Source organism: Phascolarctobacterium sp., assembly GCF_030531065.1.
GTDB lineage: Bacteria > Bacillota > Negativicutes > Acidaminococcales > Acidaminococcaceae > Phascolarctobacterium_A.
Genome location: NZ_JAUNOQ010000012.1, coordinates 1 through 57,671, shown reverse-complemented (window position 1 = coordinate 57,671; position 57,671 = coordinate 1). Strand labels below are relative to the sequence as shown.

Sequence of the window (57,671 nt, the reverse complement as noted above, 5' to 3'; positions counted from 1 at the left end):
GCACAGCATCATCTCGTTATAAGAGCCGTAAGACCTTTTCGCCAGTTCCTTGGAAAAATCGGCGTAAGCCGTGCCGTCCGCGTCGATTTTCAAGCCCAAAACCTTCGTGCCGATGGGCACTACGTCGTCCATACGCGCGTCCTGCGGTTTGGCGCTTACCAAAGCGGTCAGCGCGTTTTCCGGCAAGGTTTTGCCGTTATCCTGCATCGTAATCTTTTCCGGCAGCAGCTTTTCGCTGCCGTCAGCCGCCGCACGGTAAACAACAAAGCTTATCTGCTTTACTTCCTGCTGCGCCGGCGCAACAGGCTGTCCCTGCCGCTTCGGTTCGTCGCCAAAGCAGCCGCTGTTAATTACTGCAAACACAAGCAGCATTACTAAAAATAATTTTTTCATCGATACTGCCTCCGTTTATGCAAAATATTTTTCAATGCCTGCGACAATCATCGACGCAGTTTTTTTCTGGAACCAATTGCTCTGCATCAGCGTTTCTTCCTTGGGATTGCTGATAAAGCACATCTCCAGCAAAGCGGCCGGCATACTGCACCGCTTCACCACATAGAAATTAGCCTGGCGCACGCCCAAATCGTCCACGCCGAAATTATCCGTCAGCTGCTTCTGCACGGCTTGCGCAATGCGCAGGTCGTGGTTCGTCTTGGGATAATAATAGGTGGAAAAACCGCCGACGCTCTTATTGACCGACGAATTGATATGCAGGCTCAGGAACAAATCGGAATTATATTTTTCCGCCACGTTGACGCGCGCCTGCAGTTCGTCCTTGTCGCTGGCATTCGGGCCGTAAACGTCCACGTCCTTAGTGCGGGTCATATAAACCTTGGCGCCCTTCTTTTTCAAAAGCTCCTGCACCTTCAAAGTGATGGCCAGCGTAATCGTCTTTTCCTTAGTCCCTTTAGCGCCGATGGCTCCGGGGTCGCTGCCGCCATGCCCGGCGTCCAAAGTAATAATCTTATCCTTCAAGCCGCCGTTGGTGCGGAATTTGCCGCTGCCCTTAACGGCCCGCTCTTCCTTTTTCTCTTTGTCCTTATCTTTTTTACTATCTTCCTTTTTACTGCTTTCTTTTTTGTCGTCCGGCTTTTTATCGTCCGTCCGCACTACGGGCTTAGGCGTTTCTTTCGGCGTTGCGCCTACCGTGGCCGCGCCGCCTTTCGTCGGCGTGCTGCCCACTACGGGACGCGTTCCCACTACTACCGCCGTGCCCGCGCCAGCCGCCGCGCTTGTCGTTTTTTTAGCCGCCGTTACGTCCAGGACCACGCGAAAGGGACGTTTGGTCACGGGGTCCTTCTTTAACGTAAAAGCTTTATAGTCGCCGCTCGTAAGCCGCATCTTCAAGGGCACGCGCACCACAGTATTGCTGCCGTTAGCCACGACCTGCATACTGTCGGCGACGGCGCTCTTTATTTTGCTTACTTTAAGCACGCCTGCTTCAGCCTTAGCGTTCACCGTCAGTTTGAGCAATCCGTCCTCCAGCTCCACGGCGTAGCCTGCGGAATCGGTTGCGTCCACAACAAAACGCAAAACATTATCCTTATCCACGCCCCATTTTACATCAGTTACCTGCGCCGCTTCCGCCGCCGCTGTCAACAGCAGGCAACAGCACAGCAGCGCCAGCAAAAATATTTTGCGCAAGAATATCACCTCATCAACCTTATTTTATCGAAAAGCTTTAATATTTTATTTTATCATTATTAAGCCCGTATTGTAAACCCCAACAGACATTTCAGCCAGCGCCTGCCGTCTTGCCTCGCCTAAATGCGCGGCGATTTCGCCCGCCGCCAGGCCCACGTCGCCGCAGGCCAGCGTGCCTGCCAGACCGTGCAGGTAAACGCCGCAAACAGCCGCCTCCTGCAAGGTAATTCCCTGCGCTGCCAAAGCGGCAATAATGCCCGTCAGCACGTCGCCGCTGCCGCCGGTAGCCAAAGCGCTGCTGCCCGTGCTGTTCACATAGACCGTCCCATCCGGGCAGCCGATAACGGTCGGCGCGCCCTTCAATACCAGCACAGCCTGCCACTCCCCGGCATATTTAGCGGCCACGTTAATTCTGTCGCGGTCAATCTCCTCCACAGCCAGACCCGTCAGGCGCGCCATCTCGCCGGGATGCGGCGTCAGCGCCTTAGGCGCCTGCATCTGCGCCAGCAGATCTGTATGTCCCTGCAAAGCGGTTAAAGCGTCGGCGTCGATGACCACTGGCAGCTCGGCCCTGGTCAAAATATCGCGCACAGCCTGCTGCGTACTTTCGGACACGCCCAAGCCCGGTCCCAGCGCCAGCACGTCGGCGTTCTGCGAACGCTGCAGCACATCGTTGGCCGCGCCGCCGCCCAAAACGCCGGGCATCCGCTCCAGCAAACCGTGCACCATAACCTCCGTCAGCTTCACCGCTAAAACCTCGCGGCTGCTGAGCGGCGTCAGCAGCGATACCAGCCCCGCCCCGGCCTTCACAGCCGCATTGCCGCACAAGGCCGCAGCTCCCGTATAACCGGGGCTGCCCGCGCAAATCAGCACGCGTCCGGCATCGCCCTTATGCGCGTTGGCCGCCCGCAGCGGCAGCAAAGCACGCACCATAGCGCCGGTAATGCGGTACTTGCGACTGGGGTAAGCGTCCATCAGCTTGGCAGGCATACCAATATTCGCCACAAAAAGCTTGCCGGCATGCTCGCGTCCCGGATACAGCAGCAGCCCCGTCTTGGGGAGAGCCATTGTCACCGTAGCCGCTGCCCGTACTGCGTCACTTGCAGCCATGCCGTCGTCAGCCTGCACGCCGCTGGGAATATCCACGGCAATCACCGGCGCGGCGCTTTTATTCAGCAGCTGGCAGGCGCGTCGGGCAGCAGGCCGCAGTTCGCCGCTGAAGCCCGTGCCCAGCAAAGCGTCCACCAAAACGTCGGCACGTTCCGCAGCCAGCTGCGCCACCAGCCAGTCGTCCTCGCTGTTTAAAACCTCCACGCTGCCTCCAGCCTGTCGGTACAGCTGCATTTCCACCGCCGCGTCGCCGCTTACTTGCTCCGGCGCAGCGCCAACCAAAAAGGCCCGCGCCTGCACGCCGCAGGTCAGCAGCCAGCGCCCGGCGCCAAAGCCGTCGCCCCCGTTATTGCCGCCGCCGCAAAAAATCACTGCGCGGCCCTCGCGTTCTTCCGGCAAATACTGCAAAACAACGTCGGCCACCTGCTTGGCCGCCGCGTCCATCAGCAGCAGTCCGGGTACGCCGTATTCTGCCGTTGCCAAACAGTCTATTTCCTTCATTTCCTGTGCCGTAACAAGCTTCATGTCCTAATCCTCCATTACTACATAGGCCATCGCAATCTCGCGGGCATGGCTCATACTCAAAAAAATTTGCTTTACTCCCAATTCATCCGCCAGCTGCCGATGATAACCTGTAAGCTGCACCGACGGCCTGCCTAACTCATCGTTAGCCACGCTTATTTCCGTCAGCGAGCCGCCGCGCAGGCCCGTGCCCAACGCTTTCAGCACCGCCTCCTTGGCGGCAAAGCGCGCGGCAAAGCTGGCTGCCGCCTGCCGGCCCCGGCTTTCGCAATAGGCTATTTCCCCTGGGGCAAACACCCGGCGCTTAAAGGCCTCGCTTTGCACAGCTTTTTTTATTCTCGCTATTTCAATAATATCGCAGCCTACTCCCAGCAGCATTGGCTTCATCCCTTCTACAGCTTGATAACTATATTTTATTCTTTTTGTAAGCGGCAAAATCCTTTTTTTGCACATATTTTTCACAAAAAAGTAAAGAAAAACCCCACAGCCAACTGGCTGCAGGGTTTTGCTGCGATTTGTGATTGGAGCCGAATAGTCCCAAAATTAACGTTTGGAGAACTGGCTTGCTTTACGAGCTTTCTTCAAGCCGTATTTACGACGCTCTTTTTCGCGCGGGTCGCGAGTCAGGAAGCCTGCTTTTTTCAGAGCAGGACGGAATTCAGCGTCAACCTTCAGCAATGCGCGGGCAATGCCGTGACGGATAGCGCCGGCTTGACCGGAGATGCCGCCGCCGTTTACGTTTACGAGTACGTCATATTTGCCTTTGGTTTCGGTAACTTCGAGCGGTTGGTTTACAATCAGCTCCAAGGTTTTCAGGCCAAAGTATTGGTTTAATTCGCGGTCGTTAATTACGATGTTGCCTTCACCCGGAACCAGGCGAACGCGAGCAACGGAAGATTTACGACGACCGGTTGCGTTATAAGTAACTACTGCCATTTATTAGTTCCCTCCCGGATGTTATCTGATGTTGAGTTCCATTACTTCAGGTTTTTGAGCTGCATGCGGATGCTCGCTGCCAGCGTATACATGAAGCTTGGAGAAAATGTCGCTGCCCAGACGGTTATGAGGAATCATACCCTTAACAGCCAGCTCTACCATTTTTACAGGGTTTTTCTTCAGCATATCGCCAGCCTTTACGTAGCTGTCGCCGCCGAGATAACCGGAATGATGGAAGTAAACTTTCTTAGTCAGTTTTTTGCCGGTCAGAACAACCTTATCTGCATTGATAATGATTACGTGATCACCGGTGTCCATATGCGGGGTAAAGGTAGGTTTATGCTTACCGCGCAGGACTTTTGCAACCTCTGCTGCCAAACGGCCCAGAGTTTTATCAGCTGCGTCAACAACGAACCATTTGCGTTCGATGTTGGACGGATTAGCCATAAAAGATTTCATCGCTTGTGTCCCTCCTAGATAAATTCCAAATATACAGTTCGTTGCGATCTTCTCACCGTATTTCGGGGCTAATGAAATCAAGCGGAAAATCACGTAGATATATTATACTGAAATCAAGATAGTAAGTCAAGAGATTTTTGCATAGTTTTTTACACTTTTCGCACAATATTGTCGCGCAAGTATTAAAGCCCGGCTATGTGCTTACCTTATGCGCCGCATAAGGCTCATAGCAAACCTGCTCCAAATATAAGCCCTCCGGCGGCGCAGGCTCGTTTAAAACAGCGCCCCGCTGCGTCAGCAGTTCGGCGGCGACGTCGGACGGAGCGCGCTTGCCCAGCCCCACCTGTACCAAAGTCCAGACAATATTGCGCACCATATGGTACAAAAAGCCGTCGCCGGCAATACGAAAGAGCAGCTCCCGCCCCTGCCGCCGCCAACAGGCCTCATATATAGTTTTGACGGCCGAGCTTTCCACGCTGCCCGTACTGCGAAAGGCGCTGAAATCATGCGTACCGCACAAAAAAGCGGCGGCCTCGTTCATCGCCTCCATATCCAGCCGCTCCCGCAGCTGCCAGGCATAGCGCGCCATAAAGGGATCGTCGTAATCGTTGCATAAGATTTTATATTGATAAACCTTCCAGCAGGCGCTGAAGCGGGCGTGAAAGCCTGCCTCCACCTCCTGCGCGTCGATAAGCACGATATCGCGCGGCAGCATAGTGCGCGAAGCGCGCAGAATATTAGCGCAGGGAATGCGCCCCCGCGTAGTAAAGGTTACGGTCTGCGCCAGCGCATGCACGCCGGCGTCCGTGCGGCCGCTGCCTGCCGTAACCACTCTCTCTCCGCACAGCTTCGCCAGCATATCCTCTAAAACGCTCTGCACCGTTACGGCGTTCTTCTGCTTTTGAAAACCATGATAAGCGCTGCCGTCATAAGCTACAACCAGCTTTATAGTACGCATACGTTCCCCCAGCGCAGCACGGCAAGGCCAACTGCCAGCAATACCGTCAGCGTCAACGCGGCATAATCGCCTGCGGCAAAGGCCAATTCATGCATACGGGTACGCCCCTCGCCGCCACGGTAGCAGCGGGCCTCCATAGCCACCGCCAGCTCGTCCGCCCTGCGGAAAGCGCTGATAAACAGCGGCACCAGCAGCGGCAGCATATTCTTCATGCGCTCCAAAAGATTACCGCTGGAAAAATCCGCGCCGCGAGCCGTCTGCGCCTTCATAATACGGTCTGTTTCTTCCAATAAAGTAGGTATAAAGCGCAGCGCAATGGTCATCATCATAGCCAGCTCATGAGCAGGCACGCCGACGCGCTTAAAGGGCCGCAGCAGGCTTTCAATCCCGTCCGTCAGCACAATGGGCGAAGTAGTAAAGGTCAGCACCGAAGAAAACAGCAGCAGCAAAATCAGGCGCACCGCCATCTTTAAGCCCATATCCAGTCCTTCCTGGGTAACGCTTAAAAACTTCCAGGTAAAAATTATATGCTCACCCGGCGCAGTAAACATATGAATCAGCATAGTCAAAATAACGATAATCCATATCGGCTTCAAGGATTTCAGCACTAGCAGCCACGGCAACCGCGAAATCAGAATAACAACGGCGGCAAAGCCGGTCAAAATACCGTAGGACAAGGGCGCTGACGCAAAAAAGATAGCGATAATATAAATAATCGTCGCTAAAATCTTCGTGCGCGGGTCCAGACGATGAACCAAGGAATTGCCGGGGAAATATTGGCCTAAAGTAATATCGCTCAGCATCATTTCCACCCCTTTGCCTTTTTAATCGCTTTAATAAGAGCCGCTTCGTCCTTAATGCCTTCCGGCAGCTCCAGTCCCTGCTGCCGCAGCAGCGCGGCCAATTTATACACCTGCGGCACGTCCACGCCCACCTGTACCAGCTCTGCGCCATGCTCCTTGAAAATAGCCGCAGGCTGGCCGTCGAACAGCACCTTGCCGCCGTTAATAACCAGCAGACGGTCGGCGTACTTCACCGCCTCCTCCATACTGTGCGTAACTAAAACAATGGCAATGCCGCGGCTTTTATGCAAGGCCATAATCTCGCGGAACACGGCGTTGCGGCTGCGGGGATCCAGCCCGGCGCTGGGCTCGTCCAGCACCAGATAGTCCGGATTCATCGCCACCACCCCGGCAATCGCCACGCGGCGCATCTGCCCGCCGCTCAGCTGGAAGGGCGACCGCTGGGCAAAGGTATCGTAATCCAGCCCGACAAAAGCCATGGCCTCGCGCACCTGCTTGGCCACCTCGTCCTCATTAAAGCCCTTATTGCGCGGGCCAAAGGCAATATCCTCAAAAACGGTTTCCGCAAAAATCTGATGCTCAGGGTATTGGAACACCATGCCCACCTGCTGCCGGGCGGCCTTAGCCTGCGTCCCCTTGGCGTTAATATTCACGCCGTCGATGGCAGCCTGCCCCTTATCCGGCTTCAGCAAGCCGTTAAGATGCTGTACCAGCGTGGATTTGCCGCTGCCCGTATGGCCGATAACGGCAACTATTTCACCCTTGGCGATCTCCAGCGAAACATCCTGCAAAGCCAGGCGCTCAAAGGGCGTGCCCTTGGAATATGTATGATAAATATTCGTTAATGCAATTGACATAATGCTTGCGCCAGCTCCTCATCCGTAATAATATTCTCAGACAGCTTCACGCCGCTTTTGCGCAGCTCGCTCGCAACCTTAGCGGCCAGCGGCGCTTCCAGCCCCAGCTGCTCCAGCTCGTCCACACGGCTGAACACTTCGCGCGGCGTCCCCGTAAAGCGGATATGCCCTTTTTCCATCACCACAACCCTGTCGGCCGCCAAAGCCTCCGTCATATAATGGGTAATATAAACGATAGTAATGCCCTTTTCCTTGTTCAGGCGGCGCACCGTGCTTACTATTTCCTTGCGCCCCTGCGGATCCAGCATCGCGGTTGGCTCGTCCAGCACGATGCACTTGGGCTCCAACGCCATAATCCCGGCGATGGCCACGCGCTGCTTTTGCCCGCCGCTTAACAAATGAGGAGCGTGCCTGGCATAATCCGTCATGCCCACCGCCGCCAAAGCCTTCGCCACACGGGGAGCGATTTCCGGCCCTGCCACGCCGATATTTTCCGGGCCGAAGGCTACGTCCTCCTCCACAATCGCCGCTACAATCTGGTTATCCGGATTTTGAAAGACCATGCCCACCTGCTGGCGGATATACCACATATGCTTTTCGTCCAGCGTATCCTTGCCGCCGACCTCCACGCGCCCTGACGTAGGCAGCAGCAGGCAGTTCAAATGCCGTGCCAGCGTAGATTTGCCGCTGCCGTTAGCGCCTATGACGGCCACAAATTCGCCCTGCTTTATTTCCAAGGTAACGCCGTCCAGCGCCTTCACCTCGTTGCCGTCGGCGTCGGTATAATAATGCTTTAAATTCTCTATCTTAATCACGAAAAGCCCTCCACTTGTCGTTAATCAACTTTTCTTCTAATTATAGCTACTCTAAAAAAAATAGTCAACCGATGATTTATTATCGGTTGACTATTGCGAACTTTATATAATTTAAACAGGCTAGAAAGCATCAGATGCGCGAAAGGACGGCGACGGCGTATAATAAATACTCCTAGCCGTCCTGACAAAGCAGATGATGCTTTATTGCCTGTTTCGCATTAGCGCCTATTTATTTCTTCTTTCCTAAGTAGGCAGCTTTAATATCAGGATTCTCCAGCAGCTCGCGGCCCGTGCCGCTCATAGTAATGCGGCCCGTTTCCAAAACGTAAGCCAAATCCGCTACCTTCAGCGCCATATTGGCGTTCTGCTCGATAAGCAGGATCGTCATGCCCTGACGGTTAATTTCCCCGATGATATTAAAAATATCCTTAATAATCAAGGGAGCAAGGCCCAGGGAGGGTTCGTCCATCATCAGCACCTTAGGACGGCACATCAACGCGCGGCCTACAGCCAGCATCTGCTGCTCGCCGCCGCTCAAAGTACCGGCCATCTGCCAGCTGCGTTCCTCCAAACGGGGGAACAAATCGTAAATCCAACGAATATCCTTAGCGATACCGTCCTTATCATTGCGCAGGTAAGCGCCGATCTGCAAATTTTCCAAAACCGTCAAATTGGGGAAAACGCGGCGGCCCTCAGGCACCAGCGTAATGCCGTTTTCCACAATCTGCTGGGAATTCAAGCCCATCAGCTGCTTATCATTATAGGTAATAGAGCCGCTGTCCGGCTTCACCAAGCCGATAATACTGCGCAGCAGCGTGCTCTTGCCCGCGCCGTTCGCGCCTATCAGCGTTACGATCTTACCTTCAGGCACCTCCAGCGAGATACCCTTCAGAGCTTCGATGCCGCCGTAGGAAACAACCAGATTTTCAACTTTAAGCATCCTCTTCCACCCCCAGGTAAGCCTCGATAACACGGCTGTTGTTCTGGATCTCCGCAGGCGTGCCCTCGGCGATCAGCATACCAAAATCCAAAACATAAATCCAATCGCTAATTTCCATAACCAGATCCATATGATGCTCGATCATAAAAACCGTCAGATTATACTCGTCGCGAATCTGACGGATAAATTCCGTCAGCTCCTCCGTTTCCTTGGGGTTCATGCCGGCTGCCGGTTCGTCCAAAAGCAGCAGGCGCGGGTTCGTCGCCAGCGCGCGCACGATTTCCAAACGGCGCTGCTTGCCGTAGGGCAGGCTGCTGGCCTTTTCGTTACGCAAATCCCACAGGCCGACTTCGCGCAGCAGCTTCTCCACCTCGGCCTCCATGGCGCGCTGCTCCTTATTATACCAGGGCAAGTGCAGTGCAGCGGAAAGGAAGTCGGATTTCAAATGCAGGTGCTTAGCAATCATGACGTTCTCATAAACGCTTAAATCCTTAAACAGGCGGATATTCTGAAAGGTACGGGCAATGCCCATTTTGGCGATATCGCTGGGCCGCTTGCCGGTAATTTTACGCTCCTCCTTACCGGGAACCGTATAAAGCACGTCGCCCTCCGTAGGCGTATAAACGCCGGTAATCATATTGAAGGCCGTGGTCTTGCCCGCGCCGTTAGGCCCGATTAAGGCCACAATCTGATGCTCGCGGATATCCAGCTTCAATTCAAAAACAGCAGTTACGCCGCCAAAGCGCATAGTAATGCTGTCAGTTTTTAAAACAGTGGGCGTCTTAGCCATTGTTCTTAGCCCCCTTCCGCATCATATATTTGAAGGGATTTTTGCAGAAAGCGATAAATTTATCCCAGGAAAATTCGTCGGTACCCATAATGCCCTTGCGCCAGAACAGTACGCAGGCCATAAGCAGAATGGAAAAGATAACCATACGGAAGCCGGGGCGGAACAGCGGAATCGCCGTACCGAACAGCGTCAGCGGCTCGTCGAACACGCGCAGGAATTCCAAGCCCGCCGTAACAATGATACTTCCCAGCATACTGCCGGTAATGCTGCCCATACCGCCTAAAACGATAATCAGCAAAAAATTATAAGTCAAAGTAAACAGGAAGTTCTTAGGGTCAACGGTGCCCAGCAGCGTAGCGTACAAGCCGCCGCCGATACCGGCGAAAAATGCGCTCAGCATAAAGGCCAGGCATTTATGATGGAACAGCCCTACGCCCATGGCCTCGGCTGCAATTTCGTCCTCACGGATGGCTTTAAAGGCGCGTCCGTAGGAGGAATTTATCAGGCAGGTAACAAAAATAAAGGTTATAGCCGCAGCGATAAAAATATAGCGCACATCGTTCAGCGCCGGAATATCCTTAATGCCTAAAGCGCCGTTAGTAAAGCTCTGGGCATTGGTAATCACAATGCGGATAATTTCCGAAAAGCCCAGGGTAGCGATAGCCAGATAGTCGCCGCGCAGGCGCAGCACCGGCGTGCCAATCAAAAAGGCTACCAACGCCGACAGCAGGCCGCCTACAATCAGCGCCAGCCACAGCGGCATTTCAATATCGGCAATCAGCGGGTTCATGGGCACGGCGTAAAAAACATTTTCCCGCAGCTCCACAGGCACCGTAAAGATGCCCACCACATACGCGCCAATCGCCATAAAGCCAGCCTGGCCCAGGCTGAACTGACCGGCAAAGCCGTTAGTCAGATTCATGGACAGGCCGATGATCGCATAAATCAGGCACAGGTTAATAACCCTGCGAAAATAAGAATCAAGCTCCAGCTGAGCGTAGCAGGCCAAGCCAAAAAGAACCACAATACCGGCTACAGTCAGCAATATATTTCTTTTTGTCATGCTTACACCTTCTCCGTAGTTTTTTCGCCTAAAAGGCCCGTAGGCTTATAGAATAGAATGATAATCAGCACAATGAATGCGAAAGCGTCGCGGTAGCCGGAAAGCTGTGGGAAGAAGGCCACGATAAAGACCTCGCCCAAGCCTAGGATAAAGCCGCCGATTACCGCGCCCTTAATATTGCCGATACCGCCGATTACCGCGGCAATAAAGCATTTCAGGCCCGGCATAACGCCCAGCATAGGCGTAATGCCCGGATAACGCACGCCCCACATAAACGCGCCGATAGCAGCCAACGCGCTGCCAATCACGAAGGTTGTGGAAATAACGCGGTCGATATTAACGCCCATAACGCGGGCAATTTCGTAATCCTTGGAAACAGCGCGCATCGCCATGCCCACCTTCGTGTGGTTGACGATATGCAGCAGCACGATTAAGCTAATGAAAGTAATCACGGGAATTACTAAGCAGATAGCCTGTATCTGCACGCCGCCTACAGCGATATTCTGGCTCAGCAAAGGAATATCGGGAAAACGCAGCGGGCGGCCGCTGAATAAATAGTTAGCCAGATTTTCCAGCAGGAAGGAAGCGCCGATAGCAGAAATCAGCACGGAATTTTTCGGCGCCTCGCGCAGAGGACGGTAAGCCGTGCGTTCGATAAGCACGCCCAGCAGCGCCGTGGCAATAATTACGCCCACAAAGGTAATGTACCAGGGAATGTGGAACACCGTAATGCCAAAGAAAGCAAAATAGCAGGCCATCATAACAATATCGCCGTGAGCAAAGTTAATCATCAGCAAAATGCCATATACCATGGTATAGCCAATGGCGATCAGGGCGTACAAACTGCCCAGAGAAACGCCGTTGACAAAATGCTGCGCTAAGCTCGTGGCCGACATATTGGCAATAACCTGAAACAAATCAGTTATAAAATCCATTCTTTCACCACCATTTAAAAGTAACGGCTCCACGGCCGCCTTTTCAAAAGATATGCTCCTGCCTCCATCGGAAGCAGGAGCACACTTTAAAGCCTTATCTTATTTTACGTCTACATAATCCAAATATTTGAATTTGCCGTCTTTAACAACCTTGATAACGGCAGCCTTAATAGCGTCGCCGTTCTTATCCAGGGTGGTTTTGCCGGTTACGGCTTCCAGATCCTTAGTTTGAGCGATAGCGTCGCGAATCTTCTGCGGTTCGGTGCTGTTGGCGCGTTTAATAGCGTCCACGGCGATCAGATAAGAATCGTAAGCCATAGCGGTCAACGCGGAAGGCTCGGCCTTGTATTCGTCGGTATAAGCCTTCAGGAACTTCTGCGCTTCTTCGGTGGAAGCCTTTTCACGGTCAAAAGCGGTGCTCATTACGCAGCCTTCAACTTCCTTACCGCCAACGTCGATAAATTCCTGAGTTTCCCAAGTATCGCCGCCCATGAACGGAGCCTCGATACCTAATTGACGCGCTTGTTTAACCAACAGAGCGGATTCGGTAAAGTTGCCGGGAGCAAAAACAGCGTCCGGGTTTTTAGCCTTTAAGTTAGTCAGCACAGCGGTAAAGTCCTTATCGCCAGTCTGATAGTTAGCAATGTCGATAATGGCGTTAGGATCGTTAGTCAGCTTTACAAAAGCTTCTTTAAAGAATTTTGCCAGACCAACGGAATAGTCGTTGGAAACCTCCTGCACGATAGCGACCTTGCGAGCGCCCTGCTTGAAGGCGTAATTAGCCATTACAGTGCCCTGGAAAGGATCGATAAAGCAGGCGCGGAAATAGTAATCGTTATTAGCAGTTACCTGCGGGTTAGTGCAGCTGGTGCCAATGGCCGGAACCTTAGCGTCCTTGACGATGTTGCCGGCAGCCATAGCCAGGGAGGAGCCATAGCTTCCCAGCAAAGTAACTACCTTATCCTTTTCAATCAGGCGCGCGGCCACGGAAGCAGCCTCTGCCTTATCGGATTTATTGTCCGCTACAACCAGCTCAACCTTTTTGCCCAAAACCTCGGGATGCAGTTTGTTAGCCAGCTTAATGCCGCGCAGCTCCAACTCGCCGCCAGCGGCGTTATCGCCGGTCAAGGGCAGAAATACGCCCAATTTAATGCTATCGCTCTTGCCCTCTTCCTTCTTATCGCTGCCGCAGCCAGTCAATGCGCCCAGCATCACAGCGGAAGCCAACAACACAGATAATACTTTTTTCATTTTCATTGTCCAAACCCCTCTTCTCCCTGCTAATAAATATTGCAGCTTATTGTTAAAGTCGATTATATCATGCAAATTGTTTCCTTGCAATAGTACATTTACTGTTGCAACATTAATCATACAGGCGGTTTTTTCTCATTTTATGTAAAATTTTTCAAGCAGCTTTGTAGACACTTTATCTTTTTTTACGCTTTTGTGTTTGTTTAAGCGACAAACCTCAAAGACAACAGCAGGCCGTGTACATCACAGCAAGACAACAAATTTTTAACTTTTTTTTGTAAAATATCGCCGTTTACGCTTAGTTTCACATTTTTTTCAATCCTTTGCCCTTCTTCTGCCACGACAATGTAGTATACTTTAGATGTAGCAAAGATGAACTTGCTACACCCTTCCCATCAAATTCATCATAAACAGCTTTCCTAAGAGAAACACTCTGCACTATCCCCTGCAGAGTGTTTTCTCTTTGTCCGGAAAAAGCGGCGTGAAATGAAAGAACTTATATGTCAATCTTCCATTTTGCTGATTTTAAATTTACTGGATGTAATAATTTGCTTGGATCATGGTCAGGAATGTAGGCGTACAAACAATATAAATTGTACAAAATCAGAATGCCAAATATAGCCGCTAACCCATATACTTTAATGCGGTGCAAACTAATATCGTTAAAATTCCCTACTTCCTTCCTATCAATTATCTTATATTCTACTTTAGATTCTTTGCTTAAAAATATAAACTTTTGCTCAAAGCTAGTATTCAAAATAGCCCCTTTGACCGAAACACAAGCCTTCAATCGGTCCGTTTCATTAAGGCAGCATAAACAATCTGCTAAAGCAGACCTAAATTTCTCTAAAAATTGTGTCTCAGCAATAAATTTTTCATAAGTATAAAACTTAATACTTGTTTCTACAACATTATGTTGCTCTTTTATCTGTAAATATGAAAACTGCCGTCTTAATTCTGCAGTAATTTTGCTAATTAACGTCTTTTCCACATCTTGGAGCATCAAAATCTGCGAAAGCTGCTTGCTGCTGATAATTATTTCTCCAGCAAGAGATAATTTACTAGAGCCAGTATAGTCTCGCACACTTTGCAGCCATCGGTTAAACATCTTCATCTATCTTAATCCTCGCTTTTTAAAGGAGCGCCGCATTTTATACAAAAACAAGCGTCAGTTCTCACACTACTACCGCAGCGTGGGCAAAAATTAACTTCGGCAGTTGGCTTATTTGGGGCTAATAAAACTTTTTCTTCAGATTTATCGTTCGCCAACATACCAACTTCTTTTTTTATGGAAGAAAGTTGGTTTTCCACTTTCTCAAAGCGCTGATTTATCTGCACTTCATTCACTGCAACGCGTTCTTTCAAAGCTTGTTGCTGCATGTCTACCTCATTTATCCCTTGCTCTTGGGAAATATCTTTCATCAACGCCAAAATAATTCCCGCTAATAAAGGACTAATAAATAATGAAGCTATGCCCCACCCCCAAGGGCTGCGCCCTTTCTTTTTAGCAAACATACCTATGCCCACGGCAAATGCAATAAAAACTAAAAATTCCACCGTCTCGCCTCCTACATATATTTACCTGCGATTGTTTTTCAAAATTAAGAGAACTATAAAAGCCAACAACGGGCTGAAAACAGCCGCCGCCAATCCCCATCCAAGAGGACTTCTTCCGCGTTCCTTAGCAAAATAACCAATAGCTACAGCCAAACCCAACCAAATTAAAATTTCCACAATTCATCAAATCCTTTCAACAAACTACTGCAATTTTATTTTGCAAGCTGAAAATAATCTGTTAATAGTAGCGCAGTATTATACTGCTGAGCAGTAAAGCCAAAATATTCCATATGTTTCCATTGATGTTCCCCTTCCTTGGAAACAGGCTCAACTTTGTCACTAATTCTTACATAAGCTTCTTTACGCGATTTACTAGCACTAATTCCATCGCTGGAAATAGAAAATGTAGAAAACTCATAAATTTTACTGCCATCTTCTAAGGTATATTCATGATCTATCGTAGCTTCATATAAATCAATATAATAAGAAACTCCCTGCTTACCATAAACCATTGGGTACATAATGTTGTCTTGATAATAGCGCTGCGGCTTATAATGCACAGGCACCATATTTTTAGCCCGTTCAACCCTAGCGTCAGTATATTTTTTATTATTATCTATTTCTATCTTCCCAACCTTTTCTGATTTCGCCGGAGCCTTATCTTCGCTTTTGGTTTCTTTGGATTCCAGCTTTTTTTCCGGCGCAGGTGCCTCTTGTTGCAACGTTTGCTTGGAAACAGAATCATTTTTATTTACTAAGCTAAAGTTGTATATTCCAAAACATAATACAACTGCTGCACCCAGAGCACCAATCGCTTTAATATTTACAATTTTACTAAGTTTATCTGCGACAGGTTTACTCGGCGCATTTTCTGTAGTAGTCTTATTCTTTGCGGAAGCTGAATCTAAATACGGCGGTATAAATGTTTCCCCTTCTGAAAAATCTTTACCAGCTAAAACATTTCCGCATCGGCCACAAAATTTTTCTTCTTGTTTATTAGCAGCGCCGCAATTATCACAATAAATAATGTTTGTTCCACATTTACTACAAACTTGCTCGCCTGGATTTAAATTATTTTTACAAATTGGACACTGCATGATATTTCCTCCCCGCTTTACTTCATATCGTTCTTATAAAACAGCACTATTTCGATACGCCTATTCTTAGCTTTTAAATCATTGTTGGCATTGGCCGCTTCTAATTTAGCTTGATCAAAATATTGCCCAGCTTCACGTCCAACAGGTTTATATTTGCCAAAAGACGTAATAGACATCAAATACTTCGCCGGATCAATCCCCACAGAAGTTTGCAGAAATTTATAAACAGCCATCGCTCTGGCAGACGCCAACGTCAAATTAAAATCGTCAGTATTGACAATATCGGCATGCCCTTGAATCTGAATCTCGCTGATATTCTCCAAATTCGCCGCCACAACAGGCCCGACAATCTTTAACACTTCGTATCCCGCCGGTTTTAAATCGCTTCTTCCCGAATCGAACAAAATCTTATCGCTAAAAGTAATCGTCTGTCGGTCCAATTTATTGATAATCGTAATATCCGCCTGACTATTTTTCATCTGCTCGTTAGTTTCTTCATTACTTTTATCAGAAATGACGGCTATAGTATAATTGCCGCTAATATTATCCTGTATCTGACTTTGAATAGATTTTTGACTATCCCTGGCCTTATCCAGATTTTCACTGCCGGAAGCAATCATTTTAGATACAACGAAAAGAATAATCAACACTACCAATACTAACGACAACATAAGGTCGGTAAAAGACGGCCAAAAGTTGAAACCGAATTTATCTTTCAGCATATACCCGCCTCCCGCTATCTTACCTTATCGCCTTTTAAAAGCACTTGGTTAACGTTATTCTGCGATTGTTCCAGCGCGCCAATTTTGCTCACCATTACGCACTGTACTGCAATGCTAATCGCCAACAAAATGCCGATAGCTATAGGCATATATTTTTTTACAACGCCAACTGTTCCTTCATCATCCTTGGTAACAGTTGCAATCGGCAAATTACTACCTGCATTATTAACGCTGTTTTGCTGCAAACATTCCAAAATATCCTGCAACTTTTGCTCCATGCCCCCGTTATCAGGAAAATTGGACGACGCAACCTTATTGCGCATCATTTTTTCTATATCTTCGGCAGAAATGCCTCCTTTAGTAATGGCCTGAAGCATATCGGCTTGCGTGTGTTCCATACTGGTAAGCATATTGCCGAACATTTTTTGAATTTCTCCCGCAGTTGAAGTTAAGGGACTGTCAATACGGTCCAAAGCTTCACTCACTTTTTTTATCTGTTCAGTCATCTTAACTATTTGCGGCGCCAACGCTCCTTCTACCGTACCGATAATTTTCTTATCCCTATCGTCAAGCGTCGCTACGGCGCTATTGATATCGTTAGCGGAAGAAGCTAATTTCAAATCCAAATCCTGATGCTTGCTGAAAGCATTCTTATCATAAATGGCTAAAGTTCTTACTACTTCCTGTAATTGTGCGTTTTGCAACTCAAAATTATCGCGTACAGCTTTAATTTGCTCCATAAATTGCTGCCGCGCGTCATTCTGGAAATTGCTGACCTGAACTATGGCGTCGCTCATAAACTTTTGGTAATTTTTATTATTTTCCTCTATTTGCTGCGACAAAGCTGCTATGGAATCTTTCAAAACGCTTACTTTGTCGCTGCCATCGTTAAATTTTTCTACAGACTGATTAAGAGCCGCAGAAACATCGTTCAATGCTTTTACCGTGGCGTTAGCCATATCCAAATTGCTTAGTAAGTCGTTAGCGCTCTCATTGATGCCGGACGCATTTTTTATCGTATCGTTTAACTGCGCCATCGTGTTAGCGCCCTTTTGAAAATCGGTTGGATATAACGCGGGCAGCCATACTTTAATAGTACTGGTCGTCAATTTATCCGTAAGCTTATTGATGCAACGTTCCTGAATAAATAATGTATATAAAATAACAAAGCAAATAGTTAAAAATACGCCCCACATACTGGGAGCAAACGCACCCCGCAAATTGCCAAACAGCTTCGATAATTCTTTAGCGGTATTATTAGCATCCGCCTGAATAATAAAGCTGTCGCCGTTAAAAGAACCTATACTCAAACCCAAGCCAATCAACGTACCTAAAATACCAATAACCAAAAATACGGAAATACAACTTTTAATGGTATCGACATTAGTACAGATTTTATCAATAGTATTTTTAACCAGCAAATCTGCGTCCAGTCTGCTACTTCTGCGCCCAGCGTCGTAAATTGCTTTAAGATGTTCAAAGACAGGCTCGTTTGCATCTGTTTTTCCTTTATTGTTTTCAAATACGGTAAAAGCGCCTTCATAATCGACGTTATTCATTCTTAAAGTATTCTCTAAGTAATAAATATCATCCTTACTTCCCAAAGCTTCCAATATTTTGTAGTTTTCGGCAACGCGCAGGCGCAATCTTACGCACAGCCAAGCCACATAAAGAGCTACAACAAAAAGTAAACTAATGACTGCACGCAAGAGCCATTCCTGCGGCCATACAAGATGTACATAAAAATCCATTTTACCATTCCCCTTTAAAATTCAATTTTGCCTTTCCAAGCTTTGCCATTCTTATCCACATAAAGTTTATATTCGTCGTCTTTCTTTACAACGACTGCAGGAGCTATCAATTTAGCTACTTTTTTATTTTCCGTTGCGCATACTTCCATATCAAAATCAAAAAAAGCCGGATACGCAGATTGAATTGCTTTAGTCCCTCCGAAAGCCGCCATTTCTGTACGAGAAGGAGTTAAAAAATATACATTCGATTTCCCCTCAACAGCATGGGCAAAATATAAAATTCTATTGACATTTTTAGCGGATAAAGAAATTTTATCTTTATCCTGATACGCTTTCCACCTATCTTTATTCATAAAGGCAAATATTTGAGCGTAGGTTTTAGAAATTCCTAATGTCTCGTAATTAGAGGATAATTGCCCAGCTTTATATGCCTCTATGAACTTTTTTACAGCCTCAATTTCGCTAGAAGAAGCTTCCCTTATATTTTCCCCATAAGAAAATTTAGAAATCATATCAGGAGTTGTACCTCTTTGGATTTGTAAGCTATCAATAGAGCTTTTTTCGTTTTCATCTTTTTTTGATAATTGGCTCGGCAAAGCGCTATCCGTAAATTCACCTCGTAAAATTTTTTGGATAATTGCTAAATTATCCTCAGTAATTTTTTTATAAGTAATATCCTGCATTAAAGTATCGATGAAATAAATATTGTCTTTATAAAGGCTCTCTTGCTTCTTAAAATTATCCGCACACGATTTATAGCCTTCGTCCAAAGCATTTTTTATATCCTGTAACTTTCCTTGATAATATTCATAATCCATATAAATCAATCCTTTCTAAGAAAACAGGGTTCAAAATAACTAAAAATCATCTTGAACCCGTAAATCACATTATCAAATTACAAAGAAGCTAAAGCTTGGCGCAAAATGACGATAAACGGCGGTTCCAAAGTAATTTTTTCTTCGTCCTCCAATGCCTGGTTGGCAAATTCGTCATTTGCTTGATCTCTGATGTTTTCAAAATTAGCATCGCTAAAATTAACTTGATAATTATTACTGTATCCTTTTTTAGCAATGAGAGCATTAAATCCCTTTACGAATAACTTAAAGGTAGGCATATTAGGATCAATTTTTATCTCTCGGCGAATATCTTGAACTGTAATATAGTCTTTATCTATTTTTTCGCCAGCTAGATAGAACTTTTCTCCCGCCAAAACTTCTTTACCCTCATTTTCATCAGATAATAATCCGTCTAAAAAATTTTCTGCGTCTAAATCGGTAATATTAAACACCATATCGTCAGCTCCGCTGCCTTTTGCCTTATGAAGGCTGATACTTGGACGGCATACTAAACCGTAAGCTACTTCCTCTTTAGGCTTACTGCTCTTGTTCACACCAAAATTCAAGTCGTGTTTTGTAATTCCAGATTTAGTCGCTACCCCTACCCCCATAGCCAGGCAAGTAGTATAAACGGATTCAAAGGTATTGGAGGTTCCACAATCGTAATTACCGTTATCGACCCAATCCAATAATTTAGAACCGTTGCCGCCAATATAGCAGTGCGGTAAATCTTCCCCTAACTCATTATTTTTTCTTAAATTACCAATAATCATACCTGCATAGAAAAAGATACCCGACAAAGCAAACGCTATATTTCTTATAAACAGTTTTACGTCTTTATTAACAGTTGTAGATACTAAAGATTTAAACAGAGTTGTTTCATGATATTTTAATAAGGCTTCTAAATTCATATTGAATTTTTTATAATCATCTTCAACACATAACGCCTGGATATTCTTATTAAAATCACTATCATTGCTAGTGAAATATTGTAAAATCTGTTTATTCTTAAATAATTGCTGATTTAAAATATTGTTCCCGGCAAAACGCAAAGAACACTGTCCTTTAGGTCTTGCGCTATCCAGACCGCGCCAAATAGCAATATCGGTCGAACCGCCGCCAATGTCGAAGCAAGCGATACCACGCGAAAGTGTCGCCTGCATATTGCCTTTAAAGAATTCTGCCATAGACGTGCTTTCGCTTTTGTCAACAGCCTTTTCGGCAATTAAAGTAGGACAGATTTTTTGGAAAATCTTTACAGCCCCAGACCAAATCTGTTGTAATTTGCCAATCTGCAATTCGCTAAACGCACCGGGATAAGAATAATACCACTCAATATTAGTTGCGCCGTTCGCTACCGCTTCTGCAAGACATTGCAAACCCATATGCAAGATGAAATATTTCATATAATCAATTCCCTGCGCGGTATCCCATTTCATTTCTTTACCCTGAATTAGATTCGTAAAGCCCTTATCGTCTTCAATATTAGTGATAGAGTCCAAATAGTATACTACTCCAGGAAATACAGGTTGATTTAAATCGCCTTTAAATTCGCCAATATTCGGATTAAACAAAGTGCGAATAGATATAGCGTCGCCGTTAGGTTGTTCTGATACCGTAAAGAAATGTCTACGCAATTCTGCCATAGGAATAGCGTCGTTATAATCCGTTACAGAATATAGCCTGTTTCTAAAACGAATCATATCAGTTTTATCATGCATCGACATATAAGCGACAGTATTAGTCGTGCCAAAGTCTATGCCTAACTTACAATTATTATTTATTTGCAGCTGCAGTTTATCCGGCTTAGCCAATAAAATCAAGCCGATTTCGATGTTCTTTGTTTGCGCCGTCGTTTGGAACTCAGCCGTACAAGCATAGCCTTCCGGGAAAGTTTTTCCTTTAACTATTTCGGCATAGAAACCACCGTCGTAGGTAACCTTTCTTTTTACAGATTCATTCCACAGCGGCTCTACGGCAAAAGTACTGCTACCCAAAGTATCGTAATAAGAATAATAAGCCTGCCAGTTTTTCTCATCATTGGGAATGAAATTGGGCCAAATTTGAATTAAAGGCAACGCTAAATCATCCACAATATCGCGTTTCCAGTATTCGGCGTCCGTATTTCCTTTATATACTTTTTGGATAGTTAATATTTCGCCTTCTTCAGAAAAACCGGATAACGGCAAATCTAATTCGACCTTTATATCCACATCATTTACTACGCTGATGCGGAAATTTTTAACAATATATTCCGGGGAAAGATAATTTAAAAGTTCTCTCTTAATAGGCAGCAAAATGTTCTGAGGACGCCTATAAACGAAAGGCTCCTTATACAAAGAATTAGGAAAAGCAGCGCCGGAACCTTCAATCAGGCAAATTTTTTCCGTAAAAAAGTCTTCGCCCGTTCTTAGTTCCGCATTGAAAGGACTTAAATCTTCGCCGTTAATTTTTTCTTTATCAAAAATTACGCCTCCATAAGGCAAAGCGGAATCAAGATTGATATTGCCTGCGACAACAATGTCGCTGGCGGCTCTATTCCACTGCTTATACATATCGGGCGTCATGACTAATAAATTCTTGGCGTCGATACCTCTTCTATTAATCAATCTTACATTAGAAGCCGCCAAAAATTGCTGCGCGTCAACCTTACACTTAATCGCTTTATCGATACACTGGCAAAAGCCGGTAATTTTCAAACCTGTACCTAAGGAATAATTAGTAGGATTTTCGTTAGTTTCCAAATCATTTTGAAAATCATCCAACAACCGAACTGTCTTTTCCAGCTTGTATTCTTTATGAGACGTATTGTAATCAATAATATCGTCTTTAATCTTATCGAGCCATTTTTTCAACAAAGCCTTTTCCTGTTCGCTAATGCTGGACACAGGGTCGGAAATTCCGTCAACATTCCACCAAGACACCGAACGGTCTATCATTTTATCTAAGCCGATAGCAGGGCACACCAAGATAGTAGGCCAAATAATAGCCAGAGCCCTTTCCGCATAGGTAAGAATCTGGAGTTTATAGCCGCTATCAATAGTATTATCTTTATATTTTTTGTATTCGTCCGGCAAAAGGCTGGCAATAACTTTAAAAAAGCTAAAACTGTTAGCGGGTATTTTACTAATTTCCGGTAAAATAATTTCTTCTTTTTTTATGTCTTTAAAATTGCGCATATCGCGCAGGGCCAGCATAGCCAAAATGCCGCGCCATTCCGCTAAATACTTATTATGTAAATGATGCTTTTCGTCAAATAATACCATCTCGTACATAGCGGGACGAGCCCATAAATCGGGAATGGACGTAATATTAGACTGAGCGTCGGCAGTAACTTTCAAACCGTCAACCAACCCGGATAAAGAAGTCTGATTATCAGATGCCCATTGCCCGCGTTTAGTGATAGCTATTTTATTTTCTTCTTTTAAACTTGGAAGTAAAGGTATAGACATAAATCAGCGCTCCTTTATTTACTGCTATTGCATAATTCATAAGCGGCATTCATCAAAATTTCCGAGCCGCTATCATTAGTGGTTTTCAGCTTGCGCGTATAAGTGCAAAGTCCTTTAAAAAATGCCTGATACGTAAGTTTATCCTTGCGTTCTTTAACCGGCAGCACCACCTGATAAATATCCAAACGGCTTTGCTCCCAAATGCTGCTTTCCCAAATCATTTTATTTAGCAATTCAATTTGCCGTTTATCATTACTTTGGATAATTTGCTTCCACCACTCAAAAAATGCGTCGGTATAATCGCCCAAAGCCTTAAAGGAATCCATTACTTCCCGATCATGGTATACGTCAATTTTACCGGCTTTTTCTACTAAGTCCTTGTACCAGGCGACATTTCTTTTTTCGCTTTCGTCGTGCGCGCACTTTTCCAAATTTACAAGAATGCAATTTTTATAGGCGTATAAAAACCTAATAAACGCGCTTAACTTATCCTTGACATTGCCGTCTACGCAGACGTTAGGAATATCTTCCCACATAATTTTATCCGTCGTCGCTTCGGTATCATCGCCCCGCGCTATCATTGGCGTTTCTACTTTTTCAAAATTATTTTTGTTAAAGAAATCGAAAGCGGCTAAAGCGGCATAAATTTCAATAAAATGAGAATCGTTTTTTTGCGTATTAGCGCCAAGGCTAAATTCCTTCATCTGCGTCAAATCATTATCGCCTACTAGATAAATGCTGTTGAAAATATTGCCTAAAATTTCGCTTTTATTATAGTAATCCAAAGCTGATTTCGTATTTAACATAAAATCTGAAACTTTGGCTTGCATTTCTTTTTCTTCATCCGTCGGCGCAGGTGGAAATTGAAAATACGGTAAGACCAGCGCGCCGCCAATTTTGGCAATGCACTGCCCTTCCGCATCTGTTTTTAAATAATTTTTTAAGATTTTAGCGATAGTAGGAAACCCGGCAGCTCCCGTACCGCCAAATACTGAAGCAAACAAAAATACTTTGGCGTCCTTATCCGTATTTATTTGCTGCTCTATTTTTTGCCACTGCTCCGTATGGTTTTCTTCCATAGCGTGACTCATAACGGCCGCGCCTATAGCAGGATGCCCGCGGAAACCTTTATCTAAAGGCGTTTTCCGTTCCTGCTCTGTAAATAAAGATTCGTACAGCAACCCTAACGCCTTATAGTCCTTTTTATTTACTAAGCTGGTTCTTTGAAATACATCATCTAAGTTAGCGCAATTTTCCGGAACGGGCGTCCACGGGTCAAATGTATCAAGAACATTTTTAAAAATACCGATATTGCCAAAACCAATCTTTTGCGCTTTATTATAAAGATCCGCCGCTTTTTGTGTGCGCTGCAAATTACCGCAAGATACGTCGGCGTCAACATAAATAATTTTTACCGGCTGTGAATCTTTTAACAACCCGGCGCCGCATAAATGAACAAAAGATTCCAAGCACCTGGCCCCAGTCCCGCCGATGCCAATCAAATAATAACTCATTTTCTTTCCTCCAAATTATTTATGTAAAGTATCCGCGCCGGCAGGAATATATTTTACAGCGGGCGCATACGCAAACAAGCCTGCCAAATAATATAACACCGGAGGAAATACTACGACAAATACGCTTGCTAAGCCGCTGCCGTCAACAGCTCCCGGTAAGAAAATAAAATTACATAAAAGGCCTAAAACAATAGAAAGTATTAACAGAGCATAAAATTTTATGCTTATTCCGCCTTCACCCGCATACCCATTACCTATGAAAAACCAAATGGCTGCGCAAATAAACCCTGAAAGGCCGCTGATTCCTCCGCAAATTTTATATGAACTAATCCATTCATCTACGTCTATTCCTTCTACCGGAACAATGGTGTCAACTAAAAACATATTTCCGTAAGCGAAGAATAAAACCAACCACAACAAAATTAACATGCCTAACGTTTTGACAATAAAACTACCCCAAGTCATTTTTACACGCTCCTTAAAAATATTATTTTAAAATTATTTCAAAGCTTCTAAATAAACATAAATATCATAGAAGCCGGGCTGATTCATTTCATAATTCAACGAAGCAGCCATTTTTACAAAGCCATCAATATTCAATGTTTTATTCCCCATTCCCGACAAATCTTCAGGATTAGAAATTTCCGCATCTTGAAAATTCCAATCGCTGAATACATTATTTGACTCTATATAGTCGTCCTTATCTGGAAGAACAGCTATCTTAACTCGGTATTTGCCTTCCGCTTTTCTTATTCCAAGCGGATTAAAAATAAATTGCAGCGGAACATTAGCGTTAGTATCATGTAAACCGGCGTCAGAAGCTAAAATTTCTAAGAAATCCTTGTGGTCTACTTTAACAAACTCCGCATTGCCAAAGCTATTAGCAGCTTTCCCCATCAATTTATTTAGGAAGCCTGTCTCTTTCTGCTTACCCGTTTGTTGCCATTTTTCTACATCAGAAATAGTGCGCTTAAATTTATCCGGACAATTACCGATAACATCTTCAGCTGTCAAAGTCGCGTAAAAGCCCGACTTCTTTTCATCTAATTTTAGACGGTACTGCAAAATATCGCTGTTACTCCCTAGCATAGTGGAAATTTGCGCCATGTTGGCTATTCTTTCCTTACTATTATTTTTCACCGCTTTTCCAGAAGTCAACTTAACATTGCAGCCCATATGTTTAGACAGCAAATTCATTTTAATAAGCCTATCGTCGTCAAAATTTTTAGCATAAGCTTCGGCAAAAAAACGCACGTCCGCTTCCTTACCTATAATTAACAAATAAAACGGCCTATACGATTCCACTTCATCATTGCTGGCGTAGGCAAACGCTAACATATTTTTGCCAACGTCGTAAATTTTACCGTTAAATTGACTTTTCACACCAATTATCGCCATTGCTTTGCTCTCGTCAGCAAAACAAGCTTTTTTCAATGCTATTATTAAGCTATCGATATCCTGATTCGTTTGAAAAAGATCCGTAACCATAATATTAAGCTTATTAGCATCCATAGCTTCGACTACTTTTTGTAAGCTTGTATCTTTTTCCTGATAAAAAATTGTATGATTTGCTTGCAAAAATTGCTCGCGACTTAAATTCTGCAAGCTGTCGCCAAACTTTACATATTCGATTTTTTCTTGCTTCCACCCACCGGTAATCGTGCGCTCTATATTTTTCAGCGATTCGCTATAAACAGAGCTACCTTGCTGATTTACGTACCCCGCCATAGAAAAAGTTCCATCAATATAAATTGCAGCATCTATGCTATCTGATTTACTAGAAACATTTACTATCGGCTTCGCTATATTCCGCCCGCCGGCGTCATTATTAGAACACCCATAAAGAAAAATCGCAAGCAACGCCAATGTAATAAATAAAATTATTCTTCTCATCATAAGCACTCCATTCCGTTTCTTATATCATAAAAATTAAACTATAATACAAAATATAAAGCAGCTCTCCTTCCCAAAAAATTCTTAAGCGAAGCAACCAACAGCATAAATTTATTACATTTTTTTCAGATATGTTTCACAAATTAGAAGACATAAATTCATATTCAGTATAGCACCTCGTCCCCCCCGGTCAAGCAAAAGTCGCTATCAAAGCGACTTTGTCTTTCAGGGCTTGGGGCCTTGGTCAAGTTCCAAAATTGGCTTATGTTCGAAATCTCTCCACAAATAAATGCCCTTACGAAAGATAGAATAGCAAAAAGCGGGCATAAAAATAGAGGGATTAAAATTGTTAATAACAAATTTAATTCCTCTATTACACTATCAACATATTTTACAATATCAGCAATACTTTTTCCACACTAATAAGAAAAGGCTGCCGCGAAAGCCCCGCCGCTTACCGCAGCCAGCGCCTTCTCGACAGCCCCCGAATTAACTTTTAATAGTTTTCAGCATCTGCAAAGCCTGCAGCACGTCCTGCATAGTGCAGTTCTTCAAGGCCTCCAAGCCTGTATCCTGCTTTACTGCTTCCGTACCAAAAACAATTTCATCGATACCACAGTCAAAAATACGCGCCATTTTTACAAGATTTTCCAGAGTCAAGCCCGCTCTGCCGCTTTCAATATTGCTCATATGTGTTTGAGACACGCCAATTTCTTTGGCCAGATCCGTTTGATAAATGTTGCTTTTCAAGCGCAGGGTTTTAATACGCAAGCCAATTTCTTTGTAATTAAGTTCTTTTGCCATAATTCCATCATCTTCCAAAAGGATTTTTTATTGTTTCACTTAATTGCCGTCATTATCCGGCAAGCATGGTGGCTGCCAATCTTTCCCAAGCCCTTTGCCCACATCAAGAGCAAATGAAAGCTAAACAGACGCCTCCTTTCTCCCTTAAATCTTGCAAAAATAATTATACATAATCGACAATGCGAAAGCTTTGGCCTTCCATTATATAGCTAATAATATAATACACCTTATTAAATATATATGCAAGAAATATATTCTATATCACAATGGCATTTAAATCTTAACTATAAACTTCCCTAAGCTGACGGCCTGCCGGATTTTCACAAAGAATTTGCACATTGGTTACGTTTTTGACTTTTTGACATTTGACAGAAACAGCAAGATACCGTACAATGAGTTTATTATATATTGTAAAATTATTAGAAAAACTGAAAGGAAGATGTATCCATGAGTAAAACCCTGTTAGGCGTTATCGCCGCTATAGTAATCGTCGTAGGTATGCTGTTCAGCAGCTATAACGGTTTAGTAAGCCTGAACGAAAATGTTACCGGCAAATGGGCGCAGGTAGAAAACCAACTGCAGCGCCGCAACGACCTGATCCCCAATCTGGTTAATACCGTTAAAGGCTATGCCGCCCATGAAACCGAAGTATTTAAGGCAGTCAGCGACGCCCGCGCCAAATTAGGCGGCGCTAAAACCGTTGCTGAAGCCAGCGCAGCCAACAGCGAAATGAACAGCGCTTTGAGCCGCCTGCTGATGGTAGCCGAAAACTATCCCGACCTGAAAGCCAACGCCAATTTCACCCAGCTGCAAGACGAACTGGCAGGCACGGAAAACCGCATTGCCGTGGCCCGCAAGGATTATAACGACGCAGTACAGGTTTACAACGCCAAAATCAAATCCCTGCCCGCTTCCCTGTATGCAGGTGCCTTCGGCTTCAGCGCCCGCGATTACTTTAAGGCTGACGAAGGCGCGCAAAAGGTTCCCCAGGTAAAATTCTAAACCAGCTTTAAAGGAAGGCGGTTTAGCCTATGAAAAAATTATTTATCTACCTAGCGCTGCTGCTGCAAACCTTCTTTGCTGCGGCAGCCTTTGCCGAGCCCAGCATCCCTCCCAGGCCTGCGGCGGCCAGCGGCATCTATGTGCAGGATTACGCAGGCGTTATCAGCCAAGGCGACAGGCAGAAAATGCTCAGCATAGGGCAGGACCTGGATAACAAAACGACCGCCCAGGTGGCAGTAGTAACCGTCAAAAGCTTGGACGGCTACCCTATAGAGGACTACGCTCTGGCAGTTCTGCGCCAATGGGGCGTGGGCAATAAAGCGAAAAACAACGGCGTGCTGATGGTTATCGCCACCGAAGACCGTGCCTCGCGCATCGAAGTAGGCTACGGTCTGGAGGGCGTACTGCCCGACGGCTTAACGGGCCGTATCCAGGACCAATACATGCTGCCCTATTTTAAAAAGGGCAATTACAGCGCCGGCATCCTGCAGGGCTACGCCGCTACCGCAGCCACCATTGCTAAAAGCGAAGGCGTAGAGCTGACCGGCGTGCGTTATAACGGCGGCGCTGCCAACGGACAAGCTGGCGGCAAAAGTTCCGGCCTGACAGACCTGTTGCTGATTGCAGGCGTTATCGTCCTGCTGATTATCGATAATCTGTTTTTGGGCGGCTTTATCACCCAAATGCTGCTTTTGAGCCTGTTCCGGCGCGGCGGGGGCGGCGGCTTCGGCGGCGGCGGTTTTGGCGGCGGCAGCGGCGGGGGCGGCGGTTCGTCCCGACGCTGGTAAGGCAGTCCCCTGACAAAATAATCGCATACGAATACACAAAGGCGCCTCAAATGCCGCTGTCTAAGCGAACATTTGGGGCGCCTGCTTTTATGTGTTGAAGCGCTTTATTTATTTTTTTTCATAATGCGTTCCAGCTCCTGCATAAAATTCTTCACGTCGGCAAACTGACGGTAAACAGAGGCGAAGCGAACATAAGCGATTTGATCGGTTTCTTCTAAATGCCGCATCACCAGCTCGCCGATCTTAGCGCTTTCTATCTCGGAATCGCCGCCCATGCGCAGCTCTCGCTCCACGCTGTCGGCAATTTCCTGTACCTTTTCATAAGGAACGGGACGTTTTTCAAAAGCCTTCAGCAGGCCGGCAAGCAGTTTTTTAGCGTCGAACAGCTCACGGCGTCCATCCTTTTTGCTCACAACCAGGGGCGTTTCTTCATACTTTTCGTAAGTAGTAAAACGCCTGCCACACTCAGGGCATTCCCTGCGGCGGCGGATAGAGCCTCCGTCCTCCACGGCACGGCTATCGACAACACGGCTATCACGGTACGAACAAAATGGACACTTCATGCTGCTGCCTCCTCTGCAATACAGTTATATATTTTTATTATATCATGCGCAAAGGAAAAGAAGCAACGGAAAAATGCTTATAGTTTTTGGTTTACCAAAGCTACGTCTGGGAAATAATACCATGCAAAATCCAAACTAACCAAAAAAATTAAGCCCGCCGCCGAAGCGACAGGCTTTAATTTTTGTCGATAATCCCCAAAATCTTGGAGAATGCGTCAGAGATTTTTAATTATTTGCCGGGGAAGAACGGCCAAACAATAGGAATAACAACCAGAGATACGATGAAAGCTACGATTACCAGACCGGTACCGGCTTTTACATAATCCATGAATTTATAGCCGCCGGGGCCCAGTACCAAAGTGTTCGGAGGCGTGCCTACCGGAGTTGCGAATGCGCAGGATGCGGCAACGGCGATAGCCATCAGAACTGCTTTCGGGTCAGCGCCCAGTTGTTTGGAAATTGCAATACCGATCGGGCACAGCAGAGCTGCGGACGCGGTGTTGGACATGAACTGGGTCAGGCCGCAGGACAGGATGAACAGAACTGCGGTTACAACCAACGGAGAAGGATCGCCGCCCATCAGGTTAACGGTCCATTCAGCGATCAGCTTGCCGGCGCCGGTTTTATCCATAGCGGTGGATACGGGCATCATGCCGGCGAACAGGAAAATCGTTACCCAGTCGATGGAAGCGTAGGCTTGTTTTTCAGTCAGGCAGCCGGTCAGTACGCAAACCAACGCGCCGATAATTGCGGCCATTTCCAAGGTGATACCTTTGATACCCAAAGCCATTACCAAAACTACGGCCAGCAGGATAACGCCGGAAACGATCATTTTGTTCTTAGAAGTTTCGTTAGCTTCAATTTCTTGTTCGATTTCCTGGTCGGCGTCCAATTCTACCTTCGGCAGCAGGTGTTTACCAACGAACATCATGTACAGCATACCTGCGACAGAAACAGGAATACCGATCCAGGCGAACTCGAAGAAGCCAAAGCCTTCCAGACCGGCAGCGGTCATAGCGCCGGTAGCGATGATGTTAGGAGGCGTGCCTACCATGGTGATGATACCGCCCCAACCGCAGGCAAACGCCAAAGGCATCAACTGACGGGAAGCGGGAATCTTAGCTGCGGAGCAAATACCCAAAGCTACGGGCAGCAGGCAGGCGGCAGTACCGGTGTTGGACAGTACGGAAGAAAGCACGGTGCCAACGAGCATCAGGCCGAACATCAGGCTGTTTTCACCGGTGCCGCAAAGAGATACTACTTTGTTACCGATAGCCTGTGCCAAGCCGGTGTAGAACATGGCAGCGCCAACGACGAACATGCCGGCGAACAGTACAACGGTGGAGTTGGACAAGCCGCTAAATACCTGTTTAGCAGGAATCAAGCCCAAAAGGCCGCATGCAATAGCGCCAGCGGTAGCAGTAATTGCCAAAGGAATAAGTTCAGTTACAAATAATAACGCAACTACTGCCAACAGAATTAAACATTTAATTGCTGGGGACATTATATGTTCCTCCTTTAAAAGATATTTATATACAATGCCCGAAGGCACCATATATCAGTAAAAAATATAAATTTTTCAAAGTTCCAGAGATAATTTTGTAATTAAAAAAACTAGTAAGTTTCTTTAACTAAAGTTATGATAACAATATTTTAATGAAAGGTCTGTTGCTTTAGCAACAGAATACTTTCCCAACGCCTGCCACCGACGCCGCGCCACGCCCATTATCGCTTTTTAGACTTTAAATTTATTCTTTAATTTTAATAAATCAATAAAGCTATATCTGCTTGTCATCAGTCTATACAACTATTATCAGTTCTTTTAATAAAATGAAAAACGCCGAGCTTTTACGCGCGGCGTTTTAAATATCTTAATTGCTTTCTTTATTTTTTTAATCCGTCCGGTACTAAATATAACTTACTTTCCGGGGAAGAACGGCCATACCATCGGAATAACCACCAACGATACGATAAAGCATACGATTACCAGACCGGTACCGGCTTTTACATAGTCCATGAATTTGTAGCCGCCGGGGCCCAGTACCAGGGTGTTCGGAGGTGTGCCTACCGGAGTTGCGAACGCGCAGGAGGCGGCAACGGCGATAGCCATGATAACAGCTTTCGGGTCAGCATTGAGCTGCTTAGCAATTGCGATACCAATGGGGCACAGCAAAGCTGCGGAAGCGGTATTGGACATAAACTGAGTCAGAATGCAGGACAGCGCGAACAATACTGCGGTTACAACCATCGGAGAAGGGTCGCCGCCCATCAGGCCGACAGTCCATTCAGCGATCAGCTTACCGGCGCCGGTTTTATCCATAGCAGTGGAAACGGGCATCATGCCGGCGAACAGGAAAATCGTTACCCAGTCGATGGAAGCGTAAGCTTGCTTTTCAGTCAGGCAGCCGGTCAGTACGCAAACCAACGCGCCGATAATTGCCGCCATTTCCAAAGTAACGCCTTTAATATCCAAAGCCATTACCAATACTACGGCGATCAGGATAACGCCGGAGATAATCTGCTTTTTGGAATCCTGGCTGGTAGCTTCAATTTCTTGCTCGATTTCCTGGTCGGCGTCCAAATCTACCTTCGGCAGCAGGTGCTTGCCAACGAACATCATGTACAGCATACCTGCGACAGAAACAGGGATACCGATCCAGGCGAACTCGAAGAAGCCGAAGCCGGGCAGGCCGGCGGCAGTCAACGCGCCGGTAGCGATAATGTTAGGAGGCGTGCCTACCATGGTAATGATACCGCCCCAACCGCAGGCGAACGCCAAAGGCATCAACTGACGGGAAGCGGGAATTTTAGCGGCAGAGCAAATGCCCAAGGCTACGGGCAGCAGGCAGGCCGCAGTACCGGTGTTGGACAGTACGGAAGACAGCACGGTGCCAACGATCATCAGACCAAACATCAGGCTGTTTTCGCCGGTGCCGCACAAGGAAACTACCTTGTTGCCGATGGACTGCGCCAAACCGGTGTAGAACATGGCTGCGCCAACGATGAACATACCGGCGAACAATACTACGGTAGAATTGGACAGACCGCTGAATACCTGTTTTGCAGGCAGCAGGCCCAACAGGCCGCAGGCAATGGCGCCAGCAGTAGCGGTAATTGCCAAAGGAATAAGTTCAGTAATAAATAATAACGCAACTACCGCCAACAGAATTAAACACTTAATTGCTGGGGACATAATATTCCCTCCTTTTAAATATTCCAGAAAATCGCATAATTATAACTACATCAATCATAACCAGCTCAATTCTGTTGCCTATATAATAGCATAACAAGCCCTTGTATAATGCGACTCAAGCAACAGCAAGACTACATTTTCTGAAAATTACGCGAACTTTATTGGTACTAATTATTTGTATTTACTTACATTTTCATTATTAAATTTATTTATCTTATTTTACTTATCAAACACTCTGAAAAAGCAGCCGCAGTACTAAAAAAAGAAGAACGCCCGCAGGCGTTCTTAAATGCTTTGCAAAGCGTACCGGTATTTACTTGCATTTCTTAGCTGCCGTTACTTTTCCTTGTGCTGCACCTCTAAAAGCTCAAAAGTATTCTTCTCAAAATTGATCAGCCCCTCTTCGCGCATCCGCGCCAGCTCGCGCGTCAAAGCGCTGCGGTCGGCGTCCAGATAATTGGCCAGATCCGTTCTGTTGAAAGGAATCGTAAAACGAGTACTGTTATTGTATTTTGCTTCCTGCTCCAAGTAAGCCAAAATTTTACTGCGCAGAGTTTTTTTGCACAGAATCTCGGTTTTTTCAATTAAGCGCGTATTATTATCGGCTAAAATGGAAACGATATTGCACATCAAGCGCCTGTTGGCTTCGCTGTGGCTGCTGACGTCGCAAAGCATTTTGCCCAAGGGCAGCATCAAAACCTCGCTGTCGCTGGCTGCAAAATAGCTTACTACGCTGCGGTCCCCCAGCTTGCCCAAAAAGTTTTCGGCGAAAACGGAACCCGAACCTAAATTAGCGATAATGGATTTTTCGCCCCAAATATCCTCCTTAATCATCTGCACCGTGCCTTCCAAAACCACGCACAGGTTTTCTACGCAATCGCCGGCCAGATAGATATAATCAGATTTGGGGAAATGCTTGATTAAGCAATGAAACTTTTGCAATACTTCGTTGATTTCTTCCCTGGCTAAACCATGGAACAAGGGTATATCTGCATAATTGGGTGAGTACATTTTTATAGCCATTCCTGTCACCGCCTATATTCACTCCATTCATTTGATATATCCATTATGCCAAAGCCAATTATAGATGTAAATATTTTGTAATTAAAGTAAGTATTAAGTAAGTTTGTTGCGCAGGCAACACCGCTTTTGTCAATAAAAAACTTAAATTAGTAGTAAGCAGCCGCCGCAGCGCTTTACAGGCGCTAATTTTTAAGCACGCCGGCAATTTATATAAAGACTAAATAAAAAAATTAAAGAAAGTCCTGCCGGCTAAATATTTGTTGCTTTAGCAACGCACAAAGATTTTCAAAATATTTATAATAAACCCGTAGTAATACTGAGACATTTGCTAGGGGGCATTGTTCCTCAATGCCTGATATTCAGCCGGTACGTCTAAGAGGGAGATGTGCCGGTTCTTTTTTTGCCTAACAACCCAGCCCTTGCGCCGACGACTAATAACACATGCGGAAATCTGCGGTCTGCAAGCCGCGAAAATCAATTTTCAAAAAATGATATAATAGATGTATGAAGAAGAAAATTATGCTTGAATACTTTCAGGAAGTAGAAACAACTAGAGAATACAGATGTTATTTCTTAAAATTGATTTCCGTGTATACCAGCCACCCGATGGTGACAGAGCCGCGGTAGACATGGTATAATGCTTGTACACAGCGATTCGCGAGCTGAAAGCGAAGCGAGAGCTGATGTACAACATATACCTGGCACCCGGCGATTGGCGAGTAAAATACGATGACAGAGCCGCGGTAGACATGGTATAATGTAATATATAAAATTTTTGCAGCAGTTTTTGCCATTTGTAAGAGTGATTGAGTGATAGAGGGATGCAAATGGAATTACTTAGTTTTCTAATTGTCGGCGTTGGCGTCGGCTTGTTAGGTTCGCTTTTAGGCATTGGCGGCGGCATAGTAATTGTGCCGCTGCTAGTGTTTTATTGTGGCTACGAGCCTCAGGCCGCCATCGGCACGTCGGTGCTGGTCGTATTGTTGAACGCCATATCTGGCACGCTGGGCTATATGCGCAAGCGTCAGGTGTGCCTCGACGCGGCGCTGAAATTCGCTTTGGCTACCGTGCCGGGAGCTTTTTTAGGCAGCTATGCCGCGGAATACCTGCAAGGCAGGCTATTCTATTTTCTCTTCGGATTCTTTTTTATCTTCGTAGCTTACAATATGTTTACGAAGGCTAATAAAAATAAAAAAGCCGCGACGCAGGACAACGCGGCGACGCAAGCGCCGGAAAATTATAATTGGCAATTAGGCGTCGCTTGCAGCGTCGGCGTGGGCTTTTTAGCCAGTATTCTGGGAATCGGCGGCGGCATTATCCACGTGCCCTTCATGGCTTACGTATTAAAATTTCCGGTACACGTGGCCATCGCCACCTCCACCTGTATTTTAGCCGTTTCCTCCTTAGCCGGAGTTATTTCGCACGGCTTTTTAGGGCATATCATGTGGCTGGTCGGGCTGTGTATCGGCGCGGGCGCGTTTATCGGAGCGCAAATCGGCGTGCAAATCGCCCAAAGGCTGCAAGCCTCCTACCTGCTGAAATTTTCCAGCGTTCTCGTTTTCCTGACGGGGCTGAAGTTTTTACTCAGCTCTTTTTAAAATAAATATCGTTAAGGCGTAAAAAAGAGCCGCCGCTTGAGGAAATTATCCGCAAGCGCCGACTCTATTTTTATTTTTTATTTATGTTTTATAATTTACCTTGCAGCTCCGCCAGCTTTTGGCGTTGAGCAGCCAAAACCTTATCGCCTGCGGCAAGCTGCTTTTCATTTTCCGAAAAAGCGGGGCCGCCATAGGATTTACGCGCTTCCACGCAGTTTTCCGGATTCAGCGCCGCCAGCAAATCGCTTTCAAACAGCTCGGAGAACTGCTTGTATTCCTCCAAGCTGATTTCCGGCAGGAATTTGCCCTGATGAATAGCGTAAGCCACGCATTTGCCCACAACCTCGTGCGCCTGGCGGAAGGGCATCCCCTTGCGCACCAGATAATCGGCCAGGTCCGTAGCGTTGGAAAAATCCCTGCTCACGGCCTGCGCCATTTTATCCACGTTGACAGTCATAGTCAGAATCATATCGCGGTAAACCGCCAGGCTGAACTTAACGGTATCCACAGCGTCAAAGAAGCCTTCCTTGTCCTCCTGCAAATCCTTATTGTAGGTCAGGGGCAGGCCCTTGGCAGTTACCAGCATGGCCTGCAAATGGCCGTAAACACGGCCGGTCTTGCCGCGCACCAGCTCCGAAATATCCGGGTTCTTTTTCTGCGGCATCATGGAGGAGCCGGTAGCAAAGCCGTCGTCCAGCTCGACAAAGCCAAATTCCGTACTGCTCCACAGGCAGATTTCCTCGCTCAAACGGCTCAAATGCATCATCAGCATAGAAGCGAAGGACAGGAACTCAATAACGTAGTCGCGGTCGCTGACCGCGTCCATGCTGTTGGGATAAACCGTGCTGAAATTCAGCTCGTCGGCCACCATAAAGCGGTCGATAGGGAAGGTGGTACCGGCGATAGCGCCAGCGCCCAAGGGCATCATATCAGCGCCCTCCCATACGCCCAGCAAACGGCGGAAGTCGCGCTGCAGCATATTAAAATATGCCAGCAGATGATGAGCGAAGGTAATCGGCTGTGCCCGCTGCAAATGGGTATAGCCAGGCATCAAGGTTTTATCGTGCTTCTTCGCCACCGTCAGCAGTGCTTCCTCAAAGCGCAGCAGCAGCTCGGCGATTTCTGCCACCTCGCGCTTCATATACATATGCATATCCAGCGCCACCTGGTCGTTACGGCTGCGGGCTGTATGCAAACGCGCGCCGGCGCTGCCAATGCGCTCTGTCAGACGGGCTTCGACATTCATATGAATATCCTCCAGAGCCACGTCGAAATGGAAATTACCAGCCTCAATATCAGCCAGGATATCCTTCAATCCAGCAATAATCTTCTCCCCGTCCTCTGCCGGAATGATACCGCACTTTGCCAGCATACGGGCATGCGCGATACTGCCGCGAATATCCTCGTGATATAAACGCTTATCAAAATCAATGGACGCATTAAATGCGTCCACTAATTCGTTAGTATTTTTACTGAAACGACCGCCCCAAAGCTTAGCCATTATTTCAGGTCGCCTTTCTTCATCAGCGCACGAACTCTCAGCGGCAGGCCAAAGAGGTTGATGAAGCCGGTTGCGTCAGCCTGGTTGTATACTTCGTCCTCGCCGAAGGTTACATATTCCTGGCTGTACAGGGAGTACGGGGATTTTACGCCGGCGCTGTAGATGTTGCCTTTATACAGTTTCATGCGTACAGTACCGGTAACGGTCTTTTGAGTTTCGTTGACGAAAGCGTCCAGAGCCTCGCGCAGCGGGCTGAACCACATGCCGTCGTAAACAAGCTCTGAATAGCGGATGGATACCTGCTGCTTGAAGGATTGGGTTGCGCGGTCCAGGCACAGGTTTTCCAAATCGTTATGGCCGAAGTAAATGATAGCGCCTGCGGGGTTTTCATAAACGCCGCGGGATTTCATACCTACCAGACGGTCCTCTACCATATCGGTAATGCCTACAGCGTTGCGGATACCGATTTCGTTGAGCTTTTCTACCAATTTAGCCGGGCTCAGCTTCTCGCCGTTTACGGAAACGGGTACGCCTTCAACGTATTCCAGCTCTACATATTCCGGTTTGTCGGGAGCCTTTTCAGGAATATTGGTTACGATAAACAGCTCGTCCTTGGGAGCGTTCCAGGGATCCTCCAGATCGGAGCCTTCATGGGACAGATGCCACATATTGCGGTCCATGGAATAATCATGGTCATGGGATACGGGAATGGGAATGTTATGGGCCGCCGCATAATCGATCTCCTGATCGCGGGAACGCAGCTCCCACTCACGCCAGGGAGCGATAATTGCCAGCTGCGGGGCCAGAGCCATAACGGAAAGCTCAAAACGCACCTGGTCGTTGCCCTTACCGGTAGCGCCGTGAGCGATAGCGTCAGCGCCTTCAGCTTCTGCAATCTCTACCAGTTTTTTAGCGATCAGCGGACGGGCAAAGGAAGTGCCCAGCAGGTATTTCTTTTCATATACGGCGCCGGCTTTAACAGTGGGCCATACGTAATCGCGGATAAATTCTTCTTTCAAATCTAAAATATAGCATTTGCTGGCGCCGGTATTGATAGCCTTGTCATGTACGGGAGCCAGCTCGTCGCCCTGGCCTAAATCGGCGCAAACGGCAATAACCTCGCAATTATTGTAATGCTCCTTCAGCCAGGGAATAATTACGGATGTATCCAGGCCGCCGGAATAAGCCAGAACTACTTTCTTAATGTCTTCTTTTTTCATTGTCAAAAGCCTCCTAGAACTGAATAAAATACATATTCAATGAATAATCTTGCAATCTTTTTGTATTATAGCACTTTTCATGCCGCAATCCAATAGTCTTGGGGCATGTATACAAAATTTTTTTTGCTTAGAGCGCCTCGTCGCTCATCAACAGCGCCATAATAGCTTTCTGCACGTGCAGGCGGTTTTCCGCTTCGTCGAATACTACGGAATGCGGCCCTTCCAGAACCTCCTCGGTAATTTCCTCGCCGCGGTGGGCAGGCAGGCAGTGCAGCACGATGGCCTCCGGGCGCGCGGTATCCAGCAGCTCCTGATTTATTTGATAATTATGCAGAGCTTGGAAGCGCACCTCGCGCTCCGCCTCCTCGCCCATGCTGGTCCACACGTCGGTATACAGCACGTCAGCGCCCTTAGCGGCCTTGAACAAATCTTCCTCCACGGTAATAGTGCAGCCGGTATGGGAAGCGTCCTCCTGCGCCAAACGCAACACCTCCGGGTCGGGCTGGTAGCCCCTGGGGCTGGCGCAAACCATGTTCATGCCCACTTTAGCGCAGGCGAACATCAGCGAATGAGCCATATTATTGCCGTCGCCCACATATACCAGCTTACGGCCTTTTAAGACCTCCATCTTTTCCTGAATGGTGAACATATCGGTCAGAGCCTGACAGGGATGCAGCAAATCCGTTAAACCGTTAATAACGGGCACCGTTGCATATTTAGCCAGCTCGATTACGGAATCATGGGAAAAGGTACGAATCATGATGCCGTCCACAAAGCGGGAAAGCACCCGCGCCGTATCGCGCACAGGCTCGCCGCGGCCGATCTGGGACGAAGCGTCGCTTAAATAAATCGGGTGCCCGCCCAGCTGCCAGAAGCCCACTTCAAAGGAGGTTCTGGTGCGGGTAGAAGCCTTGGAAAACAGCATGGCCAGGGTTTTGCCCTTTAAGTACTGATGCGGCTCGCCGGCCTTTTGCTTACGCTTCAGCTTTTTAGCCACATCTAAAATTGTAGCAACCTCGCCCACGGATAAATCGTGAATCGAAATTAAATCTTTATTCTTTAAGCCCATTTTTTACCCTCTCAATCACATCACAGCGCAGCCAGAGCTTTATCCAAAGCAGCCACTACAGTATCAATTTCTTCCTTACTGATAATCAAGGGCGGAACCAAACGAATAACATTGCCCGCAGTGCAGTTGACCACTACACGGTTCGCCAGGCAGCTTTCCACCACAGGCTTGCCCTCACCTGCCACCTCTACGCCCAAAATCAATCCGCGCCCGCGCACATCCTTCACCTTGGCGGGATATTTCGCTTGCAGCTTACGCAGCTCTTCCATAAAATATGCGCCCTTTTCCGCTACCTTGTCCACCAGGTTTTCGGAACGAATGGTAGCCAGCGTAGCGTAAACGGCGGCGCAGGCCAGCGGATTACCGCCGAAGGTGCCGCCGTGATCGCCGGGCTTGAATACATGCGCCAAACGCTCCGGCACGGCAAAGCCTGCTACCGGAAAGCCGCCGCCGATGCCCTTGGCAAAGGTAATTACGTCCGGCTTCACGCCGCTGTGCATATAAGCGAACCATTTGCCGGTACGGGCAACGCCGGTCTGCACCTCGTCAAAAATCAGCAAAGCGTCGTACTTGTCGCACAAGGCGCGCGCCTGCCGCAAATATTCGTCGCTGGGCACATGCACGCCGCCCTCGCCCTGAATGGGCTCCAGCAGAACTGCGCACACGTCCTCGTCCATAACTGCTTCCAACGCCTTAATATCGGCATAAGGAACCAGCACATGGCCGGGGCTCAGCGGGCCGTAGCCCACATGGTAATAATCGTGGCCCGTGGCGGCTAAAGTATCAAAGGTACGCCCATGGAACGATTCGTCGGCGGAAATAATTTTATATTTCGTGGACGACTTAGACACGCCATATTTGCGCGCCAGCTTCATCGCGCCCTCGTTGCCCTCCGCGCCGCAGTTGGCGAAGAACACGCGATCCATACCGGTGGCTTCAGCCACCATGCGCACGGCCTTAGCCTGAATTTCCGTATAATATAAATTGGAGCAGTGCATGATTTTAGCCGCCTGCTCGGCAATAGCCTTCACCAGCACCGGATGATTATAACCTAAAGAATTTACGGCAATACCGGCAAAAGCGTCGATGTACTCATTGCCTTCATTATCATAAACTTTACAGCCCTGCCCGTGGTCCAGCACCATATCATATCTGCCGAAAACGGGCAGATAATATTTTTCCGTCTGCTCGATAACAGTTTTCTTATCCATATCGCACCCTCTCTCTTAGCGGAAAAAATATAACAAAGGACCGACGCCAGCATCGGCCCCCTGCTTAAAATATCATTATCAGATTTCTTTAACGACCTCGGTGCCCACGCCCTCGTCGCTGAAAATTTCCATCAGGATGGTATGCTCGGCGCGGCCGTCGATAATATGGGTCTTTTTAGCGCCGCCGGACAAAGCGGTAATGCAGGCGCGAACCTTAGGAATCATGCCGCCGTCGATTTTGCCGCGGATAATCAGCTCCTGAGCCTTTTCAAAGGTCAGAGTAGAAATAAAGCTGTTCTCGTCGCGGTAATCGGAATAAATACCGCGCACGTCGGTCAGCACCAGCAGCTTTTCAGCCTTCAAGGCCCCGGCAATCTCACCGGCAACGCTGTCGGCGTTGATATTATAGGTTTCGCCCTGCGCGCCTACGCCGGTAGGAGCAATTACGGGGATAAAGCCGTTATTCAGCAGGCAGTCGATCAGTTCGGTGTTGATGTGTTCAACATTGCCTACATAACCGATATCCACAAGGTTTACCTCGCCGTTTTCATATACGTCCGCTAAATGTTTTTTAGCGCAGATCAGCTTAGCGTCCTTGCCGTTCAGGCCCACTGCCTTGCCGCCTAAAGTGTTCAGGCGCGCTACCAGGTCGGTATTGATTTTGCCGACCAAAGCCATTTCTGCGATGCCGACGGATTCAGCGTCGGTTACGCGCAGGCCGCTGACAAATTCGCTCTTTTTACCGGCCTGCATCAGCATACGGGTGATTTCCGGGCCGCCGCCGTGTACTACGACGGGACGCATACCGGCGCATTGCAAAAATACGATATCCTGCAGCACCTTATTTTTCAGCTCGTCGTTGAGCATGGCGTTGCCGCCGTATTTCACAACGATGGTTTTATTTTTAAAAGCGCTCAGGTACGGTAAAGCCTCCACTAAGGTTTGTACTTGATTGTCGTTCATTAACATTGTAAAATCCTCCTTTATATTTTATATCTGATCAGGTATGATACTCGCCGTTGATTTTTACATATTCATAGCTGAAGTCGCAGGTCCAGACCGTAGCTTTAGCGTCGCCTGCCGCCAAATCGATAGTCATGGAAATATCGTGTTCGGCCATGGTCGGCGCCAGCTTTTCGGCGGGCACGTTGCAGTTCATGCCGTTTTCCACCAGGCGGATGCCGCCGATTTCCAGGTTGACTTTATCCGCAGTCATAGCCGCGCCGCTGTAGCCCGCTGCGCAGACGATGCGTCCCCAGTTAGGGTCTTCGCCGAAAAACGCCGTTTTGACGAGCGGCGATTTAGCGATAGCCATAGCCGCCGTTTTGGCGTCGGCCGCGTCGGCCGCGCCCACCACGTTGACTTCCAGAAATTTCGTAGCGCCCTCGCCGTCGTGCGCGATCATCTTCGCCAAATCCGTAGCGCAAGCCAGCAAAGCTTCATAGAACGCCGGATAATCAGGATGCTCTTCGGATAAAATAATCTCATTTTCCGCCAGGCCGTTGGCCAGCACAATCATGCTGTCGTTGGTGCTGGTGTCGCCGTCGACCACCACCATATTAAAGGACTTGTCGGCAACGGCCTTCACCGTGCGTTTCAGCACATCGGGAGCGACGGCGGCGTCCGTAGTGATAAAGGTCAACATCGTCGCCATATTGGGGTGGATCATGCCCGCGCCCTTAGCGATACCGGCGATCTTCACCGTTTTGCCGCCGATTTCCGCCTCATAGGCAGCCCGTTTGATAAAGGTATCGGTGGTTTGAATGGCCATAGCGCAGCTTTCGCCCTCGCATTCGTCCATGCTGTCCACAGCGTCGGCAATGCCCGTCAGCAGCTTATCCATGGGCAAAAACTGCCCGATAACGCCGGTGGAGCAAACAAAAACCTCCTGCGGTTCGATGCCCAGCAACTCCGCCGCATGAGCCTGCATTTTTTTTGCGTCGTCCAAGCCCTGAGCGCCGGTGCAGGCGTTTGCGCAGCCGCTGTTGACCACGATGGCCTGAGCGTAGCCCTGCTTGTTGACCTCGCGGCAGACCAGCACGGGAGCCGCGCACATTTTATTTTGGGTAAATACTGCGCCGCAGGCAGCGGGCACGGTGCTGTAAATTACAGCCACGTCATGATTGCCGCTGGCCTTAATACCGGCTTTCACGCCGGCGGCCAAAAAGCCCTGGGGAGCAGTAACCCAGCCTTCAATCTTTTTCATGCTTTTCCCTCTTTTATTATCAATATTTTATACGCTTAGGGGACGATGGGCAGCTGACGCAGTCCGGCGGTTTCGTCCAAACCGAACATGACGTTCATATTCTGCACCGCCTGACCTGCAGCGCCCTTGACCAGATTATCGATGCAATTCATCACGATAATGCGACCGGTGCGCTTGTCCGTCTGCCAGCCAAGGTCGACATAATTAGAAGCGCGCACATTTTTCAATTCCGGGCAGCCGCCCTTGCCGCGCAGGCGAATAAAAAATTCCTTACCGTACATGGCCTGATAAGCCTCTTCAATCTGCGCGTCCGTAACGCCTTCCTTCAGCTGGCCGTAGCAGGTAGCCAGAATGCCTCTGTCCACAGGCAGCAAGTGGGGCGTAAATTGAATAACCACCGGCTCGCCGGCAAATTCGCTGTAAATTTGCTCTATCTCCGGCGTATGGCGGTGAGTCGCCACGCCGTAAGCCTTAAAGCTTTCGTTGACGCTGCAATACAGGCTGCCTGCCTTCAGGCTGCGGCCTGCGCCGGTCGTACCGGACTTAGCGTCCACAATAATTCCCTGATGCTCGATTAAATCATATTTTAAGAGCGGCACCATTGCCAAAATGCTGCAAGTGGTGTAGCAGCCTGGATTAGCCACCAGCTGCGCGCCGCGCACCTGCTCCCGGTACAGTTCCGTCAGGCCATAAACAGCCTGCGCCTCCGGGTCCTCGTGCTTCACCTTGTACCATTCTTCAAAAACGCGATAATCCTTAAATCTATAATCGCCGCCAAGATCGATGATTTTGGTTTTACTGCCGCGCAGCCTTTTGCCAATCTTCATAGCATGGCCGTGAGGCAGGGCGATAAAAATTACGTCGCTGTCGTCAGCAATAGCCTCGATATCCTGCATCGACGTCAAATTTTTTACAATACGCCCGGATAAATGGGGATACATGCCGGCAATAGCTTCGCCTGTACTGCTTTCGGAAGTAATCGCGGCAATTTCCGCCTCCGGATGTCCATCCAGCAGCCGCAAAAGCTCTACGCCTGCGTAACCGGTTGCCCCGATAACACTTGCTTTCATATACATCCTCCTTTATGTTTGATAATTATACATCCAACCTGCATAACATTGCAAGTGCTGTGCAAGGTTTTTTGCAAAAAAGGGCAAGAAACACTCATCCATTTTATGTTATATATTTTACTACGCCTGCGCGGATTTTCCTAGCATTTTTTATGTATTCTTTTGCCAAAAAGTCTATTTCTTGCTACAATATAATGAAGAAGTATAAGCGAGGTATGAGCATGATAAAAATACTGGTAATGGCGCTCCTGATTTTTGCCGGGATGGTCGGCTACGACGCGCTAACGGATAAGCCCCAGCCCGCCGCACCCGCGCAGCAGCAGGAGGAAAAAGTGAATAAGCATGAAAAAGCGGCCGCTATGGCGCTCTTCGTCAGCCTGCTGCCGCCTAAAGAGGAATGGCCGTCGCCTATGCAGAAATTTTATCTGGCCTTCAATATGGACGAGGTAATCGACCCTATCCGTCAAAGCCCCGACTGGACATCGCTGGACGCTATGAATCAGAATATCCCCCAGGCGCTGATAGCCATTGAGGACCACGCCTTTTACGAGCATGGCGCTATAGCCGTGGACGGCATTCTGCGCGCTCTGCTGGTAAACATCAGCGCGGGCGAAGTAGTGCAGGGCGGCAGCACGCTGACCCAGCAATTTGTCAAAAATGTTTTTCTTACCCACGAGCAAAGCATGGAGCGAAAAATTGAAGAAGCCATTCTTTCCCTTATGCTGGAGGATAACTATACCAAGGACGAAATCTTAGAGCTGTATCTGAACACCACTTATTTTGGAGCAGGCGCCAACGGTATTAAGCAGGCCGCCGCCAAATATTTTGGCAAGGCTCCCTCCGCCATGACGCTGGCCGAGGCCGCCGTTATCGCCGCGCTGCCCTACGCCCCCAGCGCCCTCAATCCGCTGGAAAATCCGCAGGGCTGCAAGGAGCGCCAGCTTTTAGTTTTGGCCTCCATGCATAAATATGGGCTGATTAACCAAGCCCAGCTAGCCGAAGCCAAAGCCGAAAAAATTTACTTGACTAACGGCACAGCTCTGTAAAATTTGACATTTCTCTTATTTATCGCTATAATATAAATACAAAGAGGTACTACCGATAAGCGGTTGTCCTTAAAAAATATCAGTTAAAAAATAACCGCAAGTTTTCTCAGGGCTGGCGGTTATTTTTTTGCGCTTTTTTCGATTTTTCTACCTATCTCAACAATGCGGCAAACTCGTTATTCAATTTCATTTCCGCGTCGGCAACTTTTGCCGCCGCCTGTTTTTGCCAATTTATATTTTGCGCCAAGTCTTTATCCGCCTGCGCAAACATAATTTTTAATTCCGACGGCTGCGGCCCGCCCTTAACGGCACGGTTATTAACGATGGCCACAGGGTCCAGACAGGCGCGAAATTCCGCTTCTGTCAGCGGCAGCTTCTGCGGCAGAGCTGCGTCCTCCTGCGCCAGCCGTTGATAAATAGCGCAGGCATCCGCATAAGTGAACTCGGAAGGAGGAATATTATGCGCCCGCGCATAGGTAACTATTTCCGACGCAAAATGATGGCCAGTGCGGAAGGGAACCTCATATTTCCGCATCAGCTCGTCGGCGATTTCCTGCGAGCAGGTCCAGTCCAGGTTAAGCTCCTCTAAAGCCCGCTCCGGGTTGACCTCCAGCGCATTAAGTATTTTATTAAACTGCTTCACCACGCTGATGGTCTGACGGGTAATGCTGTCCGTTCCCAGCAGCCGCCCGTCGGCCATGCCGGCAGGGATATTGTGAGCGCGGAAAACGCCGCCCACCGCCGTACCTAACAAGGTTGAGCAATCGGTACGCGCCTTGTTCAGAATGCCCGGATTGCGCTTCTGCGGCATAGCGCTGGAAACATAGGTATTGCCGTCGCCCTCCCGCAGTAAAATCCAGGGCCGCGGCTGCGCATACTGCTGCATAATTTCTTCAATAAAGCTGCCCATATGGATAGCAATGCTGCTGGCCACCGCGCCCATCTCCACCGGCGCTTCCTGCGGAAAAACCTGCCCGGCGTCATAAGTATTGTAGGCAATTTCATCAAAGCCCAGTAAATCCGCCATACGGTCCCTGTCCAAGGGCCAGCCCGTGCCGTTCAGCACTGTTGCGCCCATGGGCGAACGGTTCAAGCGCTTGTAATAGGCCTGCAAGCGCTGCATATCCCTGTCAAACGCCGCATTATAAGCCAAAAGGTAGTGAGCAAAGCTGTTGGGCTGGGCAGCCACACCGTTAGTGTAATTAGGCAGAATGGTCCTTTGCTGCTTTTCCGCCAGCTTCAGCAGGCTGCGCTGCATCTCGTTCAGCGCCGCAGCCAGCTCCAGCGCCTGCTCTCTTTGCATAGCCAGGCTCACCGTCGTCAGCATATCCTGACTGGAACGCCCTGCATGCAGCTTGGTTATTTCCGGTCCGGCAGCGTCGATCAGCAGCGGTTCAAAGGTTATTACCAGACCGGGACGCTGCCCGCCTGGCTCGTCCCCCTGCGCCAAAACTCTTTGCAGGCCCATGGCAAATTTATGGCCCTGCTCCTTAGTCAGCAGTCCCTCGTCAGTATTGATAACGGCAGTCGCCTTATTTATCTGCCCCAACCAATAAAAATTATCGCGCGGCGCGGCTTCACCTGCGGCGCAGTTCAGCGCCGTTCCGCTCGCAGCGCACAGCAGCAGCGCGGCTAAAAATTTTCTCATATAAAATTGCTCCTTTCTGACCAAATTGTTTTATATACAAGCATTACAACACTTTGACCACGGCTTTCGCTTCGCCTTCGGCTCCGCAATCGCTGTGTACAACATTTCGCCACAGGCATATGTTGTACATCACCTCTGCGTTCGCCTCCGGCTCCGCAATCGCTGTGTACAACATTATATCATACTTGTTTCACAAAAACAGCAACGGGACCGGCCCGCACGTCAGTCCCGTTATTTTTATCTTTTATTTTTTATTCGCTTCCCGTAGCAGAATATGGGCCAACACCTCTACGCCGCGGCAAATATCCTCGCTCCTGGCAAATTCCGCCGGATTGTGGCTGATGCCGCCGCGGCAAGGAATAAAAATCATCGTCGCAGGCGCCAGCTTCGCCATATTCATCGCGTCATGCCCTGCGCCGCTGTTCATATGCAGATAGCTGTAACCCAGCTCACGGCAAATCGTTTCGCTCTGCTGCGCCAAAGCGTCGCTTAACGCCACCGGCTTATCCGCCGTCAGCATTTCCCAGGTAATAGTCACGCTGTCCGCAGCGGCAACTGCGTCGGCCTGCTGCCGTACCGCCGCCAGCGTGCGCTCAATACTGGCGCAATCCACGCCGCGCACATCCACCCACAGCGTAACGGCTCCGGGCACCACATTGATGGAGCCGGGCTCTACCTCTACCACGCCCACGGTTCCCACCGTGCCATGTTCCTTCTCCCCAGTCGCACTCTCGTTAACCGCCAAAATCAGCTTAGCGGCAGCCACCAAAGCATCGCGCCGCATCCCCATAGGCGTTGCGCCCGAATGGTCGGCCATGCCCTGCACATACAGCTTGAAGCGCGTCGGCGCGGCAATATTATGCACAATGCCTATCTGATGTTGAGTTTCCTCCAATACCTTGCCCTGCTCGATATGCAGTTCGCTGAAGCTGCTGTAGCAGCCCGGCTGCAAGACAGCCTCGGTATATTTATCAGGGTCGCAGCCCCACTGCCGCAGCGCTTCAATAAAGGAAATATCCCCCTTTTTCGCGCTTTTATTTAAGGAAGCGGGCGTCGCCAATCCCGTCAGCAGCTTGCTTCCCATGGTAGCAAAACCAAAGCGGCTGGATTCCTCCGCTCTGAAAATAATAACCTCGATACTGCGCGTCAGGCTTTCGTCCTTCAGCATATACAAAGCCTCCAACGCGCCCACCACGCCGCACATACCGTCGTAAGCGCCGCCGTGAACCACCGTATCCAAATGGCTGCCGCAGGCCACCGGCGGCAGCTGCGGCTCCGTGCCCTCGCGCCGCAAGAAAACGTTGCCCACAGCGTCCTCCCGTATGCTCAGCCCTAAATCCGCTACCTGGCGTAGCAGCCAGCTTTGCGCTTCCCTATCCAGGGCGCTGTAGCTCAAACGGGTAATACCCTCTGCGGTGGCGCCGAACTGCGCCAGTCCGGCCAACAGATTATCTACTCGTGCTTTATTGATTGCTTGCATGATGCCGCCTCCTCATTTGTATAACCCACAACTAAATAAACAATAAACAACTAAAATCATTATACGTCCCCTAAGGCGATTACGCAAGACGCTTCTTTCGCAGAAATAGCTTGCATTTCCCGCTGTTTCAACTTAAAATTATGAGTGGAAAAATTTTTAGGAAAGAGGTTTTTGCCATGGAACACCGAGTTATTCAAGTAGAAGAACGCCCGCCGCTGCTGCTTAACATTCCGCTGAGCATGCAGCATCTTTTTGCCATGTTCGGCTCCACCGTTCTCGTACCGTTTTTATTTAAAGTCAGCCCCACTACCTGCCTGTTTATGAACGGCTTAGGCACGTTGCTGTACATCTTTTTAACCAAAGGTAAGATTCCCTCCTATCTGGGTTCCAGCTTCGCCTTCATTTCGCCGGTGCTGCTGATTATTTCTAATACCAGCTACAGCCACGCGCAGTCCGGCTTCATAGTTTTCGGCCTGCTCTTTATGCTCTTTTCGCTGATTATTCATTTTGTAGGCACTAAATGGATTGACGTAATCTTCCCGCCTGCCGCCATGGGTGCTATCATCGCCGTTATCGGTCTGGAGCTGGCTCCTACTGCCGCCGGCATGGCCGGCCTGACCGGCGATAATATCGTCGCCGCCAACATCGCCGTTTCCATGTTCACGCTGGCGGTCGGCGTTATCGGCTCCGTAGCTTTCCGCGGCTTTATGAGCATTATCCCCATTCTTTTCGGCGTTATCTGCGGTTATATTTTCGCCGCCTTCATGGGTATGGTCAACTTCCAGCCAATTATCGACGCTCCCTGGTTCCAGGTGCCGCATTTTTACGCGCCCGTCTTTGACCTCAGCGCCATTATGATTATCGCTCCCGCTGCGCTGGTCGTTATGGCGGAACATATCGGCCACTTAGTCGTTACAGGCAATATCGTCGGCCGCGACCTTATTAAAGACCCAGGACTTTCCCGCTCCATGTTTGCCGACGGTTTATCCAATGTTATCAGCGGCTTTGCCGGCGCTACGCCCAACACTACCTATGGTGAAAACATCGGCGTTATGGCCATCACCAAGGTTTACAGCACCTGGGTAATCGGCGGCGCTGCCGTTATGGCCATCATCCTGTCCTTCTGCGGCAAGCTGTCCCAACTGATTCACAGTATTCCCGTCCCGGTTATGGGCGGCATCTGCATTCTGCTCTTCGGCGTTATCGCTTCCTCCGGCATCCGTGTGCTGGTAGAAAGTAAGGTGGATTACAGCAAGTCTGCCAATCTGGTTATGACCTCCGTAATTATGATTATCGGCCTGTCCGGCGCCAAGCTGTCCTTCGGCGCTTTTTCCGTACAGGGCATGGTGCTGGCAACGCTGGTCGCCATTATTATGAGCCTGCTCTTTAAGCTGTTCCAATACCTGCATCTGATGGACGAATTTTAAACTATACAACAAATGCCTGCATACCTTCATGGTATACAGGCATTTTTGCTTGCTTAGAAAAGAGATTCCATAATTGGTTCCTCAGGCGGAACCTCCGGCTGCTGCTCGCATAGCGTAACGCCGCTGCGGCGCACCTCGCCGCATTGCAGCTTATACAGCGCCGCCAGCTGGCGAAAATCCTGCGCCGGCGTCTTAGCCAGTACAGCGTTGACAATAGCGGCGCAGGCTCTGGCATCGTCCAAAGCCTGATGATGCTGAAATTTAAAGCCCACATATGCGGCTACATAGTCCAGACTGAAGCGCTCTAAAAATGGAAAGGCCTGCTTGGCCAGCAGCCAGCTGCACAAAAAATCAAAGTCAGGCAGCGGCAGATAATATGTCTCCAGCGTACTGCGCAGCACATTAACGTCAAATTTTGCAAAATGCGCCACTACCTGTTTATTTTGCAGACGCGGTAAAATTTCCGGCCACAGCTCCTTGAAGCCGGGCTTATCCAGAACCATCTCCTGCGTAATACTGTTGACAGCAATATTATCGGGGTCAAAATATAAATATTTCGGACGAATCAGCTGATAATATTCATCAACAATACGCCCGTCCTTAACCGTTACCAAGCCAATGGAGCAGGCGCTGTTGCGGCTCTTATTGGCAGTTTCAAAATCTAATGCGACAAATTCCATGAATACCTCCTGGGTTTGTATGAATTTAAGCGATACCAATATCATACCACGCAGCGTAAAATCTCTCAATAATTATAGCAAGCATTTTACAGCAAAATATGCTATACTAATAATAACAAATACTACAGACAGATACTCAAGGAGGTCGCTATGGATACAAGAGTTGCCGTTATTTCTATTATAGTCGCTCAGGAAGAATCTGTAGCACGGCTCAATAGCCTGCTGCACGATTATGCACAATATATCATCGGTCGTATGGGTCTGCCCTATCGCGCCAAGGGCGTAAATATTATCTGCGTGGCGGCAGATGCTCCCCGCGACATTATCAGCGCTCTTTCAGGCAAGCTGGGAGAGCTTCCCGGCGTAACGGCCAAAACCGCCTATGCCAATGTTGAAGGCGCCGCTAAGGAGTAAGCTTATGCTGAATATTCTCTTCGCACTATTTCTTTTCGGCATGCTGGTATCGCTGTGCGTCAAAGCGTTTATGCGCGCTCTGAATAATCAGGAGCCGCTGAGCGCCAAGGAAGCGGCGCTGCTTGTAGCCCTTTCCATCGGCTGCCTTGTCGCCCTCAGCGCCGGAGCCAACGCCGTATACCACACGCCGCTGATCTTCTTTTAACGCCGGACATTAAAAGCCCACGCCTAAGCAGACGTGGGCTTTTTGCTGCGCTCATTACGATTTCCAAGAGCGCTTTGATTCCACCTTATATAAACAACAGAAATCTCTCTGCCAATAGCTGGTGGAGATGAGGGGAGTCGAACCCCTGTCCGAAAATATTGCCATACAACTTTCTCCGAGCGCAGACGACATATTGCTTTTCGCTTCCCAAAAGCCTATCGACGGGCGTCCAGGTCGCTATCCCGCAGAGTTTCCCGTAAGGCCCACGGGAGTCGGCCCTACAGTATCCTACATATTGACTGTCATTCTTCGCCTATAGGAGGAGCTCAGACGACAGTTAGCAGTTAAGCTGCTAAAGCGTATTCTTTATCAGCGTTTATATTTAAACGTCCCAACAGTTAACGTGTGCCGGACCACGGCTCGCTTATCATACCGCACCTATCCCCGTCGAAACCAGTACATCCCCGAAATTTTATTAAAGTCATTATAACACACTGCCGCTGTCATTGTCGATATGGCAGTCCAAAATTTCACAAAGACGTACAACTTCTAAACGTCCACACAACAAACTCAACTAATACCAAAAATTTTGCCTACTTTTACAGAACCGTTTAGAAACTCCAGCGCACACCCGCGTTCCACTGCCACGGCGTCGCCACGTCGCCGCCGTAGGTTTTTTCTACGTCAAAGTACAAATGCGCCACTTCGCTCAGGTTGATGTTCGTGCCTACGCCGACCTCCCACCAGCCGCCGCCGAGGTCTTGCTCAAAGCGTTTGTTCTGTATGCCATAGCTGTAACGCACGTCCGTCTCGCCGTCGAAATCGTACAGGTACGACGCGCGCAGGTACACGTTGCCCTTGCCTTGCGCCAAATTTTTGCCTAAAGCGAAGCCCAATCGGCCTACCACGCTGTCCATGCCCTCCTGCCGCACTCTGACGCCGTTATTCGTAAGATACTCGCCGCTGCTTACTCTGCCGTAAGTCAGCTCTACCTGCGGTTCTATCCACAAACCATTTTCTTGCGTAAAGCGCTTGCCGTATTCGGCGCTCAGGCTGTAACCGTTCGTATCAAAGTCCCCTTTGCCCGCGCCGCCGTATACTTCATACTCGTGTTCCAGACGCGCGTAGCGGGCGATTAAATCAATAAAGCTGCCGTCGTCGTTCAAACGGCTGCCGTAAATTGCCAGACCCTTGTGCTTGTTTTCGCCCTTGCCGTAACTAAAGCTGCTTTCCGCGTCCGTATAGGTCAGCGCCGCGCCCACGGTCCAGCGCTTATCAACGCTCAATTTTTCATCGTAGCCTAATTGATAAGCGTTATACTGATTTTTAATATTTTGGTTGCCATACTTAGCTTCACCGCGGGTCATGCGCACCCAGACGCCGTGTTCGCCCACGCTGTCGCGCAGCTCGCCCAAGCGCTTGTTCATATCGTTGTTTTCCTGCCGCCAGGTCATGAGCGCGATAGAAGCCATTTCGCTGATGCCCTGGTTGGCGGGGTTGACTTCTTCCTTCACGCTGGACTTGATGATATTGTTTTTGGCGTCAGTCATAGCTTCCGTCGGGCCTAAAATTTTACCTGCTGCAGACGCAACCTTTCTGCTTTGGTCACCACTTTGCTTGTTAATCGAAGCCGTATAAGCCAGGGATTGCAAGCCCGCTTCGATATTGTCCGATTCAAAGCTGTCGGTAATATCGCTGTTGCCGTTAATCGTTACGCCGCTGCCGTCCATTTTGTCGATAACTACTTGCGCCGGAGTGAGCGAAGCCACGTTGATAGTTAAATCGCTGCCGCTAAAATCTTTTACGTTAATTTGTCTTTCCTTATCGGATTGCAAATTAAAAGTCAAACCTTTGCCGCTCATAGCGTTAGTCGTAAGAGAACCGCCGTCGCTGGTAACAACGCCGCTGTCGGCCATAGCAAGAGATTTAGTTTCAAAAGTTGCGGAGTCGGCTAAAGCAACGGATTGGACATCGTTGACTGCGCCTGTAGCGGTCAAAGTAGCTTTCGCGCCCACGCCGACGTTTTGCAATTCATATTCAGCATTGTTTAAAGCAAAGCTACCGCCGTCTAAAATATTGAGGTTGTCGACATTGAAGCCCTTGCTGTCGGCAGCATCCGCGCCGTTGGCAACTTTAAGCGTTTCGGCGGCGACAACACCGGAGTTGTTTAACGTGCCTTCGATGGTGAGGTTGGTGATTTGGTCGCCGTCGGCGGTTTTGGCGATGAAGCCATTATATGCCATATTATTATTGTGATACTCTTTATTGTTAACAATAATATTGCTCCCTATGGTAGCTTGCGTTCTATCAAAAATTATCTTGCCATAATTGTCTATTTCACCACTACTGTCACCATTATACTCAATAGAATCGTGAATTACAATTGTCCCGCTAGAGTTTCCCGGTTGCATATTTATTTCTCCATTAGTAATCTTCTTACTAAACACTAAATTATCTGCTTCCACGCGACATTCTTGATAATTACTAGTATTTACAATTTCATTATTTAAACTTCCTACTTCTAAAAGCTTGGTTTTTACCTGTCCTCCATTTCTAACCCATAATTCAAAAGGAGCTGTTATTTGTTCTTTAATATTCAAAAGCGCTTTATCTTTTACGTGTACAGAAAGCCCTGCTGTTAATCTATTGAGAGTTTCCGTAGCATTTTTTGCTATGATCGCCTTAGAGCCAGTTAACGAAAATGTTCCCGTTACTTTTAAATTATCCTGCGTAACAAACAACGTACCTGTATTTGATACGCTACCCTTAATTTCTTTATCTCCATTATAAATAAATTGCCCAGAATTATTTAATGCGCCAGCATTTACATTAACTGAACCATTAATAATTAACGTTCCCCTATTTGTTGAAGTCTGACGTCCATTAATAGTTAAAGAACCTATATTAGCATTTCCAGTATTCATAAAAGTACTATATTCATTACTCAAAACTATATTAGCCCCTTCTGCGTTAATAGTGCCCCCTTCAATACTCTGTTGCATATATTGTTTATATCCATTCTGAAAATGACCATTTACTGTCAAAGTAACTCCAGAATCAATATTCATCACAGCGCCATTAAAGTTTTCTACAAATGAAGCACTGCTAGATGTCATAACATCACCTTTGATATTTAAACAAGCTTTATTGTTATTTGTAATATCTTGGTTTATATTACCACCACTAATAGTCGCAATAGCATTCTCGCCATCATTCAAAAAACTACCGTTTTTAGTGTTCAAATTTTCTGCTTCCAACTTGCCTTGGTTTTTAATACTTTCGACCGTTAATGTACCAATATTTTGTATCGTTCCTTGATTAACAACGCCGTATTTATCATTCTCAACAGTTCCATCTACTGTAACATTATACCTGCTTTCTTCTGTACCATCTAACGTAGCACCGCTATTTACACTTAAACCGGCTTCATAAGTTGCATCACCGCTCAAAGTCTCCGCCCACGCGCCGCACGGCATCGCAAGCAACAACCCCAACGTTATCGCCCGCGCTAAAATTTGTTTCCGTTTCATATACACCAAATCCTTTCATCATAAAAATTTTATATACGTGCGGTGTGCTGCCGCAAAAGAAAACAAGAATCAAACTCCCCCAGTCACCTTCGGTGACAGCCCCCTCTAAGAGGGGGCACAAAACTAAACTTTACTCTTTTGCTCCCTCCTAGAGGGAGCTGTCAGCGCAGCTGACTGAGGGAGATTGCACTACCTGCGATAGCAATCCCCTGCCGCGGAGACCGGAACGCACGACGGCTGCGGTCGCTTTGCTATGTGTTGCGATTGTTATATTGCAACTGATCAATCGACCGCCCGTTCAGCGTGAGTGTAGCATAACGTTTATGCCCTTTCCTGCTTCGTGCATTAAGGCCATGCCAACGGGCGTGACAGTAGGCGGCGGAATCCGGCGTAGCGGCTAAAGGCCCTTTTGGCATACTTTTTCGTGCCTTTACGAAAAAGTATGATATAAACAGCGCTACCCTCCGGTAGCACGCCTCACGAAAAAAATCTTGCAGCCCATCCTTCCCCTCTTCATTATAACACTCTTGTCCCCCCCGACAAGCTTTTACTACGCAAAAACTTTACTTTCTCTAGCTTGTCGCCTGTTTTACTTTCGGCCCTAAGCCTAATCCCCTTGCGCGTAAAAATCAAAACGCAAAAAAGCAGCCCGAAGCAAACTCCAGACTGCTTAATTCATTTTTCACTTGTAAATTTTAAAACGCACGCGTCTTTTGAAAAAGATTTCTCAAAAATTTTACCGGCTCCGCTCCTTCAACGCCCGCTCCATTTCCCGCTTAGCGTCGCGCTTCGCCATGTCCTGCCGCTTATCGTAATTTTTCTTGCCCACCGCCAAGGCCAGCTCCAGCTTTACCAGCCCGCGCTTAAAATACAACTTGAGCGGCACCAGCGCATAGCCCTTTTCCTTCACCTTGCCGATAAGCTTATTGATTTCCTGTCGGTGCAGCAGCAAACGGCGGCTACGCAAGGGATCATGGTTAAAAATATTACCATGGTCGTAAGGGCTGATGTGCAGATTATACACAAAGACTTCTGCCCGGCGCGTCACCTGGGCGTAGCTGTCCTTCATATTGGCTCTGCCTGCCCGCAGCGATTTTACTTCCGTACCCGTCAAGGCGATGCCCGCCTCAAAGGTTTCGTAAATAGTAAAATCGTGCCGCGCCTTACGGTTTTCTGCAATAATTTTAATTTTTTCTTCTGCCATCATCTATTATTTCTTCTTTCTGCGCTTCTTGGATTTATCCGCAGGCTTGCCATGCTTGCCGCTGCGGCGTCCCGGCTGCTTATTCTTCAAGCCCTTGCTGCGCTCGTGCTTTTTCTTGTTGGTTTCGGCGCTCAAAGCGGCGCGCTGGCTGCTGAATCCCTTGGCAGGTTTCTGCCTGGACAGCAGCTGCTGACGGATATGCTCGCGCACGCCTGCGTTTTCTCCCGCCATAATAAAATCGATGGCTACGTCGCTGATATTAACCTGCAAAACCTCGATGCGCACCTTATCGCCCAAACGATAAACGTGCCCCGTATGCGTACCTACCAGCGCATAACGCTCCTCGAAAAATTCGTAATAATCGTCCATCAGGCTGGAAATATGCACCAGGCCCTCCACGCCGTTGGCCAGCTCTACGAACATACCGAAGGCCGTAACGCCGGAAATAACGCCGTCGTATTCCTCGCCGATATGGTCGGCCATATACTCGCATTTTTTCAGCTCTACCGTAGCGCGTTCGGCGTCGGCAGCGGCGCGTTCACGAATAGAAGAATGCTCCGCAATCATGTCCAGCTTTTCCGTCAGCGGCTCGATCTCGCTGCTTTTCAGCTTAGGCGCTTGCAGCCATTGCCGCAGCAGGCGATGAACGATCAAATCAGGATAGCGGCGGATAGGCGAAGTAAAATGCGTATAATACTTAGCCGCCAAACCAAAATGCCCGATATTGTCCGTCTGATACACAGCCTGCTTCATAGAGCGCAGCGCTACCGTAGTAATCAGCCGTTCCTCCGGCCTGCCTGCTATCGCCTTAACGGCCTGCTGTACCTCCTTGGGCTTCGTTTCCTCGCTCACACGGAACTTGACGTTAAAATTAGCCAGCAGCTTGGCCAGCTCCTGCATTTTATCCTCCGCAGGCACGTCATGGACACGGTAAACAAAGGGCCACTTCTGCTTAAACATATGTTGCGCCACGGTTTCGTTAGCCGCCAGCATAAATTCTTCGATAATGGATTCTGCATTGCCATGAACGCGCTGAACAATCTCGATTGGATGCAGCTTTTCATCCAAAATTACCTTCTGCTCCGGCAAATCAAAATCCACTGCTCCGCGGCGGGCGCGTTTATCGTGCAGTATCTGGCGCAGCTCATCCATCTTCGCCAGCATGGGCACAACGTCCTCATAACGCTGGCACAGCTCCTTATCGTCGGCTAAACATGAACGCACAATATTATAGCTCAAGCGATGGCGCACATTGATAACCGCCGGGAAGATTTCGTAGCTCAGCGCTGCGCCCTTGCCGTCGATACGCATTTCGCAGGCCATAGCCAGACGATCCTCGCCGGCGTTCAAGCTGCAAATACCGTTAGATAAGCGCTCCGGCAGCATGGGCAGCACCCTGTCCACCAAATAAACGCTGGTACCGCGCTCCCGCGCTTCTTTATCCAGCACGCTGTCTTCCGTCACATAATAGCTGACGTCGGCAATATATACGCCCAGCAGAAATTCGTCCTTGCTAATTTGCTCCACATACACGGCGTCGTCCAAGTCCTTGGCGTCCTCGCCGTCCACCGTTACCACAGTTCGGCCGCGCAGGTCGCGCCGTCCCGCCAGCTCGCTCTTTTTAATCGTCTTCGGCACCTTGCGGGAAGCGGCCAAAACCTCCTCCGGAAATTCCAGCGGCAAATCATTCTGCTTAATGATGGACAAAATCTCCAGGCCCACGTCGCCCAAATTGCCTAAAATCTCAACGACCTTACCCTCGGCCTTGCGGTGCTCCTGGGGCCAGGCCGTAATCTCTACTACAACCTTCTGTCCGTCCTGCGCCTTATTAAAATCGCGCTTCATCACATACACGTCCTGCCCGATACGCTTATCATCCGGCGTTACGAACGCAAAGTCGCCGCTTTGATGGAAAACGCCTACTACCTTATTATTGGCGTGAACAATAATGCGCAGAATTTCGCCCTCCGGCTTTTTGCCATGCGTATCGTTATTCACGCGCGCCAGTACCCTGTCGTTATTCATAGCTCCGTTCAGAGAGCGCGGCGGTATAAACACATCGGGTCTGTCGCCCTTATTATCGGGAATAACAAAGCCAAAGCCCTTGCTGGTCAGCTGAAAGCGTCCGGCCACCAGACCCATTTTTTCCGGCAAGCCGTAAGTTTCAAAACGAGTCTTGATAATCTCGCCGTTTTGCTCCAAGGCCAGCAGCTCCTGCCAAAAATCCGTAGCGCTGCATTCTCCGGCCAGCGCGTCCAGCAGCTCCTCCGCCGTCAGCGGCGCATAGCTGCCGTCGCGCATCAAACTTAAAATTTTTTCATGAATTTTCTTATGCATAACCTAAATACCTTTCATACTTTCGCATAACAAACGTCTAAGGCTGTTTGCTGCAGGCAGCGCAAGCCTCAGTCCTCCTTAATCATCATTTTAGAGGTGGATTCTGCCAGCACCGTGCCGTCCTTACGGCAGATGGCGCCCTGCATCTCTACCATACGCCCTTTACGCCGCAGCTCGCGGCCGGTACAAATAACTTCCTCGCCAATAGCCAGGGGCTGGCGGTAGCGAATTTCTATTTTCGCCGTATACGACGGTTTGCCTTCCTTGCAGTACAGATAATTTCCCGTCACCTCGTCCAGCAGCACAGCTACCAGCCCTCCGTGCATACGCCCCGTATAGCTTTGATGCTCGCGGCGCGGTGTAAAATAAGCCCGGCAGCAGTCGTCGTCAATTTCAAAGCGCATATGCAGGCCGCTGGGATTATCCCTGCCGCAGGCAAAGCACCAGCTGTATTCGTTATTCTCCAAAAGGCTTTTATCCATATCTTTCCCTCTCGTATAATATATTCAGAAGCGAAAAAACAGCTTCTATAAATTAATATATTTAT

52 protein-coding genes and 1 other RNA gene (1 of these 53 running past the window's edge) are annotated in these 57,671 nt (G+C 48.1%); 7 read left to right on the top strand and 46 right to left on the bottom strand.

The genetic code is table 11. The features are described 5' to 3' along the window. From Q4E64_RS08850 to Q4E64_RS08720, 27 genes are all read right to left on the bottom strand, one after another. Positions 1-393: the 5' portion of a GerMN domain-containing protein gene (locus Q4E64_RS08850; protein WP_303167497.1), read on the bottom strand. 144 nt of this gene lie to the left of the window's left edge; 393 of the gene's 537 nt are visible here — the first part of the coding sequence; it begins with the start codon at positions 391-393; its stop codon lies off the left edge, out of view. 15 nt (positions 394-408) lie between these two features. Continuing rightward, a complete protein-coding gene (locus tag Q4E64_RS08845) occupies positions 409-1,644 on the bottom strand; it encodes an N-acetylmuramoyl-L-alanine amidase (RefSeq protein WP_303167495.1) in 1,236 nt (411 codons plus the stop codon). 45 nt (positions 1,645-1,689) lie between these two features. Then, a complete protein-coding gene (locus Q4E64_RS08840) occupies positions 1,690-3,279 on the bottom strand; it encodes an NAD(P)H-hydrate dehydratase (protein ID WP_303167494.1) in 1,590 nt (529 codons plus the stop codon). Positions 3,280-3,282: 3 nt separating this feature from the next. Further along, positions 3,283-3,654 (bottom strand): holo-ACP synthase, encoded by a 372-nt coding sequence (gene acpS, locus Q4E64_RS08835; protein WP_303167493.1) that lies wholly within the window; start codon positions 3,652-3,654, stop codon positions 3,283-3,285. Positions 3,655-3,819: 165 nt separating this feature from the next. Beyond that, complete coding sequence (gene rpsI / locus Q4E64_RS08830) at positions 3,820-4,212, bottom strand: 30S ribosomal protein S9 (protein WP_293728623.1); 393 nt, start codon at positions 4,210-4,212, stop codon at positions 3,820-3,822. Positions 4,213-4,233: 21 nt separating this feature from the next. Beyond that, entirely contained in the window at positions 4,234-4,671 is a 438-nt protein-coding gene (gene rplM, locus Q4E64_RS08825) for a 50S ribosomal protein L13 (protein ID WP_293728622.1), read from the bottom strand. 193 nt (positions 4,672-4,864) lie between these two features. Beyond that, positions 4,865-5,629: a tRNA pseudouridine(38-40) synthase TruA gene (truA, locus tag Q4E64_RS08820; protein ID WP_303167492.1), complete on the bottom strand. Its 765-nt coding sequence runs from the start codon at positions 5,627-5,629 to the stop codon at positions 4,865-4,867. Next, complete coding sequence (locus Q4E64_RS08815; RefSeq protein ID WP_368501558.1) at positions 5,617-6,432, bottom strand: energy-coupling factor transporter transmembrane protein EcfT; 816 nt, start codon at positions 6,430-6,432, stop codon at positions 5,617-5,619. The genes truA and Q4E64_RS08815 overlap by 13 nt, the downstream gene beginning before the upstream one ends. After that, on the bottom strand, positions 6,432-7,289 hold the full coding sequence (locus Q4E64_RS08810) for an energy-coupling factor transporter ATPase (protein WP_303167489.1): 858 nt from the start codon (positions 7,287-7,289) through the stop codon (positions 6,432-6,434). The genes Q4E64_RS08815 and Q4E64_RS08810 overlap by 1 nt, the downstream gene beginning before the upstream one ends. After that, a complete protein-coding gene (locus tag Q4E64_RS08805; RefSeq protein ID WP_303167488.1) occupies positions 7,274-8,104 on the bottom strand; it encodes an energy-coupling factor transporter ATPase in 831 nt (276 codons plus the stop codon). The genes Q4E64_RS08810 and Q4E64_RS08805 overlap by 16 nt, the downstream gene beginning before the upstream one ends. Positions 8,105-8,333: 229 nt before the next feature. Beyond that, the gene (locus tag Q4E64_RS08800; protein ID WP_303167487.1) at positions 8,334-9,044 is read right to left on the bottom strand and encodes an ABC transporter ATP-binding protein; all 711 of its coding nucleotides are present in this window, start codon (positions 9,042-9,044) and stop codon (positions 8,334-8,336) included. Continuing rightward, the gene (locus tag Q4E64_RS08795) at positions 9,037-9,834 is read right to left on the bottom strand and encodes an ABC transporter ATP-binding protein (RefSeq protein ID WP_303167486.1); all 798 of its coding nucleotides are present in this window, start codon (positions 9,832-9,834) and stop codon (positions 9,037-9,039) included. The genes Q4E64_RS08800 and Q4E64_RS08795 overlap by 8 nt, the downstream gene beginning before the upstream one ends. Next, a complete protein-coding gene (locus tag Q4E64_RS08790) occupies positions 9,827-10,897 on the bottom strand; it encodes a branched-chain amino acid ABC transporter permease (protein ID WP_303167485.1) in 1,071 nt (356 codons plus the stop codon). The genes Q4E64_RS08795 and Q4E64_RS08790 overlap by 8 nt, the downstream gene beginning before the upstream one ends. Positions 10,898-10,899: 2 nt before the next feature. After that, positions 10,900-11,832, bottom strand: a complete 933-nt coding sequence (locus Q4E64_RS08785) for a branched-chain amino acid ABC transporter permease (RefSeq protein ID WP_303167484.1) — start codon at positions 11,830-11,832, stop codon at positions 10,900-10,902. A 99-nt stretch (positions 11,833-11,931) separates the two neighbouring features. Continuing rightward, positions 11,932-13,083, bottom strand: a complete 1,152-nt coding sequence (locus tag Q4E64_RS08780) for an ABC transporter substrate-binding protein (RefSeq protein ID WP_303167483.1) — start codon at positions 13,081-13,083, stop codon at positions 11,932-11,934. A gap of 496 nt (positions 13,084-13,579) precedes the next feature. Then, on the bottom strand, positions 13,580-14,197 hold the full coding sequence (locus tag Q4E64_RS08775; RefSeq protein WP_303167482.1) for a hypothetical protein: 618 nt from the start codon (positions 14,195-14,197) through the stop codon (positions 13,580-13,582). 5 nt (positions 14,198-14,202) lie between these two features. Further along, the gene (locus Q4E64_RS08770; protein ID WP_303167481.1) at positions 14,203-14,640 is read right to left on the bottom strand and encodes a zinc ribbon domain-containing protein; all 438 of its coding nucleotides are present in this window, start codon (positions 14,638-14,640) and stop codon (positions 14,203-14,205) included. A 21-nt stretch (positions 14,641-14,661) separates the two neighbouring features. Continuing rightward, on the bottom strand, positions 14,662-14,817 hold the full coding sequence (locus Q4E64_RS08765; RefSeq protein ID WP_303167480.1) for a hypothetical protein: 156 nt from the start codon (positions 14,815-14,817) through the stop codon (positions 14,662-14,664). 35 nt (positions 14,818-14,852) lie between these two features. After that, entirely contained in the window at positions 14,853-15,737 is an 885-nt protein-coding gene (locus Q4E64_RS08760; RefSeq protein WP_303167479.1) for a zinc ribbon domain-containing protein, read from the bottom strand. 17 nt (positions 15,738-15,754) lie between these two features. Next, positions 15,755-16,459, bottom strand: a complete 705-nt coding sequence (locus Q4E64_RS08755) for an OmpA family protein (protein ID WP_303167478.1) — start codon at positions 16,457-16,459, stop codon at positions 15,755-15,757. A 14-nt stretch (positions 16,460-16,473) separates the two neighbouring features. Beyond that, entirely contained in the window at positions 16,474-18,210 is a 1,737-nt protein-coding gene (locus tag Q4E64_RS08750) for a MotA/TolQ/ExbB proton channel family protein (RefSeq protein WP_303167477.1), read from the bottom strand. A 14-nt stretch (positions 18,211-18,224) separates the two neighbouring features. After that, entirely contained in the window at positions 18,225-19,028 is an 804-nt protein-coding gene (locus Q4E64_RS08745) for a hypothetical protein (RefSeq protein WP_303167476.1), read from the bottom strand. Between the two features lie 77 nt (positions 19,029-19,105). Beyond that, entirely contained in the window at positions 19,106-22,498 is a 3,393-nt protein-coding gene (locus Q4E64_RS08740) for a hypothetical protein (RefSeq protein ID WP_303167474.1), read from the bottom strand. A gap of 14 nt (positions 22,499-22,512) precedes the next feature. Continuing rightward, the gene (locus Q4E64_RS08735) at positions 22,513-24,012 is read right to left on the bottom strand and encodes a tubulin-like doman-containing protein (RefSeq protein ID WP_303167473.1); all 1,500 of its coding nucleotides are present in this window, start codon (positions 24,010-24,012) and stop codon (positions 22,513-22,515) included. Positions 24,013-24,027: 15 nt separating this feature from the next. Beyond that, positions 24,028-24,477, bottom strand: a complete 450-nt coding sequence (locus Q4E64_RS08730) for a hypothetical protein (RefSeq protein WP_303167472.1) — start codon at positions 24,475-24,477, stop codon at positions 24,028-24,030. Between the two features lie 33 nt (positions 24,478-24,510). Next, on the bottom strand, positions 24,511-25,908 hold the full coding sequence (locus Q4E64_RS08725; protein WP_303167471.1) for a hypothetical protein: 1,398 nt from the start codon (positions 25,906-25,908) through the stop codon (positions 24,511-24,513). Between the two features lie 486 nt (positions 25,909-26,394). Further along, the gene (locus Q4E64_RS08720) at positions 26,395-26,709 is read right to left on the bottom strand and encodes a helix-turn-helix domain-containing protein (RefSeq protein WP_303167470.1); all 315 of its coding nucleotides are present in this window, start codon (positions 26,707-26,709) and stop codon (positions 26,395-26,397) included. A 447-nt stretch (positions 26,710-27,156) separates the two neighbouring features. Here Q4E64_RS08720 and Q4E64_RS08715 point away from each other — a divergent pair, with 447 nt between their 5' ends. Both Q4E64_RS08715 and Q4E64_RS08710 read left to right on the top strand, forming a co-directional pair. Continuing rightward, positions 27,157-27,711: a LemA family protein gene (locus Q4E64_RS08715; protein WP_303167469.1), complete on the top strand. Its 555-nt coding sequence runs from the start codon at positions 27,157-27,159 to the stop codon at positions 27,709-27,711. Between the two features lie 29 nt (positions 27,712-27,740). Next, entirely contained in the window at positions 27,741-28,499 is a 759-nt protein-coding gene (locus Q4E64_RS08710; protein ID WP_303167468.1) for a YgcG family protein, read from the top strand. Positions 28,500-28,603: 104 nt separating this feature from the next. Here Q4E64_RS08710 and nrdR read toward each other — a convergent pair whose 3' ends face one another. The 4 genes from nrdR to Q4E64_RS08690 all read right to left on the bottom strand — a co-directional run bounded on the left by nrdR (position 28,604) and on the right by Q4E64_RS08690 (position 33,278). Further along, entirely contained in the window at positions 28,604-29,062 is a 459-nt protein-coding gene (gene nrdR, locus Q4E64_RS08705; RefSeq protein ID WP_303167467.1) for a transcriptional regulator NrdR, read from the bottom strand. A gap of 229 nt (positions 29,063-29,291) precedes the next feature. Then, positions 29,292-30,566, bottom strand: a complete 1,275-nt coding sequence (locus Q4E64_RS08700; RefSeq protein WP_303167466.1) for an SLC13 family permease — start codon at positions 30,564-30,566, stop codon at positions 29,292-29,294. A 414-nt stretch (positions 30,567-30,980) separates the two neighbouring features. Next, positions 30,981-32,255, bottom strand: a complete 1,275-nt coding sequence (locus Q4E64_RS08695; protein WP_303167465.1) for an SLC13 family permease — start codon at positions 32,253-32,255, stop codon at positions 30,981-30,983. A 336-nt stretch (positions 32,256-32,591) separates the two neighbouring features. Further along, entirely contained in the window at positions 32,592-33,278 is a 687-nt protein-coding gene (locus Q4E64_RS08690; RefSeq protein ID WP_303167464.1) for a Crp/Fnr family transcriptional regulator, read from the bottom strand. Positions 33,279-34,105: 827 nt separating this feature from the next. On the opposite strand from Q4E64_RS08690, the gene Q4E64_RS08685 reads away from it, so the two are divergent. Next, positions 34,106-34,876: a sulfite exporter TauE/SafE family protein gene (locus Q4E64_RS08685; protein ID WP_303167463.1), complete on the top strand. Its 771-nt coding sequence runs from the start codon at positions 34,106-34,108 to the stop codon at positions 34,874-34,876. Between the two features lie 88 nt (positions 34,877-34,964). Here the strand turns inward: Q4E64_RS08685 and argH are convergent, their stop codons facing one another. The 7 genes from argH to argC all read right to left on the bottom strand — a co-directional run bounded on the left by argH (position 34,965) and on the right by argC (position 43,153). Continuing rightward, entirely contained in the window at positions 34,965-36,377 is a 1,413-nt protein-coding gene (gene argH / locus Q4E64_RS08680; RefSeq protein WP_303167462.1) for an argininosuccinate lyase, read from the bottom strand. Next, entirely contained in the window at positions 36,377-37,597 is a 1,221-nt protein-coding gene (locus tag Q4E64_RS08675; RefSeq protein WP_303167461.1) for an argininosuccinate synthase, read from the bottom strand. Before Q4E64_RS08675 ends, argH begins: the two co-directional genes overlap by 1 nt. Positions 37,598-37,724: 127 nt before the next feature. After that, on the bottom strand, positions 37,725-38,666 hold the full coding sequence (gene argF, locus Q4E64_RS08670; protein WP_303167460.1) for an ornithine carbamoyltransferase: 942 nt from the start codon (positions 38,664-38,666) through the stop codon (positions 37,725-37,727). Between the two features lie 20 nt (positions 38,667-38,686). Continuing rightward, a complete protein-coding gene (locus Q4E64_RS08665; protein ID WP_303167459.1) occupies positions 38,687-39,877 on the bottom strand; it encodes an aspartate aminotransferase family protein in 1,191 nt (396 codons plus the stop codon). Positions 39,878-39,955: 78 nt separating this feature from the next. Then, a complete protein-coding gene (argB, locus tag Q4E64_RS08660) occupies positions 39,956-40,846 on the bottom strand; it encodes an acetylglutamate kinase (protein ID WP_303167458.1) in 891 nt (296 codons plus the stop codon). Positions 40,847-40,877: 31 nt separating this feature from the next. Continuing rightward, positions 40,878-42,083 (bottom strand): bifunctional glutamate N-acetyltransferase/amino-acid acetyltransferase ArgJ, encoded by a 1,206-nt coding sequence (gene argJ / locus Q4E64_RS08655; RefSeq protein ID WP_303167457.1) that lies wholly within the window; start codon positions 42,081-42,083, stop codon positions 40,878-40,880. Positions 42,084-42,118: 35 nt separating this feature from the next. Beyond that, positions 42,119-43,153, bottom strand: a complete 1,035-nt coding sequence (gene argC / locus Q4E64_RS08650) for an N-acetyl-gamma-glutamyl-phosphate reductase (protein ID WP_303167456.1) — start codon at positions 43,151-43,153, stop codon at positions 42,119-42,121. A 221-nt stretch (positions 43,154-43,374) separates the two neighbouring features. Between argC and Q4E64_RS08645 the strand changes: the two genes are divergently transcribed. Further along, positions 43,375-44,199, top strand: coding sequence for a transglycosylase domain-containing protein (locus Q4E64_RS08645; RefSeq protein ID WP_303167455.1), 825 nt, complete (start codon positions 43,375-43,377; stop codon positions 44,197-44,199). Between the two features lie 151 nt (positions 44,200-44,350). Here Q4E64_RS08645 and Q4E64_RS08640 read toward each other — a convergent pair whose 3' ends face one another. Further along, positions 44,351-45,847: an argininosuccinate lyase gene (locus Q4E64_RS08640; RefSeq protein WP_303167454.1), complete on the bottom strand. Its 1,497-nt coding sequence runs from the start codon at positions 45,845-45,847 to the stop codon at positions 44,351-44,353. A 244-nt stretch (positions 45,848-46,091) separates the two neighbouring features. Continuing rightward, entirely contained in the window at positions 46,092-47,327 is a 1,236-nt protein-coding gene (locus Q4E64_RS08635; RefSeq protein WP_303167453.1) for a M20 family metallo-hydrolase, read from the bottom strand. A 176-nt stretch (positions 47,328-47,503) separates the two neighbouring features. Here Q4E64_RS08635 and uraA point away from each other — a divergent pair, with 176 nt between their 5' ends. After that, on the top strand, positions 47,504-48,754 hold the full coding sequence (uraA, locus tag Q4E64_RS08630; RefSeq protein WP_303167452.1) for a uracil permease: 1,251 nt from the start codon (positions 47,504-47,506) through the stop codon (positions 48,752-48,754). Positions 48,755-48,807: 53 nt separating this feature from the next. On the opposite strand, the gene Q4E64_RS08625 is transcribed toward uraA, so the two are convergent. Beyond that, positions 48,808-49,434: a 3'-5' exonuclease gene (locus Q4E64_RS08625; protein WP_303167451.1), complete on the bottom strand. Its 627-nt coding sequence runs from the start codon at positions 49,432-49,434 to the stop codon at positions 48,808-48,810. Between the two features lie 150 nt (positions 49,435-49,584). Between Q4E64_RS08625 and Q4E64_RS08620 the strand changes: the two genes are divergently transcribed. Next, on the top strand, positions 49,585-49,848 hold the full coding sequence (locus Q4E64_RS08620) for a TM1266 family iron-only hydrogenase system putative regulator (RefSeq protein ID WP_303167450.1): 264 nt from the start codon (positions 49,585-49,587) through the stop codon (positions 49,846-49,848). Between the two features lie 4 nt (positions 49,849-49,852). After that, positions 49,853-50,053, top strand: a complete 201-nt coding sequence (locus Q4E64_RS08615; protein WP_303167449.1) for a hypothetical protein — start codon at positions 49,853-49,855, stop codon at positions 50,051-50,053. A 119-nt stretch (positions 50,054-50,172) separates the two neighbouring features. On the opposite strand, the gene ssrA is transcribed toward Q4E64_RS08615, so the two are convergent. From ssrA to Q4E64_RS08590, 5 genes are all read right to left on the bottom strand, one after another. Then, positions 50,173-50,519: a transfer-messenger RNA gene (gene ssrA / locus Q4E64_RS08610) on the bottom strand. A gap of 145 nt (positions 50,520-50,664) precedes the next feature. Continuing rightward, positions 50,665-52,464, bottom strand: a complete 1,800-nt coding sequence (locus Q4E64_RS08605; protein ID WP_303167448.1) for an autotransporter outer membrane beta-barrel domain-containing protein — start codon at positions 52,462-52,464, stop codon at positions 50,665-50,667. Between the two features lie 1,855 nt (positions 52,465-54,319). Further along, positions 54,320-54,787 (bottom strand): SsrA-binding protein SmpB, encoded by a 468-nt coding sequence (gene smpB / locus Q4E64_RS08600; RefSeq protein ID WP_303167511.1) that lies wholly within the window; start codon positions 54,785-54,787, stop codon positions 54,320-54,322. Between the two features lie 6 nt (positions 54,788-54,793). Further along, entirely contained in the window at positions 54,794-57,124 is a 2,331-nt protein-coding gene (rnr, locus tag Q4E64_RS08595; protein ID WP_303167447.1) for a ribonuclease R, read from the bottom strand. Positions 57,125-57,192: 68 nt separating this feature from the next. Next, positions 57,193-57,606 carry a PaaI family thioesterase gene (locus tag Q4E64_RS08590; RefSeq protein ID WP_303167446.1) on the bottom strand — a complete coding sequence of 138 codons (414 nt, stop codon included), beginning with the start codon at positions 57,604-57,606 and terminating at the stop codon, positions 57,193-57,195. Positions 57,607-57,671: the final 65 nt, after the last annotated feature.

Coding starts and splice junctions, on each gene's coding strand:
- Q4E64_RS08840 (WP_303167494.1), bottom strand. CDS start 3,279: ATGAAGCTTGTTACGGCACAGGAAATGAAGGAAATAGACTGTTTGGCA.
- acpS (WP_303167493.1), bottom strand. CDS start 3,654: ATGCTGCTGGGAGTAGGCTGCGATATTATTGAAATAGCGAGAATAAAA.
- rpsI (WP_293728623.1), bottom strand. CDS start 4,212: ATGGCAGTAGTTACTTATAACGCAACCGGTCGTCGTAAATCTTCCGTT.
- rplM (WP_293728622.1), bottom strand. CDS start 4,671: ATGAAATCTTTTATGGCTAATCCGTCCAACATCGAACGCAAATGGTTC.
- truA (WP_303167492.1), bottom strand. CDS start 5,629: ATGCGTACTATAAAGCTGGTTGTAGCTTATGACGGCAGCGCTTATCAT.
- Q4E64_RS08815 (WP_368501558.1), bottom strand. CDS start 6,432: ATGCTGAGCGATATTACTTTAGGCCAATATTTCCCCGGCAATTCCTTG.
- Q4E64_RS08810 (WP_303167489.1), bottom strand. CDS start 7,289: ATGTCAATTGCATTAACGAATATTTATCATACATATTCCAAGGGCACG.
- Q4E64_RS08800 (WP_303167487.1), bottom strand. CDS start 9,044: ATGCTTAAAGTTGAAAATCTGGTTGTTTCCTACGGCGGCATCGAAGCT.
- Q4E64_RS08795 (WP_303167486.1), bottom strand. CDS start 9,834: ATGGCTAAGACGCCCACTGTTTTAAAAACTGACAGCATTACTATGCGC.
- Q4E64_RS08790 (WP_303167485.1), bottom strand. CDS start 10,897: ATGACAAAAAGAAATATATTGCTGACTGTAGCCGGTATTGTGGTTCTT.
- Q4E64_RS08785 (WP_303167484.1), bottom strand. CDS start 11,832: ATGGATTTTATAACTGATTTGTTTCAGGTTATTGCCAATATGTCGGCC.
- Q4E64_RS08780 (WP_303167483.1), bottom strand. CDS start 13,083: ATGAAAAAAGTATTATCTGTGTTGTTGGCTTCCGCTGTGATGCTGGGC.
- Q4E64_RS08775 (WP_303167482.1), bottom strand. CDS start 14,197: ATGAAGATGTTTAACCGATGGCTGCAAAGTGTGCGAGACTATACTGGC.
- Q4E64_RS08760 (WP_303167479.1), bottom strand. CDS start 15,737: ATGCAGTGTCCAATTTGTAAAAATAATTTAAATCCAGGCGAGCAAGTT.
- Q4E64_RS08755 (WP_303167478.1), bottom strand. CDS start 16,459: ATGCTGAAAGATAAATTCGGTTTCAACTTTTGGCCGTCTTTTACCGAC.
- Q4E64_RS08750 (WP_303167477.1), bottom strand. CDS start 18,210: ATGGATTTTTATGTACATCTTGTATGGCCGCAGGAATGGCTCTTGCGT.
- Q4E64_RS08745 (WP_303167476.1), bottom strand. CDS start 19,028: ATGGATTATGAATATTATCAAGGAAAGTTACAGGATATAAAAAATGCT.
- Q4E64_RS08740 (WP_303167474.1), bottom strand. CDS start 22,498: ATGTCTATACCTTTACTTCCAAGTTTAAAAGAAGAAAATAAAATAGCT.
- Q4E64_RS08735 (WP_303167473.1), bottom strand. CDS start 24,012: ATGAGTTATTATTTGATTGGCATCGGCGGGACTGGGGCCAGGTGCTTG.
- Q4E64_RS08730 (WP_303167472.1), bottom strand. CDS start 24,477: ATGACTTGGGGTAGTTTTATTGTCAAAACGTTAGGCATGTTAATTTTG.
- Q4E64_RS08725 (WP_303167471.1), bottom strand. CDS start 25,908: ATGATGAGAAGAATAATTTTATTTATTACATTGGCGTTGCTTGCGATT.
- Q4E64_RS08720 (WP_303167470.1), bottom strand. CDS start 26,709: ATGGCAAAAGAACTTAATTACAAAGAAATTGGCTTGCGTATTAAAACC.
- Q4E64_RS08715 (WP_303167469.1), top strand. CDS start 27,157: ATGAGTAAAACCCTGTTAGGCGTTATCGCCGCTATAGTAATCGTCGTA.
- Q4E64_RS08710 (WP_303167468.1), top strand. CDS start 27,741: ATGAAAAAATTATTTATCTACCTAGCGCTGCTGCTGCAAACCTTCTTT.
- nrdR (WP_303167467.1), bottom strand. CDS start 29,062: ATGAAGTGTCCATTTTGTTCGTACCGTGATAGCCGTGTTGTCGATAGC.
- Q4E64_RS08700 (WP_303167466.1), bottom strand. CDS start 30,566: ATGTCCCCAGCAATTAAATGTTTAATTCTGTTGGCAGTAGTTGCGTTA.
- Q4E64_RS08695 (WP_303167465.1), bottom strand. CDS start 32,255: ATGTCCCCAGCAATTAAGTGTTTAATTCTGTTGGCGGTAGTTGCGTTA.
- Q4E64_RS08690 (WP_303167464.1), bottom strand. CDS start 33,278: ATGGCTATAAAAATGTACTCACCCAATTATGCAGATATACCCTTGTTC.
- Q4E64_RS08685 (WP_303167463.1), top strand. CDS start 34,106: ATGGAATTACTTAGTTTTCTAATTGTCGGCGTTGGCGTCGGCTTGTTA.
- argH (WP_303167462.1), bottom strand. CDS start 36,377: ATGGCTAAGCTTTGGGGCGGTCGTTTCAGTAAAAATACTAACGAATTA.
- Q4E64_RS08675 (WP_303167461.1), bottom strand. CDS start 37,597: ATGAAAAAAGAAGACATTAAGAAAGTAGTTCTGGCTTATTCCGGCGGC.
- argF (WP_303167460.1), bottom strand. CDS start 38,666: ATGGGCTTAAAGAATAAAGATTTAATTTCGATTCACGATTTATCCGTG.
- Q4E64_RS08665 (WP_303167459.1), bottom strand. CDS start 39,877: ATGGATAAGAAAACTGTTATCGAGCAGACGGAAAAATATTATCTGCCC.
- argB (WP_303167458.1), bottom strand. CDS start 40,846: ATGTTAATGAACGACAATCAAGTACAAACCTTAGTGGAGGCTTTACCG.
- argJ (WP_303167457.1), bottom strand. CDS start 42,083: ATGAAAAAGATTGAAGGCTGGGTTACTGCTCCCCAGGGCTTTTTGGCC.
- argC (WP_303167456.1), bottom strand. CDS start 43,153: ATGAAAGCAAGTGTTATCGGGGCAACCGGTTACGCAGGCGTAGAGCTT.
- Q4E64_RS08645 (WP_303167455.1), top strand. CDS start 43,375: ATGATAAAAATACTGGTAATGGCGCTCCTGATTTTTGCCGGGATGGTC.
- Q4E64_RS08640 (WP_303167454.1), bottom strand. CDS start 45,847: ATGAGAAAATTTTTAGCCGCGCTGCTGCTGTGCGCTGCGAGCGGAACG.
- Q4E64_RS08635 (WP_303167453.1), bottom strand. CDS start 47,327: ATGCAAGCAATCAATAAAGCACGAGTAGATAATCTGTTGGCCGGACTG.
- uraA (WP_303167452.1), top strand. CDS start 47,504: ATGGAACACCGAGTTATTCAAGTAGAAGAACGCCCGCCGCTGCTGCTT.
- Q4E64_RS08625 (WP_303167451.1), bottom strand. CDS start 49,434: ATGGAATTTGTCGCATTAGATTTTGAAACTGCCAATAAGAGCCGCAAC.
- Q4E64_RS08620 (WP_303167450.1), top strand. CDS start 49,585: ATGGATACAAGAGTTGCCGTTATTTCTATTATAGTCGCTCAGGAAGAA.
- Q4E64_RS08615 (WP_303167449.1), top strand. CDS start 49,853: ATGCTGAATATTCTCTTCGCACTATTTCTTTTCGGCATGCTGGTATCG.
- Q4E64_RS08605 (WP_303167448.1), bottom strand. CDS start 52,464: ATGCAACCGGGAAACTCTAGCGGGACAATTGTAATTCACGATTCTATT.
- smpB (WP_303167511.1), bottom strand. CDS start 54,787: ATGGCAGAAGAAAAAATTAAAATTATTGCAGAAAACCGTAAGGCGCGG.
- rnr (WP_303167447.1), bottom strand. CDS start 57,124: ATGCATAAGAAAATTCATGAAAAAATTTTAAGTTTGATGCGCGACGGC.
- Q4E64_RS08590 (WP_303167446.1), bottom strand. CDS start 57,606: ATGGATAAAAGCCTTTTGGAGAATAACGAATACAGCTGGTGCTTTGCC.